This window comes from Pseudomonas boreofloridensis (genome assembly GCF_030580795.1).
GTDB classification, from domain to species: domain Bacteria; phylum Pseudomonadota; class Gammaproteobacteria; order Pseudomonadales; family Pseudomonadaceae; genus Aquipseudomonas; species Aquipseudomonas boreofloridensis.
This window is the reverse complement of sequence record NZ_JAUQOQ010000005.1, coordinates 171399-227269: the sequence shown is the minus strand read 5'-3', so window position 1 is coordinate 227269 and position 55871 is coordinate 171399. Positions and strand designations below refer to the sequence as shown.

Sequence of the window (55871 nt, the reverse complement as noted above, 5' to 3'; positions counted from 1 at the left end):
GCGCCAGCCGTCCGGTGATCCGCGGTCTTGACGGCGACCGCATTCGCATCCTGCGCAATGGCGTCGGCGCGCTGGACGCTTCGTCGCTGTCCTACGACCATGCCGTGCCGCTGGACCCGGTGAACGTCGAGCGCATCGAGATCGTCCGCGGCCCCGCGGCGCTGCTGTATGGCGGCAACGCCATCGGCGGGGTAATCAATACATTCGACAACCGTATCCCCGACTCGCCCATCGACGGCATCCACGGCGCAGGCGAACTGCGCTATGGCGGCGCCGACACCACACGCAGCAGCGCCGGCAAACTGGAAGCGGGCGATGGCACCTTCGCCTTGCACCTGGATGCCAACAGCCGCCAGTTCAACGACCTGCGCATTCCCGGCTACGCGCGCAGCAGCAAGGTGCGCGATGCCGACGACCCCGGTTCGAAACACCGTCTGGAGAACAGTGACGGTCGTCAGGACGGCGGCGCCATCGGCGGTTCCTACCAGTGGGATCACGGCTATGCCGGCCTGTCCTACAGCCGCTATGACGGCAATTACGGCTCGGTGGCCGAGCCCGGCGTGCGTCTGGACATGGAGCAGGACCACTATGCCTTCGCCTCCGAACTGCGCGACCTGCAAGGGCCGTTCAGCTCGATCAAGGTCGACGCGGGATACACCGAGTACCAGCACCGCGAGATCGAGGACGGCGAAGTCGGCACCACCTTCAAGAACAAAGGCTACGAGGCCCGCATCGAAGCGCGTCATCAGCCGCTGGGGCCGGTCGAAGGCGTGATCGGTGCCCAAGTCAGCCGTAACGAATTCTCGGCCCTGGGTGAAGAGGCGTTCGTACCGCAGACCGATACCGACAGTTTGGCCGTGTTCATGCTCGAACAGTGGCAGGCCACCGAACGCCTGAACCTGAGCCTGGGCGCACGCCTGGAACACACCCGCGTGGATCCGGACGGCAAGGGCAACGAGCGTTTCGTCGATGCCGACAGCAGCAACAGTTTCAATGCGGCGAGCTTGTCCTCCGGCGCGGTCTACCAGCTCGATCCGGTCTGGGCGCTGGCCGCCAGCCTGGGCTACACCGAACGCGCCCCGACTTTCTACGAGCTGTACGCCAACGGTGCCCATGTGGCGACCGGCACCTATGAAGTCGGCGACCCCAACCTGAACAAGGAAAAAGCCATTTCCGGCGATCTGGCCCTGCGCTTCGACAATGGCACCCATAAAGGCAGCGTCGGAGTGTTCTACAGTCACTTCCGCAACTACATCGGCCTGATCGGCAGCGGTATCCAGCGCGAAGGCGAGGACGACGAGACCATTCCCGAATACCTCTATTCGGGCGTGCGCGCACGCTTCTACGGCGTCGAAGCCCAGGACCACTGGAAGCTGCTGGAGAACCGCTACGGCAGCTTCGCCCTGGAACTGTCCGGCGACTATACCCGCGCCAAGAACCTCGACACCGGCGAGCCGCTGCCACGCATCGCGCCGCTGCGGGTCAACAGCGGGCTGCTGTGGGCGTTGGACCGCTGGCAAGCGCGCGTGGATGTGCAGCATGCCGCCGCGCAGCACCGTAAACCGGCCAATGAAACCAGCACCGATGGCTACACCACCCTCGGCGCCAGCGTGGGTTACCACTTCGATATCGGCCAGAGCCAATGGCTGGCCTTCGTGCGCGGTGAAAACCTGACCAACCAGACCGTGCGCTACGCCAGCTCGATCCTGCGTGACATCGCCCCAGCACCTGGGCGCAGCGTCGAAGTGGGCCTGACCACACGTTTCTGAGACCCGGGCACTCGGCACGCCAATCCCTGTTCCTGCCCCGTGGCGGGAACAGGTCCCCTTTCAGTCGACTGTTACCCGGATCACAACAATCCCCTGCGACATTTTGTCTTTTTTTCCGCTCGCTTCCTCTATATCCTCCCCGCCGCACGCTGAAACGCTTCATCCATCATTCCTTGCAGCCATCAACATCGAAGAGAGCAACTCTTTGATGCGCTTGCGTTTTTTCGATAATCAATAAGACAGCGCTATCTCATGCTCCAACTGCCGAAATACCGACTCCCCGGCACCGCCCTGGCGGTCCTGCTGACCAGCTTCGCCACGCCTGCCAGCGCCCAGGCGCCGTTCTCCGCCGACTCGCCGTGGATGCTCGGCGACTGGGGCGGCGCGCGCCAGCGACTGCAGCAACAAGGCTACGACTTCACCCTCGGCTACACCGGCGAGATGGGCAGCAACCTGCACGGCGGCTTCGACCATGACCGCACCGCGCGCTACAGCGACCAATTCACCCTGGGCACCCACTTCGATCTGCAGAAACTGCTCGGTTGGCAAGCCAGCGAGTTCCAGCTCACCGTCACCGAGCGCAGTGGCCGCAACATCAGCAACGACCGTATCAACGACCCGCGCGTCGGCGGCTTCACCTCCGCCCAGGAAGTCTGGGGTCGTGGCCAGACCTGGCGGCTGACGCAGATGTGGTTCAAGCAGAAGTACTTCGACGGTGCACTGGACATCAAGGTCGGCCGCTTCGGCGAAGGCGAGGACTTCAACAGCTTCCCCTGCGACTTCCAGAACCTGGCCTTCTGCGGCTCGCAGGTGGGCAACTGGGTCGGTGGCATCTGGTACAACTGGCCGGTCAGTCAATGGGCCCTGCGTGTCAGATACAACCTACACGAGGACCTCTACGCCCAAGTCGGCGTGTTCGAGCAGAACCCCTCCAACCTGGACACCGGCAACGGCTTCAAGCTCAGCGGCAGCGGTACGCAAGGCGCGCTGATGCCGATAGAACTGGTGTGGAGCCCGCAGGTCAATGGCTTGAAAGGGGAATATCGCGCCGGCTACTACTACAGTAATGCCAAGGCACAGGATGTTTACCGAGACCGCAACGGCCAGCCCGCTGCCCTCAGTGGCCAGGCCTACCGCAGCAGCGCCAGCAAGCATGGCCTGTGGCTCGGTGCCCAACAGCAGGTGACCTCGCTCGCCTCCGACGCCTCGCGCGGCCTGAGCCTGTTCGCCAACGCCACGATGCACGACAAGAAGACCAATGTCATCGACAACTATGTTCAGGCGGGAGTGGTGTACAAGGGGCCGTTCGACGTCCGTGCCAAGGACGACATCGGCTTCGCCCTGGCGCGCGTGCACGTCAACCCCGCCTATCGCAAGAACGCCCGCCTGGCCAACCAGGTCAACGCCGTGGACGACTATGACAATCCCGGCTTCCTGCCTGTCCAGGACACCGAATACAGCGCCGAACTCTACTACGGCATCCATCTGGCCGACTGGCTCACCGTGCGCCCGAACCTGCAGTACATCCGCCATCCGGGCGGGGTGTCGCGGGTCGACGATGCACTGGTCGGCGGCGTGAAGATCCAAAGCAGTTTCTGAACCTCACCTTGAATGAACGGAGAAGCTACGATGAGCACTGACGGTGCTACCTCTGGAACCCGCTGGCTACCGCGCCTGATCGGCGTATTGCTGCTGTTGATGGGCCTCGCCCTGATCGCCGGCGGCGTCAAGCTCAGCCAGTTGGGCGGATCGCTGTATTACCTGATCGGCGGTATCGGCTTCGCCCTCTCAGGCGTGTTGCTGATCGCCCTGCGTCGCATCGGCCTGGGCCTGTACGGCGCCGTGCTGCTGGCCAGTACGGCCTGGGCACTGTGGGAAGTGGGCCTGGACTGGTGGCAACTGGTGCCGCGTCTGGCGCTGTGGTTCGCCTTGGGCGTTATTCTGCTGCTGCCATGGGCACGTCGTCCCCTGCGCGGCCCGGCGTCGACAGTCAACGGCGCCTTGCTCAGCGTGGCGGTGGTCGCCGCCGGCGCCAGCGCCCTGGCCAGCCAATTCACCCATCCCGGGGAAATTGCCGGGGAACTGGGGCGTGACAGCAGCGAAATGGCCAGTGCCGCGCCGTCGATGCCCGATGGCGACTGGCAGGCCTACGGTCGCACCGAGTTCGGCGACCGCTACTCGCCGCTGCGTCAGATCACTGCGCAGAACGTCAATCGCCTGGAGGAAGCCTGGCGCATCCGCACCGGCGATCTGCCCAGCGACAACGACCCGGTCGAGCTGACCAACGAAAACACCCCGCTCAAGGTCAACGGCATGCTCTATGCCTGCACTGCGCACAGCAAGGTGTTGGCCCTGGACCCGGACACCGGTGCCGAAATCTGGCGCTTCGATCCGCAGATCAAGAGCTCGGTGGGCACCTTCAAGGGCTTCGCCCATATGACCTGCCGCGGCGTGTCGTATTACGACGAAAACCGCTACGTCAGCCGTGACGGCAGCCCCGTGCCGGCCATTTCCGCCGCCGGCCAGGCCGTGGCGCAAGCCTGCCCGCGCCGCCTGTACCTGCCCACCGCCGACGCCCGTCTGATCGCCATCAACGCTGACAACGGCAAAGTCTGCGAAGGCTTCGCCAACCAGGGCGCCATCGACCTGACCCAAGGCATCGGTCCGTTCACCGCCGGCGGCTACTATTCCACCTCGCCGGTGGCCGTGACCCGCGACCTGGTGATCATCGGCGGTCATGTCACCGACAACGAGTCGACCAACGAGCCGTCCGGGGTGATTCGCGCCTACGACGTGCACGACGGTCACCTGGTGTGGAACTGGGACAGCAACAACCCCGACGACACCCAACCGCTGGCGCCTGGAAAGACCTACAGCCGCAATTCGGCCAACATGTGGTCGCTGGCCAGCGTCGACGAAGAGCTGGGCATGGTCTACCTGCCGCTGGGCAACCAGATGCCTGACCAGTACGGTGCCGACCGCACGCCAGGCGCCGAGAAGTACAGCGCCGGTATCGTCGCCCTCGACCTGGCCACCGGCAAGGCCCGCTGGAACTACCAGTTCACTCACCACGACCTGTGGGACATGGATGTCGGCAGCCAGCCGACCCTGGTCCACCTGAAGACCGACGACGGCGTCAAGCCGGCCGTGATCGTGCCGACAAAACAGGGCAGCCTGTACGTGCTCGACCGCCGCAACGGTACGCCGATCGTGCCGATCCGCGAGATTCCGGTGCCACAGGGTGCCGTCAAAGGCGACTTCACTGCGCCGACCCAGGCCCGTTCCGACCTCAACCTGCTCGGCCCTGAACTGACCGAGCAGGCCATGTGGGGCGCCACGCCGTTCGACCAGATGCTGTGCCGCATCCAGTTCCGCGAGCTGCGCTACGAGGGTCAGTACACCCCGCCGTCCGAGCAGGGCACGCTGGTGTATCCGGGCAACGTGGGAGTGTTCAACTGGGGCGGCGTGTCGGTCGATCCGGTGCGCCAACTGCTGTTCACCTCGCCGAACTACATGGCGTTCGTGTCGAAGATGATCCCGCGCGACCAGGTCGCCGCCGACAGCAAGCGTGAAAGCGAAACCAGCGGTATCCAGCCGAACACGGGGGCGCCTTACGCGGTGACCATGCATCCGTTCATGTCGCCGCTGGGCGTACCGTGCCAGGCTCCGGCCTGGGGCTATGTGGCCGCCATCGACCTGTTCACCCACAAGGTGGTGTGGAAGCACAAGAACGGCACCACTCGTGACAGCACCCCGGTGCCGATCGGCCTGCCGGTGGGCGTGCCGAGCATGGGCGGTTCGATCGTCACTGCTGGGGGCGTGGGCTTCCTCAGCGGCACGCTGGACCAGTACCTGCGCGCCTATGACGTGAACGACGGCAAGCAGCTGTGGAGCGCCCGCCTGCCGGCCGGCGGCCAGGCGACACCGATGACCTACACCGGCAAGGATGGCGAGCAGTATGTGCTGATCGTCGCCGGCGGCCACGGCTCGCTGGGCACGCGGATGGGCGACTACATCATCGCTTACAAGCTCGCGCGCTAGCGCGGGCTTGTAAGCGAGCGGCAAGCTGCAAGCTGCAAGCTGGATAGCAAAAGCGGGGCCTGCGCGGTCCCGCTTTTTCTTGCCGCTTGAAGCTTGCAGCTTGAAGCTCGCAGCGAGCTGCGAGCGGCTCGGTGCGCGCCAAGCGCGCACCGCTTGAAACCCAGAGCCATTCGCCCCATCTAAGCACCATAGCCATTCACGCAGGTGCCCCATGAGCGACCAGCAGGATTTTCCTGATCACCCCGACGAGCACGACGAAGTCGAGCATATCGACGCCAAGTCCAGTACCAGCCATGCCCTCGCCCTGCCCGGCCAGCAACTGCCGGACAAAGTCTATGTGATCCCCATTCACAATCGCCCGTTCTTCCCCGCGCAGGTGCTGCCGGTGATCGTCAACGAAGAGCCCTGGGCGGAAACCCTCGACCTCGTCGCCAAGACCGATCATCACACCCTCGCGCTGTTCTTCATGGACACCCCAGCCGAAGACCACCGGCACTTCGACACCAAGGCGCTGCCCGAGTACGGCACCCTGGTGAAGGTCCACCATGCCAGTCGCGAGGGCGGCAAACTGCAGTTCGTCGCTCAAGGACTGACCCGTGTGCGCATTCGCACCTGGCTCAAGCATCACCGCCCGCCCTATCTCGTGGAAGTCGAGTACCCGCGTCAGCCCACCGAGCCCAACGACGAAGTCAAGGCCTACGGCATGGCGCTGATCAACGCCATCAAGGAACTGCTGCCGCTCAATCCGCTGTACAGCGAAGAGCTGAAGAACTACCTCAACCGCTTCAGCCCCAACGACCCTTCGCCGTTGACCGACTTCGCCGCGGCCCTCACCTCGGCCACCGGCAATCAGTTGCAGGAAGTGCTCGATTGCGTGCCCATGCTCAAACGCATGGAAAAAGTCCTGCCGATGCTGCGCAAGGAAGTGGAGGTCGCGCGCCTGCAGAACGAAATCTCCGCCGAGGTGAACCGGCAGATCGGCGAGCACCAGCGCGAGTTCTTCCTCAAGGAGCAGCTCAAGGTCATCCAGCAGGAACTGGGGCTGACCAAGGACGACCGCAGTGCCGACCTCGAACAGTTCGAGCAGCGCCTGGAAGGCAAGACCCTGCCCGATCAGGCGAAAAAACGCATCGACGAGGAAATGGGCAAGCTGGCCATTCTCGAGACGGGCTCGCCTGAGTATGCCGTCACCCGCAATTACCTGGACTGGGCCACCGCGTTGCCGTGGGGCCTCTATGGCCAGGACAAGCTCGACCTCAAGCACGCGCGCAAAGTGCTCGACCAACACCACGCCGGTCTCGACGACATCAAGGAGCGCATCCTCGAGTTCCTCGCTGTCGGCGCCTGGAAAGGTGAAATCAGCGGTTCCATCGTGCTGCTGGTCGGCCCACCCGGCGTGGGCAAGACCAGCATTGGCAAGTCCATTGCCGAATCCCTGGGCCGGCCGTTCTACCGCTTCAGCGTCGGCGGCATGCGCGACGAGGCCGAGATCAAGGGCCACCGCCGCACCTACATCGGCGCCCAGCCCGGCAAACTGGTGCAAGCGCTGAAGGACGTCGAAGTGATGAACCCGGTCATCATGCTCGACGAGATCGACAAGATGGGCCAGAGCTACCAGGGCGACCCCGCCTCGGCGCTGCTGGAAACCCTCGATCCAGAGCAGAACGTCGACTTCCTCGACCATTACCTGGACCTGCGCCTGGACCTGTCCAAGGTGCTGTTCGTCTGCACCGCCAACACCCTCGACTCGATCCCCGGCCCGCTGCTCGACCGCATGGAAGTGATCCGCCTCTCCGGTTACATCACCGAAGAGAAGGTGGCCATCGCCAAGCGCCACCTGTGGCCCAAGCAACTGAACAAAGCGGGCGTGGCCAAGACCAGCCTGAGCATCTCCGACAGCGCACTGCGCCTGGTGATCGAGGGCTATGCCCGCGAGGCCGGCGTGCGTCAGTTGGAAAAACAGCTAGGCAAACTGGTGCGCAAGTCCGTGGTCAGGTTGCTGGACAATCCCGACGCCAAACTCAAGATCGGTCCCAAGGAACTGGAACCGGCACTGGGCATGCCGGTGTTCCGCAGCGAACAGGTGCTGTCGGGCAAAGGCGTGATCACAGGCCTGGCCTGGACCAGCATGGGCGGGGCCACGCTGCCGATCGAGGCGACGCGTGTGCACACCCTCAATCGCGGCTTCAAGCTCACCGGCAAGCTGGGAGATGTGATGAAAGAGTCCGCCGAAATCGCCTATAGCTATGTCAGCTCTAACCTCAAGCAATACGGTGGCGATTCGGGCTTCTTCAACGAGGCCTTCATTCACCTGCACGTACCCGAGGGGGCTACGCCGAAAGATGGGCCGAGCGCAGGCGTGACCATGGCCAGTGCACTGCTGTCGCTGGCCCGCGATCAGGCACCGAAAAAGGGCGTGGCCATGACCGGCGAGCTGACCCTCACCGGCCAGGTGCTGCCCATCGGCGGCGTGCGCGAGAAGGTGATTGCTGCACGGCGGCAGAAAATCCATGAGTTGATCCTGCCCGAGGCCAACCGGGGCGACTTCGAGGAACTGCCGGCGTACCTGCGCGAGGGTCTGACGGTGCATTTCGCCAAACGCTTCGCCGACGTGGCGAAAGTGCTGTTCTGATCGGCCGGGGGCCGCGCGCCGGCCCCACAGGCTCACCCGCTTCGGTTATCCTCAGGCCATCGTCGCCTGAGGAGACACCATGACCCTCCCCCGCCTATTGCTTCCCATGAGCCTTGCATTGCTGACCGCCTGCGCCCAGCAGTCCCGGCAGACCGTCGAACTGGACGCCGAGAGCGAATGCCCCAAGCGCTTGGCGCCAGGCCAGAACCTGACCCTCACCCTGACCAGCAATCCCACTACCGGATACCGCTGGCAGGTCAAGGATCCCGCTTCGAGCGTGCTGCGCAGCCTCGGTCCAGAGGTGTACAGCAGCCCTGAAGAAAGCGGTCTGGTCGGTGTTGCCGGGACATCCACCTGGCGTTTCCAGGCCAGCGCGCCGGGAGATGGCAACCTGGTATTGGTCTATCAACAACCGTGGGCGCCTGAAGTGCAGCCGGTGCAGACGTTCGAGTGCGCGATCAGGGTCAGATGACCCGCATCAAACCGCCTCAATGCGTCTGCGCACGGTCAGCAGGTAGTCGCGCGCGGCTTGCAAGGCAACTAACAGAGGCCCCGCTTCTACCTTGCTGTTCAGGACGGAATCCACGGCACTCCACCCATCCACGAACAGTGATCCCTGCACCAACCACTGCTGGCGGAGCTCGAGCAGTTCGCCGGCCCTGCCGTATTGGGTGATCACTTCGTTATTCTGCGCCAGCTGCGCTTTGAGACCAGCCAGGTTCTGCTGCTCCTGCTTGAGCTTGTCCGCCATCTGTGCTCTGACCGCAAGTACTTTGGCGTATTCACGGCCCTGCTCCAGTAGGTCCAGATGCGTGTTCAGCTTGCCGACGGCAGCCTTGATCAGATCCGGCGATATACCAGGCGTCTGCATTTGACCCAGAATGACATCGATGTCCTTGTCGTCGGGAATCAGGTTCCTCAGCGCTTGACGGACCGTCGGCGTATTGAGCGTGGCAAGGCTATCGTCTATCTCCGCCAACTTGGCTTCGCGCGTATTGACCGTGCTCTGGACCTGCTTGAACGTCTTGTCGTTCTCCTGCAGGTCTTGTATCGCCGTTCGTTGCAGTTCAGTGAGCTCAGGTACCGAGTACGTGCGCACAGCCTCTACGCTGGCCAGCACCTGCCGGATAGTCGTCTGCACGTCGGCGCGCAGGGTCACGAGTTCGTTCTCATCGAGCTCGGCGGTAGCGACACTGCCAAGCGGGTCCAAGTCGAGATTGAGATCGATCAGGCCCTGCGTGACATTCCCACAAAAACGCGCATTGGCCTTTTTGATGGTTTCGGCGATGTCCTGCAAGCGTTCGCGTACAGCGGGAAGGAGCAATTCGATCCCATGGTGGGAAATCTGAAACGCCTGCCGCTCGATGTTGAGCATCGCTTTGGCATCGGGCAACGGTGTTTCGACGTTCGCACTCTTCATATTATTCATCCTTAAAGGGCGTCGCCCAGTACTTCGTTGAAGATCGCCGAAAGCTGCTTGGAGATATTCAAAATATTGGTCCAAGGCGAGAGGACGCGTTCAAACTGCACAATGAACTTTTTCAGTTCCACGTTACTGGAAACGGCGGTGGCTTTTTTAATCGAAGCGGACATGTAGGACTCCAACAGCACCCAGACGTCTTCCAAGTTCTTGGTGGCTGCACGAACTTCCACCAACCTGAAGTTAATGTCCGTGACCATCCTCTTCAAGGCCACGAAATTTTCGATTTCGGCCAACAGTTCACGTTGCTGCGTGGCCAACATATCGCGCTCTTCGATCAATGCATTCTTATCCTTGCGCACCACTTCCGCTTGCGCCCCGTAAATACCTCCGGTCACGATCAAACCGATCGGACCGAACGCAATCCCGAAAAACGCCGTGCCGACCAATTTGTCATATTGAGCCACCTTTTTTTCAATCTCAGTGTCGAGCGCGATCAACTGCTCGCCGATCGTAGCAATCTTCTTGTCGACACTTTCTTTCTTCAAACATGCCAAGAGACCAGAGCCCTTGGGATGCAAGACCTTGTCGATCTGCTCACCGAAATGATCGACCAGCGCCTTGACGTGGCGAATGGTGGCGAGCATTTCCGTAATTTCACTCTGGATGGTCGGCAGGTAGAGATCGATCGCCGACTTCAGTGATGTGATATCCGCTGTCGAGAGCGCGGCCCTTGGAATCTTGTCGGACGGAATCGCTGGCAATAGCGTGTCCATTGCCTGCGTGTTCTTCAGCTCGGTAATAAACTTCACACCTTCAGTGATAAAGTTTTCGGAAAAAACCTGTAAGTCGCCACCCATTTTTTTACAGGCATCTTCTACGCCGTCCCAGGCGTCCACGTGCTGATGCAGATTCTCATGAAAAGACCAGAAGTCATCTGCACTGATTGCCAAGGCTGTAAAGTTTACGTTCGCCTCCATCTCTCGCCGCTCACTGGGCAGCTGTCGTACCGCCCTCTGGTAGCGTTTGATGGTGCGCAGGTTGTCTTGACTGAATAGAAAAGCCGGTTCTTTCTTTTTGAAATCGAAAATTTGCTGAGGGATGAACTCGACCCGTTCATCCATTGTGAGCTTATCGAAAGGCAGACTTGCTTTTGAAGCAAAACTCTCCGCCCGCTGCTCAGGTACATCAGACGCCATGATTATTCCCCTCTACTCACACGCTTCTGCAGTTGAGAGCGCGTTACTGAGGAACCAATTTAACGGTCTACGTCCGCTCACAAAGTCAGGACGGTGCTCAGCCTGGGGGAGGAAAACACACTGCTCTCTGCCAGATCATTGATCATTGGAAAAACTGACAAATGTCCCGAGACTGCTCTGCCACGCAGACGGCGTTCCCTGATTTTCGCTAGAATGTGCCTCCTTCAACCCACTGCACGAGCCCGCTGTGAGCCACCCCTCAGACCGCCTATTCGCCCAGCCTCTGGAACAGGTACCCGACTTCGTCTTCAACGAAGACGTCGTGCGCGTGTTCCCGGACATGATCAAGCGCTCGGTGCCCGGCTATCCGACCATCGTCGAGAACATCGGTGTGCTGGGTGCGCGCTTTGCCCAACCGCATAGCGTCTTGTATGACCTGGGCGCTTCGCTGGGCGCCGTGACTCAGTCGCTGCGTCGTCATGTGCGCGCTGACGGCTGCCGGGTAATGGCGGTGGACAACTCGGCAGCGATGGTCGAGCGCTGCCGCCAGTACCTCACCGCCCAGGACTCCATGTTCCAGGAACTGCTGCCGGTGCAGGTGCTGGAGGCCGACATCCTGGCGCTGTCGCTGGAGCCGGCGTCGTTCGTCGCAATGAACTTCACCCTGCAATTCATCGCCCCAGACGAACGCCTCGACTTGCTGGCCCGCATCCGCCAGGCGCTGCTACCCGGTGGCGCACTGGTGCTCTCGGAAAAGCTGCGCTTCGACGACGCGCAGAGCCACGCGCTGCTCAACGACCTGCACCTGGACTTCAAACGTGCCAATGGCTACAGCGAACTGGAAATTGCCCAGAAACGCAGCGCTATCGAGCACGTCATGAAGCCTGACACTCTGGAGACACACGAGCAGCGCCTGCGCGCCGCCGGTTTCTCCAAAGTGGTGCCCTGGTTCCAATGCCTAAACTTCGCCTCGCTGATAGCCCTGCCATGATCGATCTGTCTCCCCTCGTCCGCCGTCTGGCGGGCACCCCACTGGCTCGCTGGTCCCAAGGCCTGCAAGCGCAATTGGATGCCAAGCTGGAAAAAGGCCACGGCGATCTGGAACGCTGGCGTGGCGCACTGGACGCGCTGCCCGCCTTGACGCCGAGCACCCTCGACCTGGTCGACGGCCTGCGCCTGGACAGCGACTGCGATGCCGCCAGCCGTGCGCAGATGCATCAGGCGCTGATGGGGCTGTCGCCTTGGCGCAAGGGGCCGTTCGAGCTGTTCGGCGTGCACGTGGACACCGAATGGCGCTCGGACTGGAAGTGGTCGCGGGTCAGCCCGCACCTGAACCTCACCGGCAAACGCGTGCTGGATGTCGGCTGTGGCAACGGCTACTACCAGTGGCGCATGCTCGGCGCTGGCGCCGACCTGGTGGTCGGGGTAGACCCGAACTGGCTGTTCTTCTGCCAGTTCCAGGCTGTCAGTAAATACCTCCCGCACCTCCCGGCCTGGCACCTGCCTTTCGCCCTGGAAGAACTGCCGGCCAATCTGGAAGGGTTCGACACCGTGTTCTCGATGGGCGTGTTCTACCACCGTCGCTCGCCAATCGAGCACCTGCTGGCGCTGAAGGACTGTCTGGTCAAAGGCGGCGAACTGGTGCTGGAAACGCTGGTGATCGAAGGTGACGCGCAACAAATGCTGGTGCCCGAAGACCGTTACGCGCAGATGCGCAACGTCTGGTTCCTGCCGTCGGTGCCGGCCCTGGAACGCCTGCTGCGCCGGGCAGGTTTCAGCGACGTGCGCTGCGTGGATGTCAGCGTCACCAGCGTCGAGGAACAGCGCAGCACCGATTGGATGCGCTACCAGTCGCTCAGCGACTTCCTCGACCCTGCCGACCACAGCAAGACCATCGAAGGCCTGCCAGCGCCGCGCCGGGCCACATTGCTGGCGCGTAAATAGAGAGCCGCAAGTGCCCCAAGGGGCATTGCATTCAGTTGCGGCGCGGCGCGGCAGCGAGCATCAGCGCTTTCATCTCGGCAACGGCGGCCGGGAAACCGACGAACAGTGCGTGCGCCACCAGCGCATGGCCGATGTTCAGCTCATTGATGCCCTCAATGGCCGCCACGGCTTCGACGTTGTGGTAATGCAAGCCATGGCCGGCATTGACGATCAGACCCTGAGCCAAACCGAAAGCGACGCCCTGAACGATACGTTCGAGCTCTTCGGCCACCTCTTTTGGGGTCTGGGCATCGGCGTAGCGCCCGGTGTGCAGTTCGATGGCCGGCGCACCCACCCGGCGCGACGCCTCGATCTGACGCTCATCAGCATCGATGAACAAGGACACTTCGGCGCCGGTGCGCGACAAGCGCTCCACAGCGGCCTTGATCCGCTGCTCTTGGCCGGCCACGTCCAGCCCGCCCTCGGTGGTCAGTTCCTGGCGCGTTTCAGGCACCAGGCAGATGTGCGCCGGGCGAATCTTCTCGGCAAAGGCCATCATCTCTTCAGTGACGCCCATTTCGAAGTTCATGCGTGTCTGCAAGACATCCTTGAGCAGCAGCACGTCGCGCTCCTGGATATGCCGACGGTCTTCGCGCAGGTGCACGGTGATACCGTCGGCCCCCGCCTGCTCGGCGTCCAGCGCTGCCTTGACCGGGTCCGGATAGCGAGTGCCGCGGGCCTGGCGCAAGGTCGCCACATGGTCGATATTGACGCCGAGAAGGATGCGGTTGCTCTGAGTCACGAAAGGCTCTCCTGAAGATTGAGCCCCACAGCATACGTCGTGCTCAGCGCTTGCGAAACAGTTCGCGGCTGACCAGTGGCTTGGCCCCCAGGTGGACCGCCAATGCCTGGCGCATCAGGCGCTTGGCGGCCAGCAAGGCGCCCGGCGCTTCCCACTCGGCCTCGGACAGCGCCAGCAGCTCTGCGCCATTGAACAGTCCGGGCTGGAACAGCTCGACACGCTCAAGCCCGGCATCCACCTGCAGGCGATACAGTCCTTCGGCAACCACTGGGGCCTGGTCGACATCTTCGGTCAGGGAAAACGCGTAGCCCAGCTCATCGAGCAGGCGCCACTCGAACGCACGCAGCAGCGGCTCGAGGGGGCGACCCGCCGCCAGCGCTTGCAGGGTAAGACCGTAGTGTTCGAACAAAGCGGGATAAGGGGCTTCGGCAGGAAGCAGGCGCATCAGCAACTCATTGAGGTACAAGCCGCTGAACAACGCGTCGCCGTTGAGCCAACCGGCGAGGCCGACGGTGTCCATGCGCCCCACATTCTTCAGCTCGCCGCGCCCGCGCAGTTCCAGCTCCAGCGGCACGAACGGCCGCATGGAACTGCCGCCCTTGCCCCGCGCCCGGCGCAAGACGGCACGCACACGGCCCTGGGGCGTGAAAAAATCCACCAGCGCACTGGTTTCCTTGTAGGCGCGGCTGTGCAGGACGTAGGCGAGTTGTGGTGTGGGTTGGTCCATGGCGATCTCACGCAGCGAAGATACCGGGAGGCGCGGGTGACCCCATGGAAACGGCGACACCGCCACTTGGCCAGGTCAATCGCGGCGCCTGCCTACGCGCTCATAGAAAGCTGCGCCGTCGCGAGCCGTTCAGAGGTCGCCGTAACCCAGCGAGCGCAGCGCCCGCTCGTCATCGGACCAGCCGCCCTTGACCTTGACCCACAGGTTGAGCATGACCTTGGCGTCGAACAGCACTTCCATGTCCTTGCGCGCATCGGAGCCGATGCGTTTGATGCGCTCGCCCTTGTCGCCAATGATGATCTTCTTCTGGCCGTCACGCTCGACCAGGATCAGGGCGTGAATGTGCAGCACATGCCCCTGCTGCTTGAACTCTTCAATTTCCACGGTGATCTGGTACGGCAGCTCGGCACCGAGCTGACGCATGATCTTTTCACGGACCAGTTCGGCGGCGAGGAAACGGCTGCTGCGGTCGGTGATCTGGTCTTCCGGGAAGAAATGCTCGTTCTCGGGCAGGTGCTTGGCGATCAGTGCCTCGAGAGACTCCAGGTTATGCCCCTGCTGCGCCGAGATCGGCACGATTTCGGCCTTCGGCAGTTGCGCCTGAAGCCATTGCAGGTGCGGGATCAACTCGGCTTTCTCGTCCATGCGGTCGGTCTTGTTGACCGCCAGAATAAGCGGGCCTTCCACGTACTGGACACGCTCGAGCACCAGTTGGTCCTCATCGGTCCAACGGGTACGGTCGACCACGAAGATCACCACATCGACGTCTTTCAAGGCCGCCGATGCGTTACGGTTCATATAGCGGTTCAGGGCCTTGTCGTTGGCCTTGTGCATGCCAGGGGTGTCGACGTAGATCGCCTGCACATCGCCCTCGGTCTTGATGCCGAGCATGTTGTGGCGCGTGGTCTGCGGCTTGCGCGACGTAATCGCCAGCTTCTGCCCGAGAATATGGTTGAGCAGCGTGGACTTGCCCACGTTGGGACGGCCGACGATGGCCACATAGCCGCAGCGGGTCGGGGTGTTCTCAGTCATTACCATTCTCCACGCCCAGGGCGATCAGTGCGGCGGCGGCAGCGACTTGCTCGGCGATACGCCGGCTAACGCCCTGTCCACGGCTCTTGTTGTTCAGCAGCACCACTTCGCATTCGACGAAGAACGTACGGCAGTGCGGTTCGCCCTGGATGTCCACCACTTCGTAGCGCGGCAACTCGCAGGCACGCGATTGCAGGAACTCCTGCAGGCGGGTCTTGGGATCTTTGTTGGTATCGACCAGGGTCAGGCCGTCGAACTCGCCCGCCAGCCAGGCGAGGATGCGCTCGCGGGCGGTCTGCATGTCGGCGTCCAGGTAGATGGCGCCGATCAGGGCTTCGAGGGCGTCGGCCAGGATCGACTCACGCCGGAAGCCGCCGCTCTTGAGCTCGCCCGAACCCAGGCGCAGGTACTCGCCCAGGTCGAAGCCGCGTGCCAGACGGGCCAGTGTTTCACCCTTGACCAGGCGAGCGCGCAGGCGCGAAAGCTGGCCTTCTCGCGCTTGGGGGAAACGCTCGAACAGCGCTTCGCCAGCCACGAAGTTGAGAATGGCATCGCCAAGAAACTCCAGGCGCTCGTTGTTGCGCCCGGCATAGCTGCGATGCGTCAGCGCCAAGAGCATCTGCTCCCGGTCCCTGAAGGTGTAGCCGAGCTTGCGCTCGAGGCGCTCGAGGGAAGCGCTCATGCGGCCACCCCATCGTTGTTAAACGCGTTCAAATCAACATCCTGAAAGACTGTTTGGCCGTGTCGCACCACAACGTGGCGCTGGATTGATTCATCCCTGAGAACACAGCCTATGTCAGAAATGCATTCGGCGCCGTCCGTGGACAGCGCCGAGGGGTATCAATGGATCAGACCCACCCGCGACAGGTTCGGCAAGTGGCTGAGCTTGGGCTCTGGCCAGCTCATCCACACCGCAAAGGCCTTGCCGACGATGTTGCGGTCCGGGACCATGCCATGCAGCTCGCGAGGGATGTTCGGGTCGTCCCAGAAGCGGCTGTCATTGGAGTTGTCGCGGTTATCGCCCATCATGAAGTAGTGCCCGGCCGGTACGGTCCATTGCTGGTCCGGCGGCATGCGGTAGCGGCTCATTTCCTTGCGGATCAGATGCTCGGTTTCGCCGAGTTTTTCCTTGTACAGCTCGGCGCTACCCAGCGAGCCAGCTTCGCTGCCGACCAGTTGCTCGGCGACCAACTGGTCGTTGACGTACAGGCGCTTGTCGTTGGTGTAGCGGATCCGGTCGCCCGGAAGGCCGACCACACGCTTGATGTAGTTGACGTTCGGATCGCTCGGATAGCGGAACACCATGACGTCCCCGCGCTGCGGATCACCCACCTCGATGACCTTCTTGTCGATCACGGGTAGACGGATACCGTAGGAGAACTTGTTCACCAGGATGAAGTCGCCCACTTCCAGGGTCGGTTTCATCGACCCCGAAGGAATCTGGAAGGGCTCGACCAGAAACGAGCGCAACACCAGCACGATGAACAGCACCGGGAAGAAGGACTTGCCGTATTCGACCAGCAACGGCTCCTTGTTCAGGCGCTCGACGACGGCCACTTCGGGCTGGCTGACGCTGCCCTGGTAGTTGGCGATCGCCGCTCGCCGGCGCGGCGCCAGGAACAGCAGATCGATCAGACCCAACAGACCGCAGACGGCTACGGCGATGACGAGCAACAGCGGGAAATTTAGCGACATAGGACCTAGCTATCCAACCTGAGCACAGCAAGGAAGGCTTCCTGTGGAATCTCCACGTTGCCCACCTGCTTCATGCGTTTCTTACCGGCCTTCTGCTTCTCCAGCAGTTTTTTCTTACGGCTCACATCGCCGCCGTAACACTTGGCCAGTACGTTCTTTCTGAGCGCCTTGACAGTGGTCCGCGCAATGATCTGACCGCCGATGGCTGCCTGGATCGCCACATCGAACATCTGCCGAGGAATCAGTTCCTTCATCTTCTCGGTCAACGCACGGCCTTTATAGGCCGCGTTGTCGCGGTGCACGATCAATGCCAGGGCATCGACCTTGTCGCCGTTGATCAGCACGTCCAGCTTGACCAGGTTGGCCGACTGGTAGCGATCGAAATGATAGTCCAGCGAGGCGTAACCACGGCTGGTGGATTTGAGGCGGTCGAAGAAGTCCAGCACCACCTCGTTCATCGGCATGTCGTAGCGCACCTGCACCTGGCTGCCGAGGAACTGCATGTCGCGCTGCACGCCACGCTTCTCGATGCACAGGGTGATCACGTTGCCCAGGTGTTCCTGGGGAACGAGGATGGTTGCGGTGACGATCGGTTCGCGGAAGTCGGTGACCGCCGAGACGTCCGGAAGCTTGGAGGGGTTGTCGACGACAATGGTTTCACCCGTCTTCAACTCCAGCTCGTAGATCACGCTTGGCGCGGTGGTGATCAGGTCCAGGTCGTACTCGCGCTCGAGGCGCTCCTGGATGATCTCCATGTGCAGCATGCCGAGGAAGCCGCAACGGAAGCCGAAGCCCAGGGCGTCGGAGCTTTCCGGCATGTACTGCAGCGACGAGTCGTTGAGCGTCAGCTTCTGCAGGGCATCGCGGAAGTCCTCGAAGTCGTCGGAACTGACCGGGAACAGACCCGCGTAGACCTGCGGCTGAATCTTCTTGAAGCCTGGCAGCACCTGGACTTCAGGCGTCGAGGAGAGGGTCAGGGTGTCACCCACCGGGGCACCGTGAATGTCCTTGATGCTGGCAATGATGAAGCCCACCTCGCCAGCCTTCAGGTCAGCGGTGGCCGTGTGTTTCGGGGTGAAGACACCGACGCTGTCGACCAGGTGCACCTTGCCGGTGGACTTGACCAGGATCTTGTCGCCCTTCTTGACGCGACCCTGGCGCACACGCACCAGCGAGACGACACCCAGGTAGTTGTCGAACCAGGAATCGATGATCAGCGCCTGCAACGGCGCCTCGATGTCGCCCACCGGCGCCGGGATGGTCTGCACCAGGCGCTCGAGCACCTCGTCCACGCCCATGCCGCTCTTGGCGCTGCACGCCACGGCATCGGTGGCGTCGATGCCGATGATCTTCTCGATCTCGTCCTTGACGCGGTCCGGATCCGCCTGGGGCAGGTCCATCTTGTTGAGTACCGGCATCACTTCCAGGCCCTGCTCGATGGCGGTGTAGCAGTTGGCGACCGACTGTGCCTCGACGCCCTGACCCGCATCGACCACCAGCAGCGCGCCTTCGCACGCCGCCAGCGAACGCGACACTTCATAGGTGAAGTCGACGTGACCGGGGGTGTCGATGAAGTTCAACTGGTAGGTTTTGCCGTCCTGCGCCTTGTAGTGCAGGGTAACGCTGTGGGCTTTGATGGTGATACCGCGTTCACGCTCAAGGTCCATGGAGTCGAGGACCTGTGCTTCCATTTCGCGCGAGGTCAGGCCGCCGCACATCTGGATGAAACGGTCGGCCAGCGTCGACTTGCCATGGTCGATGTGGGCGATGATGGAGAAATTGCGGATATGACTCAAATCACTCACAGATCAACACTCGATAAGGCTGCGAGCCGGACGCCCGCCGAAAAATAGCCGGGCATTGTAACGCAAGCCGACGGGATATGGGAGGTTCCTGTATCGCCGCTGACCCGCTCGGTGCATTGGGGTTTTCAGGTCAAACCAGGTCCACTCGTGAAAAAGGGCAGCCGCAGCTGCCCTTCTCTCAGACTGAATCGATCACTCGGCCAGTTTGAAGGTGATGAAGCTGGCACGCCCTTGACGCAGTACGCGCATGGACACCGAGCGATTCTTCGGCAGTTCCTTGGCAATTTCAGTGAACTGCTTGGCCGAACCGATCGCCTGGTTGTTCAGGTGGCTGATGACATCGCCTGGGCGCAGGCCGATCAGCGCCGCCGGACCGTCCTGCACTTCCTTGATGACCACCCCGCCCTTGAGTTCGAGCGACTTCTTCTGCTCATCGCTCAGGTCGGCCACCGATACACCGAGACGGTTGCTGTTGCGCTCGGCGCCCGCCTGGCCACCCGTGCCGATGTCGGCGTCGTCCTCGGGCAACGCACCGATGGTCACGTCCAGGGTCTGGCGCTTGCCTTCGCGAATGATCTCCAGCTTGGCTTTCTGACCGTCCTTCAGACCTCCGACCAGATGCGGCAAGTCGGCGGACATGACGATCGGCTGGCCGTTCATGCTCAGGATGACGTCACCCACTTGCAGACCGCCCTTGGCCGCCGGACCGTTTTCCAGCACCTGCGCCACCAGCGCACCGGCCGGTTTGTCCAGGCCGAACGACTCAGCCAGGTCCTTGTTGACCTCCTGAATGACCACACCCAGCCAGCCACGGCTGACCTTGCCGTCTTTCTTCAACTGGTTGGAGACATCCAGCGCCACATCGATCGGGATCGCGAACGACAGGCCCATGAAACCACCGGAGCGGGTAAAGATCTGCGAGTTGATACCCACCACCTCGCCCTTCATGTTGAACAGGGGACCGCCGGAGTTGCCTGGGTTGATGGCCACATCGGTCTGGATGAACGGCACGTAGGTGTCGTTGGGCAGGGTACGCCCCTTGGCGCTGACGATACCTTTGGTCACCGAATGATCGAAGCCGAACGGCGAGCCGATGGCCAGCACCCACTCACCGACCTTGAGCTTTTCCGAGTCGCCCAGCTTCACGGTCGGCAGATTCTTGCCATCGACCTTGAGCAGCGCCACGTCGGTACGCGGATCGGTGCCCACCAGCTTGGCCTGCAGCTCACTGCGATCGGAGAGACGCACGATGATCTCGTCGGCATCGGCGACCACATGGTTGTTGGTCAGCACATAGCCATCCGGGGAAATGATGAAGCCCGAGCCCAGCGACTGCGCTTCGCGCTGACGATCACCGCGCGGCGAGCGCGGCTGCTGCGGCATGTTGCGCTCGAAGAACTCGCGGAACATCGGCGGCAGACCTTCCAGATCCGGCATCTGACCGGCAGCCACGCGACGATCGGGCAGCTTTTGCTTGGTACTGATGTTGACCACCGCCGGCGAGGCTTGCTCGACCAATGTGGTGAAGTCCGGCAGGGCCTCCTCCGCCTGGGCGGTGAGCACCTGGCCGAGCATCAGCACGGCGGCGAACATCGATAGGTAGGATTTCATGCGTGGTATTGACATACGGCTCCCGTCACAACGAGCGTAATTAGCAGAACGGCCTCTGCAGATACAGGAAAGGCCAGACCCCGGAGAGTCTGACCTATAGAAAATTTACCGGTCGATTGCAAATGACAATGCCTTAATTTGATGTCAGACGCACGCTGGACTAGCCGTACGAAACGTCCTCGCCAATCATTGCCGTGCCTGGATGTCCTGTGGCCGCATCGACAATGCCACACGCTCGGCAGTACCGAGGGGAATTTCACCCACCACCGTTACCATGACCTTGCCCGAAGGCGTGTTGAGGTGTCGCGAAACGGCTGCCGTTGGGCCGAGCTGCACACGCGTGTCGGTGCCCTTGTCGTCGATAGGTTCGAGAAACACCGAGAAGCGGGTGAGCCCGTCATCGTACATGAGGCTGCTGATCGAGCGCTTATCCGCAGAGTCGGTGCGCACTGCGCTGTTGATCAGCTCGAAGCCCGGGGGCAGCCAGTCGGAGCGCCAGCCAGCGACCGACTCGGACTTGGCTCCCGGCTCCGGCGCCACCGGTTTGCAGTCGGCACTGGGTTGCAGGTCGCGGTCACTGGGCAGGTTCGCGGTATCCAGTCGAGTCATTTGGAATCGTTCCAGCAATTGACCCTTGTCGTTGAGCATCAACGAGCGCAGGGGCAAGCCGGTTTCACGGTCCAGATGCAATTCGAAGGCATAACGATGTTGATCGCGAGGCGTCAAGGTAACGATCACGGCATCTCGACCGGCCACGCGGGACGTGCCCGCCATGCTCAGGTCGTACCAGCTCATCAGTTTGAGCGGATCGATGACACGCGCAGCCGCGTCGGGTGGTGCACCGACACCGTCGGCGAGTGCACCGCTGACGCACTGCACCTTGCCATCGACGCGCACAATCTCCTGGGAAGCGCCATCGAGCTGCAGTAGCCGCTCGCTGACCTTGCCCGACTGGACGCGATGCCAGATATCGTGGGAAGAAAAACTGCCGTTACGCTCGTAGACGAAGGCGCCCTGGTAGCTCTGCTTCTGCTCGGCCTGTGCCAGCTTGGACAGCCATTCACCCGCCTCTGGCGAGGAATTGGCCGCCAACACCGGCACCGACATGCATCCGCCGAACAGCAGCGCCAGGAGAGGTAGCGCGCGCATGATCCTCCTTACTTGGCAGGTTCCAGGCTAGCGGCGCGAGCGTAAGGAAGAGCGTTTTCAGCGCCCTTCAGCGCAGACTCCTGAGCGTGCTGGCGCAGGTAACCTGGCAGACGCTGATCCCAACCGGCTTGATTCTGCAACACGCCGTTGGCCATCGGGCCGGTCGGCTGGTCGCTGCTCTCGGTGTAGCCCGCCAGTACGGCCGGACCTTGCACCTGTGGCACGCTGACACCCTGCTGTACAGGCTGCTGCGAGGCAAGCTGGGCACCGGTGATCTCGTCCTGGTTGTACAGGCGTACACCGGCCAGGACGGCAACGGTCACCGAGGCAGCCACGGCCAGACGACCGACACTGCGCCATGCTCCACGCTTGGCCTGCACCGGCGCAGCTTCATCAGCCAGCGCGGCCGACACGGCCGAAGCGATGTCGAGGTTGGGCAGCAGCAGCTCCTTGTGCATGGCTGCGCGAGCCACTTGGTAACGCGACCAGGTGGCACGGGTTTCGGCATCGTCGGCGGCGTTCAGCACGCGACGTAATTCCAGTTGGTCCGCTTCGTTATCCATTACCGCGGACAGCGATTCCTGCAAAGCTTCACGACTCATGGCGGTTCCTCTCTTGGCTGTCGCCGCTGTCTCAGGTTTCCTGCAACAGGGGCTGCAGGGCTTTGTCAATGGCCTCCCGAGCGCGGAAAATTCGAGAGCGCACGGTACCCACCGGACATTGCATGACACTGGCAATGTCTTCATAACTCAGGCCATCGAACTCACGCAGGGTCAATGCCGTACGCAAGTCTTCCGGTAGTTGCTGGATGGTGCGATGGACAGTGCCCTCAATTTCATCCCGCAACAACGAGCGCTCTGGTGACTCGAGATCCTTGAGGCCATGATCGCCGTCGTAGAACTCCGCATCCTCGGAGCTGACATCACTGTCTGGCGGCCGTCTTCCACGGGACACCAGGTAGTTCTTCGCCGTGTTGATGGCGATGCGGTACAGCCACGTGTAGAACGCACTGTCACCGCGGAAGTTGCCTAGCGCCCTGTAGGCCTTGATGAAGGCTTCCTGCGCCACGTCTTGCGCTTCATGGGTGTCGTGAACAAAACGCACGATCAACCCGAGAATCTTGTGCTGATACTTCAGCACCAACAGATCGAACGCTCGCCTGTCACCACGCTGCACGCGCTCGACAAGCTGCTGATCCTCTTCCTGGGTTAGCATGAACACTCCTCAGTGAACTCAAAGGAGCGTTGCGAAAGCCATCGTTCAGGCTTGCAACCATAGACTCGGCCTTTGCGCAAAAGTTCTCCCCTCCAAGCAAGTTTCCTGCGGCCTCTGGTCGGCTCGCACGAAAAAGGCACAGCGCGGTCGCAGCCGGCTGCGTCGATAATCGGTGTTTCAGATACACAGGTGCCAGCCTGGATAGCGCCGCCGTCCTGCATCGCTTTGGCATTGGTGAAAGACGGGCAGCCTGCTTAAGATTTCCCGTGGTGCCGGAAAGTTCCCACAGCCAGGCTGCACATGCAGTCCCGCCATTGGAAATCTGGCGCTGGAGACTGCTATAAAGACAGCCCGACCGGATTCACGATAGTTTCACAATGCCATACGCGCATGACTATTGTGCCGCCCCCCATCCCCAGTTACTAGTGTCCCGACATGAGCCAACAATTCCAACATGATGTCCTGGTGATCGGCAGCGGCGCCGCCGGTCTCAGCCTGGCACTGAACCTCCCGGCTCATCTGCGCATCGCCGTGCTGAGCAAGGGCGAGCTGGCAAACGGCTCGACCTACTGGGCACAAGGCGGGGTCGCCGCCGTGCTCGATGACAGCGATACCGTGCAGTCTCACGTTGAAGACACCCTCGACGCCGGCGGCGGCCTGTGCCACGAAGCCGCGGTGCGCTTCACTGTGGAGCACAGCCGCGAGGCCATCGAGTGGCTCATCGAGCAGGGCGTGCCCTTCACCCGTGACGAGCAGCACGGCGTGGATGATGGCGGTTTCGAGTTCCATCTCACGCGCGAAGGCGGTCACAGCCACCGCCGCATCATCCATGCCGCCGACGCCACCGGGGCGGCGATCTTCACGACGCTGCTGGCGCAGGCGCGGCAACGTCCGAACATCGAGTTGCTCGAGCAACGCGTGGCCGTCGACCTGATCACCGAGCGGCGCCTGGGCCTGAGCGGCGACCGTTGCCTAGGTGCCTATGTGCTGAACCGCCACAGTGGCGAAGTGGACACCTTCGGCGCACGCTTCACCGTGCTGGCCACCGGCGGCGCCGCCAAGGTCTACCTCTACACCAGCAACCCCGATGGCGCCTGCGGCGATGGCATCGCCATGGCCTGGCGCGCCGGTTGCCGGGTGGCCAACCTGGAGTTCAACCAGTTTCATCCCACCTGCCTCTATCACCCCCAAGCCAAGAGTTTCCTCATTACCGAGGCTCTGCGCGGTGAGGGCGCGCTGTTGCGCCTGCCCAACGGGGAGCGCTTCATGCCGCGCTTCGATCGCCGCGAAGAACTGGCGCCACGGGACATCGTCGCGCGCGCCATCGACCATGAGATGAAACGCCTGGGCGTGGATTGCGTGTATCTGGACATCACCCACAAACCTGCCGACTTCATCAAGAGTCACTTCCCCACCGTCTACGAGCGCTGCCTGACCTTCGGCATCGACATCACCCGCCAGCCCATACCCGTGGTACCCGCGGCGCACTACACCTGTGGCGGCGTGGTGGTCGACGAGCGCGGTCGCACCGACGTCCCGGGCCTGTATGCCATCGGCGAAACCAGCTTCACCGGGCTGCACGGCGCCAACCGCATGGCCAGCAACTCGCTGCTCGAATGTTTCGTCTATGGCCGCGCAGCGGCTGCGCACATCCAGGCTCACCTGGAGCAGGTGCCGTCCCCCACCGCCCTGCCCTGCTGGGATGCCAGCCAGGTCACCGACTCGGACGAGGACGTGATCATCGCGCACAACTGGGACGAGCTGCGACGCTTCATGTGGGACTACGTGGGCATCGTGCGTACCAGCAAGCGCCTGCAACGCGCCGAACATCGCGTGCGGCTGCTGCTCGATGAGATCGATGAGTTCTACAGCAATTACAAGGTCAGCCGTGACCTGATCGAGTTGCGCAACCTGGCGCAGGTGGCCGAACTGATGATCCGCTGCGCCATGCAGCGCAAGGAAAGTCGCGGCCTGCATTACACACTCGACTACCCCGCACTGCTGGAAACCGCCAAGGACACCGTGCTCAGCCCATGCTGAGCCGAGCCCAGCGCCGCCGACTGAATTTCAGGCGCACCCGCAGCCGGCGATGCTCGTCGCCGGGCAGCGCATCGAAAGGAATGCATTGGCTTTCGCTCAGGCGGCGGCCCTGACGAACGAAGCGCAGGACGATCACCGCAGGCAGCGCCAGGCTGTCGCGGCGCAACTCGACCCGCTGCCAGCCATGGGCACGGCTGAACAACTGCCAGCCGCTCGCGTCGCGACGCAGGCCGCTCATGGCATCGGGATGGGTCAACAGGATACGCCGAGGGATCGTCCAGTAGGCGTGAGCCATGCAGAGGGAGTGCAGGCTGATGGACAACCACCAGGGCAGCGCACTCCACCACAAGGTGAGGAACACGAGCCCCTGGGCTGAAAGATAGGCCGTCAGCAGCAGGCGCGAGCCTTGCCAACGGCACTCGAACCGCTCACTTGGGCTGGACACGGTCCAGAATGATGCGAACCATGCGCTGCAGCTCCGCGTCTTCCGACTCGGTGCGCTCCATGAACCAACCGAACATGTCCTGGTCTTCGCAGGTCAACAGGCGGCGATACAGTTCGCGATCCGCTTCGCTCAGGCTCGGGTAGACCTCTTGAGTGAAGGGAACGAGCAGTACATCCAGCTCCAGCATGCCACGCCGGCTATGCCAGAAAAGCCGATTGAGTTCAGTTTGTTCGACCATGGGGCCCTCCTCGAATGGTCGCGCAGTATAGCGCGCCGCAACCGCAGCAGCACGGGGCATTGGTCTGCTCACCTACCTATTTTGTTACTGCCGTTCTATGATGGCCGCCAGTCTTTCTAGCGACCGCGATGACCCATGGCCGACTCCGCTTTTTTCTGCCCCCTGTCCCACGAGGGCATTCTCGCCGTACGCGGCTCCGACGCCGGTAAGTTCCTGCAAGGCCAACTGACCTGCAACCTCGACTATCTCAGCTTTGAGCATGCCAGCCTGGGGGCTCGGTGCATGGTCAAAGGCCGCATGCAATCGAGTTTCCGCATCCTGCCCGAAGGCGACGGTTTCCTGCTGGCCATGACCCGCGAACTGCTCGAACCGCAATTGGCAGACCTGAAGAAATACGCAGTGTTTTCCAAGGCCAAGCTGACCGACGAAAGCGACGCCTGGGCCCGCTTCGGGCTGCAGCACGCGGGCGCTGCGCTGCAGGCTCTGGGGCTGGAGGAGCCTCAGGGCGCCGGCACCACCCTGCGCAACGAGGGATTGATGGTCATTGCCGTCTCGCCAGGACGCGCAGAACTCTGGGTGCCCGCCGAGCGCGCCGCCCAGGTGAGCGCGACGCTCGCCGAGGCCGTGCCCGAAGCGCCGCTGGCGGCCTGGTTGCTCGGCCAGATCCGTGCGGGCATCGGCCAGGTGATGGAGCAAACCCGTGAGCTGTTCATCCCGCAGATGATCAACCTGCAGGCCGTCGATGGCGTGAGCTTCAAAAAAGGCTGCTACACCGGCCAGGAAATCGTCGCGCGCATGCAGTACCTGGGCAAGCTCAAACGTCGCCAGTATCGGCTAGCCCTGGACGAGGAACAGGCCCCTGTTCCCGGCAGCGAAATCTTCTCCCCTACCCATGGTTCATCGGTCGGCGAAGTGGTGATCGCCGCACCTGCCGAACATGGCGTGGAACTGCTGGCGGTGCTTACTGCCGAAGCAGTGGCGGACGACAACCTGCACCTGGGCAGTCTCGAAGGCCCGCGCCTGAGGGTGCTGGGCCTGCCTTACGAACTGGACCGCGACCGGGAAATTCAGCGCTGACCAGCCGGCCCCGCCGCCGTGCGGGGCAGCCCCACCACTGCGGTAGAGATGTTCATGAACAAGCTGGCCAAGATGGTTCAAGCGCAATTACTGGCGGCCATCGAGAACGACGACCTGGTGCTGCCCACACTGCCTGAAGTGGCCCTGAGCATCCGTGAAGCGGCTGAAGACAGCGAGATCAGCGTGGCCGCCCTGAGCCGCGTGATCGGACGCGACGCTGCGCTGTCGGCGCGCCTGATCAAGGTAGTCAACAGCCCGCTGCTGCGGGCGCTGGTCGAGGTCACCGACCTGCATACCGCAATCACCCGCCTGGGCGTCAACTACAGCTGCAACCTGGCCATCGGCCTGGTGATCGAGCAGATCTTCCACGCGCGCGCGCCTGCCGTGGAGCAAACCCTGCGCACTATCTGGGAGACCAGCCTGGAAGTGGCCGGGGTGAGTTACGAGATCTGCCGCCGTCACACCCATCTCAAGCCGGATCAGGCCGCACTCGGCGGCCTGGTGCACCAGATCGGCGCCCTGCCCGTGCTGATCTATGCCCAAGAGCACAACGAACTGCTGTCCGACCCGGTGTGCCTGCGGTTCGTCATCGAGCAGATCCAGCCCGTGCTGGGCGACAAGATTCTCAGCGCCTGGGACTTTCCCGAGCAACTGGTGCGCCTGCCCAGCCAGGTCCAGGACCTGACGCGTCAGAGCGACAAGATCGACTACATCGGTATCGTGCAGATCGCCCGCGCCCTGTGCCTGCGCGAGCAGGACCAGGCACCGCAAGCGCTGGCCGCCTACCGTCATCTGCGCTTGCCTGAAGGCAAGGACCTGGACCTGAGTGAGCTGCTCGACGCCCGTGACATGCTGCGCTAAGCGCCCAGCCGCCCTTTTCAGTCGGCGATGAAGCTCACCCGCACTTTAAGACCGCCGTTGTCGCCATCATGCAGACTGATCTGCGCCAGGTGCGCCCGGCAAATCTCGCCGACAATGGCCAGCCCCAACCCACTGCCCTGCGCGCTGCGCCGATAGAAGCGCTCGAACACCCGCTCGCGGTCATCCTCAGGGATACCCGGACCATCGTCCTCCACCTCCAGCACCGCAGGCGCCAGTACCCGCAAGATCACATTGCCGCCGGAGGGTGTGTGGGCCAGGGCATTGTCCACCAGATTGCTCAGCAGTTCGTTGAGCAAGGTCGGTTCACCCTTGAGCCACACCGGCGCTTCGGCTTCCAACGCCAGAGCGACCCCGTGTGCATGGGCCAGCGGCGCCATGGCCATGCCCAGTTCGCGCGCCAACTGACTGAGATCCAGGCGCTGAGCGCCCCCCTCGGCAATGGCCCGAGCACCGTTTTCCACCCGCGCCAGCGACAGCAACTGATTGGCCAGGTGGGTCAGGCGATCGGTGCCCTGCGCCGCCGCCTCCAGCGTCTGGTGCCACTGCTGCGGCTCTCGCGAGCGCAACCCCAATTCGACACGCGCCTTGAGCGCCGCCAAGGGCGTGCGTAACTCGTGAGCAGCGTCGGCGATGAATTGCGCCTGGCGCTGGAACTGACCGCGCAAGCGCTCGGTGAAATGATTCAAGGCGCCCACCAGCGGCATCAGCTCATGCTGCACCTGCACCACCGGCAGGGCACGCAAATCGTCGGGCTGACGCTCCTCCACCGCCGTGCGCAACCGCTCCAGCGGGCGCAAGGCGGCACTGACCGCGAACCACACCAGCACCAGCGCACCCAGCGCCAGCATGCCCAGACGCAGCAGGGTATCGGCCATCAGGCTACGCGCCATGCTGACCCGCGCCTCCTCGGTCTCGGCCACGCGAATCTCGGCCATACCGTTCATGTTCGGCTCGCTGACGGCCTTGAGCAGGCTGACCACGCGCACGTCCTGGCCCAGATAAGTCGCGTTGTAGAAGCGGGCCAGCGCCGGGTAATCGTCGGTGCGCGGCGTACCCGGCGGCGGCGGCGGCAGCTTTTCATAGCCGGAGATCAGCTTCTGGTCGATGTCCAGGACCTGGTAGTAAATGCGCCCGGCACTGTCGTAGGCGAAGGTGTCCAGTGCCACGTAGGGTACGTCGGCGCTGAGCGTGCCGTCGCGCTGCGAAAGCCCGGCAGCGATGGTCCGCGCCGACGCCAGCAAGGTACGGTCATAGGCCGTGTCGGCCGCTTCGCGGCCATTCCAGTAGGCGCTCAGACCACTGGCCAGCATCAACACCACCAGCAGCAGCGCAAGGTTGCCCAGCAAGCGCCCACGCAAGCTGCCGGCGTCACGCATCGCGGTGCTCGAGCAGGTAGCCCAGCCCACGGAACGTCACGATGGCTACCGAATGGCCGTCGAGTTTCTTGCGCAATCGGTGGATATAGATCTCGATGGCGTCGGGACTGGCCTCCTCGTCCAGACCGAAAACCTGGGCGGCCAGTTGCTCCTTGCTCATCACCCGTCCGGGACGAGCGATCAACGCTTCGAGTACGCTCTGCTCGCGAGAGGTCAGGGTCAGCGCGTCGTCACCCAGGGTAAAGCGTCGAGTGTCGAGATCGTAGACCAGCGGCCCACAACGCTGCTGACGCTCGCCGCCGAGCACGCTGCGCCGCAGCAAGGCTTTGACCCGCGCTTCGAGCTCGGTCAGTTCGAACGGTTTGGCCAGGTAATCGTCGGCCCCCAGGTTCAAGCCATGGACCCGATCCTTGACATCGCTGCGTGCGGTCAGCATCAACACCGGCAGGGTCTTGCCACGGGCGCGCAGGCGCGCCAGCACCTCGAAGCCGTCCAGGCGCGGCAGGCCGACATCGAGTACGGCCACGGCGTAATCCTCGCTGGCCAAGGCCAGGTCAGCCGCCACGCCGTCATGCAGCACGTCCACGGTCAGGCCGTGACTCTTGAGCGCCTGGGCCACGCTGTCGGCCAGCGGCAGGTGATCTTCGACCAGCAGCACACGCATCGGTTTATTCCTGCTCGGATTGGACAGTGGCCCGGAGTGTACCGCTGTCGCCGGGCCTGTGAAGCCCCTGGGTCACAAACCTTTCACGCTGAAAGGTTGGCGAAAGGTTCGTTACCTAGCATCGCCCCAAGGTCGCTCCACGCGCCCAATAAAGCACCATCAAGGTGCAACGAATAAGAACAATAAACGGAGTCAGACAACGATGCCGTCTCTGCATCCCAACCGGTTCCTGTCCGGTCGCACCCCGAGGCTCGCCCCGCGCGCCCGCTCGAACACAGCCCTCAGCATTCCTCTGCAAGCACCGCGACCTGACCGTTGGCGATGAAGTGCGCCTGCCGATCAGCACACGCCTGACCCTGTGACACCCCATAACAACAACGTTCACGGAGACCTATCATGACCCCTTCACTGCGCCGACTCGTCCTGGCCACCGGTTGCCTGCTGCTGGCGGGCAACGCCCTGGCCGCCGAACCCAAACGCCCGGAATGCATCGCCCCGGCCTCGCCCGGTGGCGGCTTCGACCTGACCTGCAAACTGGCGCAAAGCGCTCTGGTGCAGGAGAAGATCCTCAGCAAGCCCATGCGCGTGACCTACATGCCCGGCGGCGTCGGCGCAGTGGCTTACAACGCCGTGGTCGCCCAGCGCCCGGCGGATGCCGGTACCCTGGTGGCCTGGTCCAGTGGCTCGTTGTTGAACCTGGCCCAGGGCAAGTTCGGCCGCTTCGACGAGAACGCCGTGAAATGGCTGGCCGCCGTCGGCACCAGCTACGGCGCCATCGCGGTCAAGAGCGATTCGCCCTACAAGACCTTGGATGACCTGGTCAAAGCACTGAAGAAGGACCCAGGCAGCGTGGTGATCGGCTCCGGTGGCACGGTCGGTAGCCAGGACTGGATGCAGACCGCGCTGATCGCCAAGGCTGCCGGCATCAACCCGCGCGACCTGCGTTACGTGGCCCTGGAAGGCGGCGGCGAGATCGCCACCGCCCTGCTCGGCGGCCATATCCAGGTCGGTTCCACCGACATTTCCGACTCCATGCCGCACATCCAGAGCGGCAACATGCGCATCCTCGCGGTGTTCTCGGAAAACCGCCTGGACGAGCCGGAGATGAAAGACATTCCGACTGCCCGTGAACAGGGCTACGACATCGTCTGGCCGGTGGTGCGCGGCTTCTACCTCGGGCCGAAGGTGACCGATGAAGAATACGACTGGTGGAAAGCGTCGTTCGACAAGCTGCTGGCCTCGGAAGACTTCGCCAAGCTGCGTGACCAGCGCGAACTGTTCCCCTTCGCCATGACCGGCGAAGAGCTGGACGCCTACGTCAAGAAGCAAGTGGCCGACTACAAGACACTGGCCAAGGAATTCGGCCTGATCCAGTAAGCCACCACGACCTTTCAGCGCTTCCTGTGGCCGCGGCGATCCTTCGCTGCGGCCACAGGCTCCGCGTTCACTGAGGACTCAGCAATGATCCTGCAACGCCTCTTCGCCCTGGCCATGCTCGCGGTCTGCGCGGCCCTGGCCGTGATGGCCTGGCCCTATCAGGCCGCTTTCTCCTACGAACCTGTCGGCCCACGGGCCTACCCGCTGCTGATGCTCGGTCTGATGGGGCTTGGCCTGTTGTACCTGGCCATCCGCCCCACGCCCATCGTGCGCAAGGACGATGAACCGGCCCTGGATCGCGAAACCCTGACCAAGATCGTCGCCTGCATCGGCCTGCTGATCCTGTTCGCCGCAACCTTCGAATCGCTCGGCTTCATCCTCAGCGCCGTGCTCGTCGGCGTGCCCATGGCGCGCCTGTACGGTGGCAGTTGGCTGCACAGCGCCGTGGTGGTGGTCGCCATGAGCCTACTGCTGTACTGGCTGTTCGACCGGATGATGGACGTGCCCCTGCCCCTGGGTCTGCTGAGCGTACTGGAGAACTGACACATGGATACTTTGAGCTACCTGGGCCAGGGCTTCGGCGTCGCGCTGAGCCCGTACAATCTGGTCACGGCCTTGTGCGGCACGCTGATCGGTACAGTGGTCGGCCTGCTGCCGGGCCTGGGCCCGATCAACGGCGTGGCCCTGCTGATCCCCATCGCCTTCGCCCTCGGTCTGCCGCCGGAATCGGCTCTGATCCTGCTGGCGGCGGTATACCTGGGCTGCGAATACGGTGGACGGATCAGCTCGATCCTGCTGAACATCCCCGGCGAAGCCTCTACCGTGATGACCACCCTCGACGGCTATCCCATGGCACGCCAAGGCCTGGCCGGTGTGGCCTTGTCGCTGTCGGCCTGGAGTTCGTTCATCGGCGCCTTCATCGCCACCTGCGGCATGGTGCTGTTCGCACCGCTGCTGGCGAAATGGGCGATCGCCTTCGGACCGGCGGAGTACTTCGTGCTGATGGTGTTCGCCATCGTCTGCCTGGGCGGGATGGCCGGTGACAAGCCGTTGAAGACCTTCATCGCCGCGTTGATCGGCCTGTTCCTCTCAGCGGTCGGTATCGATGCCAACAGTGGTGTGTACCGCTTCACCGGCGACAGCGTGCACCTGGCCGATGGCATCCAGTTCGTGGTGCTGGTGCTGGGCCTGTTCTCCATCAGCGAAATTCTTCTGCTGCTGGAAAAGACCCACCATGGCCACGAAGCGGTCAAGGCCACCGGACGCATGCTGTTCAACATGAAGGAAGCGGCCTCGGTGTTCGTGGTGAACATTCGCTGTGGTCTGCTGGGCTTCATCATGGGCGTGTTGCCCGGCGCCGGCGCGACCCTGGCCAGTGCCGTGGCCTACATGACCGAGAAACGCATCGCTGGCACCAGCGGCAAATTCGGCAAAGGCGACGCCCGTGGCCTGGCCGCACCCGAAACCGCCATCGGCGCCTCGTGCTGCGGCGCGCTGGTGCCCATGCTGACCCTCGGCGTGCCAGGCTCGGGCACTACTGCCGTGATGATCGGTGCGCTGACCCTGTACAACATCACGCCAGGTCCGATGCTGTTCGAGCAGCAGCCGGACATCGTCTGGGGCCTGATTGCCTCGCTGTTCATCGCCAACATCATGCTGGTGATCCTGAACATCCCGATGATCCGCATCTTCACCCGTATCCTCGCCGTGCCGAACTGGGCGCTGGTGCCGGTGATCGCGATCATCACCGCGATTGGCGTGTACGCCGTGCATGCCACCACCTTCGACCTGTTCCTGATGGTCGGCATCGGCATCATGGGCTACATCCTGCGCAAGCTCGATTTCCCACTGTCGCCGATCCTGTTGGGCTTCATCCTCGGCGGCTTGATGGAGCAGAACCTGCGCCGGGCGCTGTCGATCTCCAACGGTGAACTGGGCATTCTCTGGTCGAGCCCGATCAGCCTGGGCGTGTGGGCATTGACCCTGTGCATGATGAGCCTGCCGCTGTTGCGTATCTGGCGCCGCCGCAGCCTGCAACGCCGAGCCATGGCCGATGCCTGAGCGGTCGTTGCCGCTGTTCTGGGCAACCGGGCTGGTCGGCCTGACGGGCGGTTTCATCGCCAGTCAGGTCGGCTGGCCTTTGCCGTGGATGGTCGGCTCGCTACTGGCGATCATCGCCGTGCGCTGCCTGACACCCTGGCAACTGTCGGAAATTCCCAACGGCCGCAAATGCGGACAATGGGTCATTGGTATCGGCATCGGCCTGCACTTCACCCCTGAGGTGATCGAGCAGGTCGCTGGCCATTTCGGCCTGATCTTTTTCGGCGCCCTGCTGACCACCCTGTCCAGCGTGTTCGGCGTCTGGCTGCTGCGCCGCGCCGGCGAAGACCGCGCCACGGCATTCTTCGCCAGCATGCCCGGCGGCTCGGGCGAGATGGTCAACCTCGGTGCGCGCAATGGCGCGCTGCTCAGCCAGGTGGCCGCCGCCCAGAGCCTGCGGGTGCTGGCCGTGGTGCTGTGCGTGCCGGCACTGTTCAAGCTGCTGCTGGGTAACGGTGTGGCGCTCGATCACGCCGGCAGCGTCAGTTGGGGCTGGTTGGCGCTGATCGCGCCGCTGAGCATCGGCGTGGCGTTGCTCTGGCAGCGTCTGCGCCAGCCCAACCCCTGGTTGTTCGGCCCGTTGCTGGTGGCCGCCAGCATCAGCCTGGCGGGCGATCTGCGCATCGGTCTGCCCAATGGGGCCAGTCAGATCGGCCAGTGGCTGATCGGCAGCGGCCTGGCCTGCCATTTCAACCGGGCCTTCTTCCGTCGCGCCCCAGCCTTCCTTGTCCGCACCCTGATGGCCACGGCCTTGTGCATGCTGATCGCCGGTGGCGCGGCCTGGGTGCTGAGCCTGTTCAGCCACTTGGACCTGCGTTCGCTGACCTTGGGCATGATGCCTGGCGGCATCGCCGAGATGAGCCTGACCGCAGAGACCTTGCAGTTGTCGGTGCCGTTGGTGACTGCACTGCAGGTGATGCGTTTGCTGTTCGTCCTGTTCCTGGCGGAGCCGATGTTCCGTTACTGGGTGCGCAGACGCGGGTGAGCCCCGCGCGCCTCACAGCGGCGGCAAGGCCCAGTCGATGGGCGTCAACCCGCGCTGCTCGAGGAAGCTGTTGGCGCGGCTGAAATGCCCGCAGCCGAAGAAGCCGCGGTACGCCGACAGCGGCGAAGGGTGCACCGACTTGAGCACCAGGTGACGGGTGCCGTCGATCAGCTTCTGCTTGCTCTGCGCGTGCGAGCCCCAGAGCAGGAACACCACGCTTTCGCACTGCTCGCTGACCACCTCGATGATGCGGTCGGTAAAGTGCTCCCAGCCCTTCTTGGCGTGCGAGGCAGCGTTGGCGCGCTCGACGGTCATGGTGGTGTTGAGCAGCAGCACGCCCTGTTCGGCCCAGCTTTGCAGGTAGCCATGCGTGGGGATCGGCAGATTCAGGTCGCGTTGCAGTTCCTTGTAGATGTTCACCAGCGACGGCGGCGTCGGCACCCCGGGCTGCACCGAGAAGCACAGGCCATGGGCCTGGCCGGGGCCGTGATAAGGGTCCTGGCCGAGGATCACCACCTTGACCTGCTCCAGCGGCGTGCTGTTGAGGGCATTGAAGATCAGCGGACCGGGCGGATATATCTGCTTGCCGGCAGCGTATTCGCCGCGCAGAAATTCGCGCAACTGACGCATGTAGGGCTTGTCGAACTCGGCGCGCAGCGCAGCCTTCCAGCTGGGTTCGAGCTTGATGCGATCGTCGTCGGTCATGGTGCCATCCTGAATCGGTGAGGCGCGACACTAGGAAAGCGGTGCCGGCTTGTCAATCGCTCCGACCGATGACCAGCAGGATCGGCCAGGCCAGCCATACTTGAGCGACGATTCGCGCGAGGTGGTTCATGTCGATTCACTGCGAGCTACTCACCGGCGCCGACGGCGCCCGTCTCGGCATCGCCACACTGGATGCCGCCAAGACCCTCAACGCCCTCACCCTGCCCATGATCGAGGCGCTCGACACGCGCCTGCGCGAGTGGGCGAACGATCCGGGGGTGGTCTGCGTGCTGCTGCGCGGCAACGGTGCCAAGGCCTTCTGTGCCGGCGGCGACGTCCGCGCCCTGGCCCAGGCCTGCCGCGAATCGCCCGGCGGCGTGCCGCCGCTGGCCGCGACCTTCTTTGAACGCGAGTACCGTCTCGATCATCTGCTGCACACCTACCCCAAGCCGTTGCTGTGCTGGGGGCACGGCCATGTGCTGGGGGGCGGCATGGGCCTGTTGCAGGGCGCCAACCTGCGCATCGTCACGCCCAGTACGCGCCTGGCGATGCCGGAGGTGAGCATTGGCCTGTACCCGGATGTCGGGGCCAGTGGGTTCCTCAGTCGACTGCCGGGCAAGCTGGGACTGTTTCTGGGCCTGACCGGCTCGCCGATCAACGCCCGCGACGCCCTCGACCTGGGCCTGGCCGACCGCTTTCTCGGCGAAGGGCAGCAGGACGCGCTGATCGATGAGTTGCTGCAACTGAACTGGCAGGAACAGACCGAACTGCAGCTGTGCAGCCTGCTGCGGGCCGAGCAGCACCGGGCCCGCGCCGAGCTGCCCGAGCCGCAGTGGTTGCCGCGTCGGGCGCAGATCGACGCCTTGCTCGATGTCTGCGATCCGGTGGCGGCCTGGCGTGCAGTGTGCGGCTTGCAAGGCCACGCCGATCCGCTGCTGGCTGCCGCGGGCGAACGCGTGCAGCAGGGCTGCCCGTTGACCGGCCATCTGCTCTGGGAGCAACTGCGGCGCGCCCGCACCTTGTCGCTGGCCCAGGTGTTCCAGATGGAGTACGCCATGAGCCTGAACTGCTGCCGGCACCCGGAATTCAGCGAAGGCGTGCGCGCGCGCTTGATCGACAAGGACCAGCAGCCGCGCTGGCATTGGCCGGACGTCGGCCAGGTGCCGGGGGCGGTCGTCCAGGCGCACTTCAGCCCCGTGTGGGAGGGCGCACATCCGCTGGCCGACCTGGAGCAACCGTCCGGCCTGCGAGCCAGCCCCTGAAGCATGACGCCACTGCGAGGCACGGCCTGTAGCCGCTATACTGCGCGCCTGCCTGCCCCCAGACATGACTTTGCGGACCCGCTCATGCACGACCCTCAACGCTGCCCCGCCTGTGGCGCCGCCAACCAGTGCGCACTGGCCGACCCCCGCAGCGCCACCCAGGCCTGCTGGTGCTACAGCGTCAGCATCGATCCTGCGCTGCTCCAAGCCCTGCCCGCCGAGCTGCGCAACCGATCCTGCCTGTGCCCGCGCTGCGCCGCGGTGGATGAGCAACTCAAGGCCGCGGCCACGCGGCAACACGACTGAGCGCCCGCCATGCGCGTGGACCGGTTTCTGGCCAACTTTCCCCAGTACAACCGCCAACAGGTGCGTGTCCTGCTGGCGCAACGCAGCGTGCGCGTGGACGGCCTGACGGTCACCGATCCGCGCCATGAAGTGCGCGAATTCAGCCAGGTCGAAGTGGCCGAGCAGGTCTTGCAGGCGGGACGCGCAGCGCGTTACCTGATGCTCAACAAGCCCGCCGGGTGCGTCAGCGCCACACGCGATCCGCAACACCCCACCGTGCTGGAGTTACTGCCCCCGCCACTGCGTGACGACCTGCACATCGCCGGGCGCCTGGACTACAACACCACCGGCCTGATGCTGTTGACCAACGACGGGCAGTGGTCGCGACGCCTGACCCAACCGCAGACCAAGCTGCCCAAGGTCTACCACGTGCAGACCGAAGACGAGATCGGCGCGCACTACATCGAGACTTTCCGCGCCGGCCTGTACTTCGCGTTCGAAGACCTCACCACCCTGCCCGCCCAGCTCGAGATCCTCGGCCCGCGCAACGCACGACTGGCGATCGTCGAAGGGCGCTATCACCAGGTCAAGCGCATGTTCGGCCACTTCGACAACAAGGTGATCGCCCTGCACCGAGAGCGCATGGGCCCGATCACGCTGGACCCGGACCTGGCGCCTGGTGCTTTCAGACTGCTGACCGCCGATGAGATCGCGGCGGTGTGAGCCGACTGCATCGATCCCCTTCAAGCGGCATCACGCTCAGTCGCCTTTCTTGACCCTGAACCACGCGGCATACAACGCCGGCAGGAACAGCAACGTCAGCGCCGTGGCGACGATCAGCCCGCCCATGATCGCCACGGCCATCGGCCCGTAGAACACGCTGCGCGACAGCGGGATCATCGCCAGCACCGCTGCCAGCGCCGTCAGCACGATGGGCCGGAACCGACGTACGGTGGCCTCGATGATCGCCTGCCAGCGGTCCAGGCCGGCAGCGATGTCCTGCTCGATCTGGTCCACCAGGATCACCGAGTTGCGCATGATCATGCCGGCCAGCGCGATGGTGCCGAGCATCGCCACGAAACCGAACGGCTGGCGGAACACCAGCAGGAACAGGGTCACGCCGATCAGCCCCAAGGGCGCGGTGAGGAACACCATCAGCGTACGCGAGAAACTGCGCAGCTGGACCATCAGCAGGGTCAGCACCACCACGATGAACAACGGCATGCCGGCATTCACCGAACGCTGGCCGCGCTCGGCGTCCTCGACCGTACCGCCGACCTCCAGCAGGTAGCCGTCCGGCAGGTGCTCACGTACTGACTGCAAGGTCGGCAGAATCTGCCGGACCAGGCTGTCGGGCTGCTCCTTACCATAGATGTCACCGCGCACGGTGACCGTCGGCAGGCGATTGCGGTGCCAGATCACGCCCTCTTCGAAGCCATATTCCAAGGTGGCGATCTGTGACAGCGCCACGCTGCGGCCGTTGTCGGTGGGCACCGCGAGGCTGGACAGGCTACCCAGATCGCGACGCGTCTCGGCGGTGCCGCGCACCAGGATCTCGATCAGTTCGTTGTCTTCGCGGTACTGGCTCACCGTGCTGCCGCTCAAGGCACTCTGCAGGAAGCTGGACAACTGCGCGGTGCTCACGCCCAGGGCGCGGGCGCGGTCCTGGTCGATCGCCAGGAACACCGCTTTGCTCGGCTCCTCCCAGTCCAGGTGCACGTTGACCAGGTGCGGGTTGTCGCGCACCTTGGCCGCCACTTCGCGGGCCAGGGCGCGCACCTGGTCGATGTGCTCGCCGGTCACCCGGAACTGCACCGGGTAGCCCACCGGCGGGCCGTTCTCCAGCCGCGTGACGCGCCAGCGCAACTGCGGGAACTCGTCGTCGAGCGTGGCGATGGCCCAGCGGCGCAGCACCTCGCGGTCCTCGAGCGACTTGGCCAGCACCACGAACTGGGCAAAGCTGGTGGCCGGCAATTGCTGGTCCAGCGGCAGGTAGTAGCGCGGCGAGCCGGTACCGACGTAGGCCACGTAGTTGTCGATGCCCGGCTGCTGCTTGAGCAGTGCCTCCAGGCGCTCGACCTGTTCGGTGGTGTTGGCCAGCGAAGCGCCTTCGGCCAGCTTCAGGTCGATCATCAGTTCCGGGCGCGCGGAGGCCGGGAAGAACTGCTGCGGCACGAAGCGGAACAACAGCAGGCTGCCGACGAACGCCGCCAGGGTCAGCAGGATCACCGTCTTGCGCCGGCGTACGCACCACTGCACCACCGCCCGTACGCGCCGATAGAACGGTGTGGCGTAGGGGTCGGGACCGTGCTGAGCGCCCCGTGCGGCATGCCGCTTGGCCAGGTCCGGCAGCAGCCGGTCACCCAGGTAGGGCACGAACAGCACGGCGACGATCCATGAAGTCAGCAGTGCGATGGTCACGACCTGGAAGATCGAGCGGGTGTACTCGCCGGTGCTCGAGGCTGCGGTGGCGATGGGCAAGAACCCCGCTGCGGTGATCAGGGTGCCGGTGAGCATCGGGAAGGCTGTGCTGGACCACGCGTAGCTGGCCGCCTTAAGCCGGTCGAAGCCCTGCTCCATCTTGATCGCCATCATCTCCACCGCGATGATCGCGTCATCCACCAGCAGGCCCAAGGCCAGCACCAGCGCGCCCAGGGATATCTTGTGCAAGCCGATGCCGAGGTAGTGCATGGTGGCGAAGGTCATCGCCAGCACCAGCGGAATGGCCAGTGCCACCACCAGGCCGGTGCGCAGGCCCAGGGAGAAGAAGCTGACCAGCAGGACGATGACCAACGCCTCGACCAGCACTTGGACGAATTCGCCGACCCCGGCCTTGACCGCTGCGGGCTGGTCCGAGACCTTGCGCAACTCCATGCCCAGCGGCAGGTTCTGCGCCAGCCGGGTGAACTCGGCCTGCAACGCCTTGCCCAGCACCAAAATGTCGCCGCCGTCCTTCATCGATACCGCCAGGCCGATGGCATTCTCGCCCATGAAGCGCATGCGCGGTGCGGGCGGGTCGTTGAACCCCCGGTGCACGTCGGCCACGTCGCCGATGCGCAGCGTGCGCTCGCCCACCCGCAGGGGGAACTGGCGGATCTGCTCGACACTGTCGAAGCGCCCGCTGACCCGCAGTTGCAGACGCTCGCTGGGCGTTTCGAAGAAGCCTGCGGTGCTCACCGCGTTCTGCTCCTGAAGTGCCTGTTGCACGGCAGCCAGCGACAGGCCCAGAGTGGCCAGCTTGGTGTTGGACAGCTCGATCCAGATCTTTTCGTCCTGCAAGCCGAGCAATTCGACCTTGCCCACGTCCTTGACCCGCTGCAACTGGATCTGGATGCGATCGGCATAGTCCTTGAGCACGGCGTAGTCGAAGCCCTCGCCACTGAGCGCATAGATGTTGCCGAAGGTGGTACCGAACTCGTCGTTGAAGAACGGTCCCTGAACCTCGGGCGGCAAGGTGTGGCGGATGTCCGCGATCTTCTTGCGGACCTGATACCACAGCGCCGGGATGTCGGCCGAATGCAGCGAGTCACGGGCCATGAAGGTGACCTGGGATTCACCGGGGCGCGAGGACGAGATGATTTTGTCGTACTCGCCGGTCTCCATCAGCTTCTTCTCGATGCGCTCGGTGACCTGTCGGGCCACTTCTTCGGCGGTAGCGCCCGGCCAGAGGGTGCGAATGACCATGGCCTTGAAGGTGAAGGGCGGATCCTCGCTCTGTCCCAGCTTGGTGTAGGACACAGCACCGATGGCTGCGAGCAGAATCATCAGGAACAGGACGATCTGGCGATTGCGCAACGCCCAGGCGGAAAGATTGAACCCCATCGCGACTTACTCCTTGGCCGCCAGGTCTACCCCTCGGTTGCTGCGATCCACCGGCCTTACCTCCTGGCCCTCGCGCAACACATGACCGCCGGCGGCAACCACCCAGTCACCCGCGTCGAGCCCGGCCAGCACCGGCACGCTCTCGGCGCCATAAGGCCCGATGCGCACCGGCGCGCGTTGCACCCGATGGTCGCGACCGACCCGCCAGACATAGGCCTGCCCCTGTTCGGCAGTGACGGCCGAGAGCGGCACCGACAGCGGCGAGCGCTCGGCTCCGGCGATGTACACCTTGGCGCTCTGCCCCAACTGCGCGGGGATCGAGGTGGAGGCGAACGCCACCCGCGCGGCGAATGTACGCGAGCGTGGATCGGCCGCTGGCGACAGCTCGCGAATGCGGCCAACGAAGCGTTGGCCGGGCTGCGACCACAGCTCGACGCTGACCGGCTGGCCGACGGCGAAACGGGCGAACTGCTGCTCCGGCAAGCCGATGGCCACTTCCCGCTCGCCATCGGCAGCCAGGGTGAAGACCGTCTGCCCCGGCGCCACCACCTGGCCGACCTCGACCAGACGCTGGGCGATCACCCCGTCCTGCGGCGCACGCAGCACTGCGTAGGCGGCCTGGTTACCGGCCACCTCGACCTCGGCCTTGGCCTGCTTCAGGCGAGCGAGCCCGGCCCGGTAGAGGTTCTCGGCGTTGTCGTACTGGGAGCGGCTGACCATCTGCCGGTCGATCAGGCGCTGATAGCGATCGCGCTCGGCACGGACCAGCGCCAGGTTGGCCTCGGCCGCTGCCAACTGGGCACGGCTCGCATCCAGTTGCAGGCGCACGTCTTGCGGGTCCAGCTCAGCCAGTGGCTGGTCGGCCTTGACCCGTTGCCCCTCCTCCACCAGGCGCTTGCTCACCTTGCCGGCAATGCGAAACGCCAGCGCCGGTTCGAAGCGGGCGCGCACTTCTCCTGGGTAGCTGTCGGCAGCGGCAACGGCAGGCTGGGGCTGAATCACCAGCGCCGGACGCGGGGCGACGGGCGTCGCGACCTCCGCGCCACAGGCAGTGAGCAGCAGGACACAAGCGAGCGACAACAGAGGCGAGGCGTGACGCAACATGATGACGGACCTTCCTGGCAGGGGACGCTTCTAATAATTGAACTGGCGGGTATATTAAGTCAGGGAACCGAACCGGGGAAGCCGTTGCCCTAGAGAAAAATCGTATTGACCGCATGACCCGGTAAGATGAGCGCCACCTCGGACAAACAAGGACTGCAATGCCCATCGACGCACCCACAGGCCCTGGCCGGCCCAAGGATCTCGCCAAGCGCGACGCCATCCTCGAAGCCGCCAAGTCGCTGTTCCTCAGCCTTGGCTACGCCAACACCAGCATGGATGCGGTCGCTGCGGCGGCAGGTGTTTCAAAACTCACGGTCTACAGCCACTTCAACGACAAACAGACGCTGTTCGGCACGGCGGTCATGGCGACTTGCCAGACGCAACTGCCTGACCTGATCTTCGAGCTGCCTGAGGGCGCCTCCCTCGAAGACGTCTTGCTGAGCATAGCCCGTGGTTTCCAGGCGCTGATCAGTAATGACGAATCGGTCAAGCTGACACGGCTGATCATGGCCTTGGGTAACCAAGACCCTCGACTGGGGCAGTTTTTCTACGAGGCAGGGCCCAGGCGGGTACTGGCTGGCATGGAAGGGTTGCTGCGGGAGGTCGATGCACGGTCGATGCTGGCCATCGACCGCCCCGACAGGGCGGCGGAGCACTTCTTCTGCCTGGTCAAGGGGGCGCCGGACTACCGCTTGCTGCTCGGTTGCGCGCCGCCCTTGGCCGGCGAAGAGGCCGAGGTGCATCTGCGCGAGGTGGTGGCGCTGTTCATGCGTGCGTATCGGCGCGAGCCCTGAACGGTTCGCGCCCTGCTTCACGGTCGAATCAAGCCTGAGGCTTGAGCGCCTTCTTGGGGTAGATGTCATAGCGGCTGGACTTGCCTTCCAGGCTGTGACTCGGCTTGGGTCCGTCGATGATCGGCGCCTTGCGCGGACGCTTGACCACTACGCGATGGCTCGCCAGTGCAAGGGCCGCTTCGAGCAGCGCCGGAGCGTCCAGGTCGTCGCCGACCAAGGGACGGAACACGCGCATTTCCTTCTTCACCAAGGCGCTCTTGTCACGATGAGGGAACATCGGGTCGAGGTAGATCACCTGCGGCGCCTCGCCCTGCCATCCGCCCATGTGCGCGATGGCGTTACCCGTCAGCAGGTGCATGCGTTCGATGATCGACGCCACTTCAGCGTCCGAACGCCCTCGTGCCAGACCATCTTCGAGCAATGCTGCGATCAGCGGCTGGCGCTCGATCAGCGTCATCTGGCAGCCCAGGCTGGCCAGCACGAAGGCATCCTTGCCCAAACCGGCCGTGGCATCCAGCACCCGCGGCCGCACACCCTGAGCGATGCCCACCGCCTTGGCGATCATCTGCCCGCTGCCACCGCCGAACAGCCGGCGGTGGGCTGCCTGACCGTCGACGAAGTCCACGCGCACCGCGCCCGGTGCCTGCGGCCCTAATTGCTGCAACTGCAGCCCCTCGGCACCGACCTGCAGGGCGAACGCCGCCGCGTCATCCACCAACGGCAGGCCCAGGCGCTGCGACCACGCCTGCGCCTGACTGTGAAACGGCGCCGACATTGCCTCGACCCTGATACCTGCGCCCTGCGCTTGCTCTGCCATGCCACCTGCACTCGAAACAATTAATGAAAACCCGGCCACGGCCGATAGAAGCTCTATCCGCTATTCTGCCAGAGCACAACGCGCGCGACTCGCCATGTCAGAAACTCTTCCCATCGGTTTGACCTACTTGTCGCCTGTCGGCAACTACGGTCGGCAGAATTCCCAAGCCCTGGGCGGCGTCAGCCACCTGTGGCAGGACTTCTTCGCCCGCGCCGTGGCCGAGCGCTCCGAGGAAGAGCAGGACAGCTTCAGCCAGGCGCTGACCCGCCAGTACGACCACGATAGCGGCGAACCCCTGGGCGGTGCCAAGGCCTTGGCCTTGATCGAAATCCAGCGTGCGCTGCCCGTGCAAGAGCACGAAGTGCGTCCGCCCGAGCCGCTGTTCCTGCCCAAGGCGGAGCTGGAGGCCAACCTGCTGCCGCCTGCGCCGGAGCCGTTCAGCGCCAGCGAACTGATCGAGCAGCAGCGCCAGCTCGACCTCGACGGCAGTTGGCTGCGGCCACGGGTGATGAGCCAGGGCCATCCCCTTCCCGCCCCAGGCCCTGCGCCCTCACCGCGCCCGCTGCACCTGCCGATCGCCGAGCTGGAGCCGCAGTTGCTCGAGCCCGCAGCAGAACCCTTCGACGCGTCCACCCTGGCCCAGCAGCAGAACGCGCTGGAATTCGATACCCACTGGGCGCGACCGGTGGTGCTGAATAACGTGCGCGCCTACGCCTGAATCAGCGACAGACCTGCCAGCGTCCCATGTCCACATGGAAGTGATTGGCGTGGGCGGCGTTGTAGTCCGGCCCTAGTACGCCACTGAACCTGGCGCACGCCGCATCGCGCACCTCGCGCAGAAACTGCGCCTTGGCTCCGCCCGCTTGCCAGTCGCGCGCCAGCACGATGCGCTGGCCATCTCTCAAACGAAAGCCGCTGATGTCCAGGGCGTTTGCCGTGGCGTGCTGACTGAGCCTTCCTTGTGCCCGGTGGTACACATTGCGGCAAGCGAAACTACCCAGGTGGTCCACCTGCGTGACCGGCTGCCCGAACACCCGCTGCGCGGCCGGCTGCAGACCGTGGATCTCGAACAGCGCATAGGCCACTGCCAGCGGGCAACTGGCGATGAAACTGCTGCTCAAGCGTGCCTCACCGCTTTCCACACGCCAGACATTGCGCAAAGGACAATCGGCTGAGGCCGGGCTGTCGGCCTGCGCCCGATAACGCAGCGCAGAGGTTTCCAGCGCTTGACGGCAAAGCGCCGGGTCATCGCGCAGACGCGAGAGTTTCCAGGCGGTCAGCAGGTTCGGCGGCTGCCGCACATCCAGCGGCGCCCAGGGATTCCACGGCGCCGGTGGCCGCCAGCCTAGATACCAAGCCTGCGCGCCGACCAGCAACAGGGCGCCGAGCAGCAGCGCGATCAGACGCACGCGAGTCAGCGGCGCAGCAAGTCGTTGAGCGCGTCGAACGGCATCGCCTGGTCGGCGTAGCTGAACGTGCCCTGATCACGAATCTCCAGCGCCGCCCGCTGGAAGGCGCCCAGCGCCGCACGCGCCAGCGACGAACCGACGCTGATGCGACGCACGCCCAGGTCCTGCAACTGATTGACGCCCAGCGGTACTCCCGCCAGCCCCATGAGTACGTTCACCGGCGTCGGCGCCACTGCCTGCACCACCGCACGAATTTCCTCGACGCTGCGCAGTCCCGGTGCGTACACCACATCGGCCCCGGCCTCGGCGTACGCCTGCAGACGGCCAATGGTGTCATCGAGGTCCATGCGCCCGTGCAGCAGGTTCTCGGCGCGGGCACATAGCGTGAAAGCAAACGGCAAGCTGCGCGCGGCCTGGACCGCCGCGCGCACCCGTTCCAACGACAGAGCGAACTCGTAGATCGGCGCCTCGTCCCGGCCGCTGGCGTCTTCGATCGAAGCGCCCACCAGGCCCACTTCAGCGGCGCGCAGAATGGCGTTGGCGCAGTCCTGCGGCGCGTCGCCGAAGCCGTTCTCCAGGTCGGCGGAGACGGGCAACGCGGTGGCGTCGACAATACCCCTGGCGTTGTCGAGCACTTCGTCCAGGCCTAGGGCACCTTCGGCATCCGGCCGTCCCAGGCTGAAGGCCAGCCCCGCACTGGTGGTGGCCAGGGCCTCGAAGCCGAGCGCCGCCAGCATCCGTGCCGAGCCCGCATCCCAGGGATTGGCGATGACGAAAGCACCATCGCGCGCGTGCAGCGCCTTGAAGGCTTCGGCTCGCAGGATTTGCACATCCATGATCACGTCTCCGGGAGGGTCAAAGGGGGTGTCAGAGCAGTCCCAGTTGTTCGACCTCAGGCGCACGAGGCAATTCCGGTAATGCGGCCAGGCCCGGCAGGCGCGTCATCAAACGCTGGTGAAAACGCTGCGCCAGGGCGGCGGCCAGGCGGTTGTCGGCGGTGTGCAGGAACATGTACGGGCAGCGCCCTTGCTCGATCCATTCGGCGATCTTGTCCACCCAAGGCGTGAGGAATGGATCGTTGGCGTCCAGTTCGGGATGACCAATGAAGCGCACCTGCGGATGCTGACTGAACGCTGCGGGCCGAGGCGGCACCTTGGGTTTCTTCGACTGCGCGTGCAGCACCTCGGGCGAGCGCGACGTGCAACTGAACAATGCCCGCGAATCCAGGCAGATACGCTCCACCCCGCGCGCGTGCAACAGCCGGTTAAGCAGCCGTTCTTCGTCGCCTCGGGCGAAAAACGCATCGTTGCGCACCTCCACCGCCACGGGCACGCCGATGTCGTCGAGGAACTGGCTCAGTTCGGCCAGACGTCCCGGCCCGAAGGATGCCGGCAGTTGCAGCCAGTAAGGCGATACCCGTTCGCCCAGCGGCGCCAACAGGCGAGTGAAGTCGGCGGCCGAGTCCAGTTGCTGACGCAGATCGTCGCAGTGGCTGACCTCGCGGGGAAACTTGGCGGTGAAGCGGAAGCCTGCAGGCATCGACTGCGCCCAGCGCTCGACCGTGGCGGGTGCAGGGCGGGCATAGAAGGTGGTGTTACCCTCGACGGCGTTGAACACCTGGCAGTACAGCCCCAGGAACTGCGGTGATCGCGAATCGACGGGATAGAGGTACTCGCGCCAGGCGTTTTCGCTCCAGGACGGGCATCCGAGGTGGTAAGGCGGTGGCGATGGGCTCATCGCTCAAATGTACAGGTCAAGCCCCAGCACTTCCAACTCCCAGTCGCTGAAGCCAGCGGTGCTCAGGTAGCTGGCCAAGGCGGTCGCGGTGCGACGATCACGCGCCCGAGGGAAGATCATGTCCTGTTGACGGGCCGGCAGGCCGGCGCTGCGGCGCTGGGCGCGGGCGACCTGCACCGCTTCATCGTCGTCCTCGACGAGCTGCGCGTCTTCGATCGACTCGTCGCGCACCGGTCCCTTGCGCGGGGGGCGCTTGACCGGGTACGGCTGTGAGGAGAATCCGTCGATGCGCATGAGGGCATACTCAGAAACAGTAATGGCAATCTAGCAGCATCCGGCATCCATCACCAACGCGGCCGTGATAACTGGACCACAGTTTTTGCCAAATGTTTATCTCGAACCGCAATAGCCGACGAACTGCACTCAGCGCGCCTTTGGTGTGGCCACGTTGTCGCGCAGATACACCGGCTGCGCCTGGTCGGCGGCCACCGCTTCGCCGCGCGCCCAGGCATGCGCGGCGAGGCTGAGGATGTCCTGGGCATGGGGCAAGGCCTGGGCGTCGTGGCTGGCCACCTGAACCGCCAGTCGCTCGCCGTAGCCCCAGCCGGTGCCGGCGCCAAACCACTGACCGCCCTGAGGCAACACCACCTGTTCAGGGGCAATCACGCGCTCCGGTGCCAGCAGACGCATTTCGTCCCCCTGGGCCTGATAGCAGCCCCAGTACACCTCGTCCATACGCGCATCGATGGCCGCCGCCACCTGCTGCACGCCGTGCTGACGCAATGCGCCCTGGGCCAGCGCCGCCAGGTTGGACACCGGCAGCACCGGACGCTGCAGGGCGAATGCCAGGCCTTGGACCACGCCAATGGCGATGCGCACGCCGGTGAAGGCGCCCGGCCCGCGACCGAAGGCGATGGCGTCCACCGCGTTCAGGGCCACCCCGGCGTCAGCCAGTAATTGCTTGATCATCGGCAGCAGCTTCTGCGCATGCTGGCGCGGAATCACCTCGTAGTGGCTGGTCACCTGGCCGTCATGCAGCAGGGCGACGGAACAGGCTTCGGTGGCGGTATCCAGGGCCAGCAGGGTGGTCATCGAACGTGTATCCAAAGGCGAAAGGGAAAAGGCCGGCAGTATAAACGACTACGGCCCGCAAGCGGGCCGTGGTGCACTGCAAGGGACGATCAGCTCAGGGCTTGCAGTACCTTGGCGGTGATCGACTCGACCGAGCCGACACCTGCGATATGGGCGTACTTGGGCTTGCCGTCATTCGCGGCGGACAGCTTCTGATAGAAGTCCACCAGCGGTTTGGTCTGGGTGTGATAGACCGACAGGCGATGACGCACGGTCTCTTCCTTGTCGTCGTCGCGCTGGATCAGCTCCTCGCCAGTGACGTCGTCCTTGCCCTCGACCTTCGGCGGGTTGTACTGGATGTGGTAGGTGCGACCCGAGGCCAGGTGAACGCGGCGACCGGCCATGCGCCCGACGATCTCTTCGTCGTCCACGGCGATTTCCACCACGGCATCGATGTCCACGCCTGCCGCGACCATGGCTTCAGCCTGCGGGATGGTCCGTGGGAAGCCATCGAACAGGCAGCCATTTTTGCAATCTGGCTGAGCAATGCGCTCCTTGACCAGACCGATGATGAGTTCGTCGGAGACCAGTTGACCGGCATCCATGACTTTCTTCAACTCCAGGCCCAGCGGGGTACCGGCCTTGACCGCGGCACGCAGCATGTCGCCCGTGGAGATTTGCGGAATACCGAACTTTTCGGTGATGAACTTTGCCTGAGTACCTTTACCGGCCCCGGGAGCTCCCAGCAGAATTACGCGCATCTTGTGCTCCTCATATTTTTTTATAGCAAAACAGTGGATTCGGCGGTTCAGGGCCAAGTCCGGAAAATCGGATAGACCGGAAAATCGGTCAAAAGGCTGCTCAAGATACACAGCGCCCGTCAGCCAGACAAGCGTGCGAAAGTGGCACGGACCGGCGTGCCACGCCCCTTTTCAGTGCGGGTTGCGCCCCTCGCAACCGCACCCCGCACCGCCTTGCAGGACACCGTCGCTTGCGCGCATTCGACGGTGCCTCGGCACCTCAGCCGGTGTTGCGCAAACCCGCCGCAATGCCGGCCACGGTGACCAGCAGGGCCTGCTCCAATGGGCTATCCAGAGCGGCTTCGCGCACCCGCGAGCGGGCCAGCAGTTCCGCCTGCAGGCGATGCAGCGGGTCGAGGTAGGTATTGCGCAGGCTGATAAATTCCAGGGTCTCGGGACTGTGGGCCAGTAGCACCGGCTGACCGGTAAGGCTCAGCACCACCTGGCACGACTGCGACAATAGGTCGCGCAGATGCGACCCCAACGCCAGCAGTTGCGGTTGCACCAGACGTTCGTCGTAGGCTTTGGCGATTTCCGCGTCGGCCTTGGCCAAGACCATCTCCAGCATGTCGATACGCGTGCGGAAGAACGGCCACTGCGCACGCATCTGCGTCAGCAGGTCACCCTGCCCCCGGGCCAGTGCGTTGCTCAATGCGCTTTCCCAGCCCAGCCAGGCCGGCAGCATCAGCCGTGTCTGGGTCCAGCCGAAGATCCACGGGATCGCCCGCAGACTCTCGATGCCCCCGGCGCGGCGCTTGGCAGGCCGGCTACCCAACGGCAGACGTCCCAGTTCCTGCTCGGGCGTGGACTGCCGGAAATACTCGACGAAATCCGGGTTCTCGCGCACCACCGCGCGGTAGGCCTGCACGCCGTCGGCGGCCATCTGGTCCATCACCTCGCGCCAGGCGGGCTCCGGCGGCGGAGGCGGCAGCAAGGTCGCCTCCAGCACCGCCGCCAGATACAGGTTGAGGTTCTGTTCGGCGATGCCCGGCAGGCCGAACTTGAAGCGGATCATTTCGCCCTGCTCGGTGGTCCGGAAGCGTCCGGCCACCGAGCCCGGGGGCTGCGACAGGATCGCCGCGTGGGCAGGACCACCGCCACGCCCGACGGTGCCGCCGCGGCCATGGAACAGCAGCAATTCGACCTCATGTTCACGACAGATCCGTACCAGGTTTTCCTGTGCGCGGTACTGCGCCCAGGCCGCCGCCGTGGTGCCGGCGTCCTTGGCCGAGTCGGAATAGCCGATCATCACTTCCTGCGGACCGTGCAGCGTGTCGCGATAACCGGGCAAACCGAGCAGGCGCTCCATCACCGGGCCGGCGTTGTCCAGATCGGCCAGGGTCTCGAACAGCGGCACCACGCGCATGGGCCGGGTCAGTCCGGCTTCCTTCAACAGCAATTGCACTGCCAACACATCGGAGGCCGCACCGGCCATGGAAATCACGTAGGAGCCCAGCGAGGCAGCGGGCGCCGCCGCGATCTCGCGACAGGTCGCCAGCACCTCGGCGGTGTCCGCCTCAGGCTGGAAATAGCCAGGCAGCAGGGGTCGACGATTGGCCAGTTCGACTTGCAGGAAGGCGATGCGCTGCTCTTCGTCCCAGTCGGCGTAGCGTCCCAGCCCCAGGTAATCGGTGATTTCCGACAGTGCATCGCGGTGCCGGGCTGCGTCCTGGCGCACGTCAAGGCGCACCAGGAACAGGCCAAAGGTCACCGCCCGGCGCAGACAGTCGAGCAGCGGGCCGTCGGCGATCACGCCCATGCCGCAGTCATGCAGCGACTGATGGCATCGCTCGAGGGGCTCGATCAGTTCGCGGTTGTTGCCCAGCACCTGTGCCGAAGCAGGCTGTGGCCCGGCCAAGGAGGCATGGGCCCAGGCGCGGGTGGCGCGCAGGCGATCGCGCAGTTGCTTGAGCACCGCGCGATAGGGCTCGGCGCTGTCACCGACCACTTCACGCAGCGCGGCGCTGGCCTGCTGCATGGACAAATCCGCCGCCAGCGCATCGATGTCGCGCAGGAACAGGTCAGCCGCCATCCAGCGCGCCAACAGCAGCACCTCACGGGTTACAGGCGCGGTGACGTTGGGGTTGCCGTCACGGTCACCGCCCATCCATGAGGCGAAGCGGATCGGCGCGGCGCTCAGCGGCAGCCGCTGGCCGGTGGCGTCGAACAAGGCCTGGTCGACCTTGCGCAGGTGGTTGGGAATGGCCTGCCACAGCGAGTGCTCGATCACTGCAAAGCCCCACTTGGCTTCATCCACCGGGGTGGGCCGGGTGCGACGGATCTCCTCGGTATGCCAGGCCTCGGCGATGAGGCGGCTCAGCCGCTCGCGAATCTGCTGGCGCTCGGCGGGCGTGAGGTCGCGGTGGTCCTGGGCGGCGAGTTGGGCGGCAATCGCATCGTACTTCTGGATCAAGGTGCGCCGCGCCACTTCGGTGGGGTGCGCCGTCAGCACCAACTGGATGTCCAGTTCGGCCAACTGCCGGGCCAGGCTCTGATCGTCATGCCCGGCCTGGCGCAGCCGTGCCAGCAGTTCCGGCAAGGCACGGTCCTCGAACGGCGCCTGCTGCTCGGCACCGCGCCGATGGATCAACTGGTACTGCTCGGCGATGTTGGCCAGGTTGAGGAACTGGTTGAACGCGCGGGCCACCGGCAACAGGTCGTCATCGGCCAGATCGGCAAGGGTCGAACTCAACTGCTCGCCCGCACCGCGACGATCGGCCTTGGCACTGTGGCGAATGTCCTCGATCTTCTGCAAAAAACCTTCGCCATGCTGCTGGCGAATGGTTTCCCCGAGCAGCTCACCCAGCAGGTGGACATCTTCACGCAAGCGCACATCGATATCGGTCATTGGCTCTCCTTAGATCGCGCGGTCAACCCGCGCCAGCATCCCGGTCGATCCGCCAAGAGTGCCCACGACAGCCCGTCAAGACAAGCGACGCCACGCCAATGCAACTATTGCAACCTGCCGCGGTTCTCAACACAGACCGCGCCGTGGCAGGAGCGATGAGCCTCTAAGAGAGGCTGATATGGGCTGACCGATCAGTCAGAAAAAGTTGCGTTGCCTAGCTAAGTTTTTTCTGAACTATTCTTGAATCGCTCAAGTCGGAGCCAATAGCCATCACGCAAAAACCCTGCGCCCATGGTGTTTGGTGCACCGGCACAAGCCTATGTGATGTCAGGGAGCGATGGACTGTCACGGACATCGTTATCAGGAGTGTTCCAATGGAGTTGACCACCATGAAGACCCGCACCGCAAACTTCCCGTCCAACTCACTGCGCGGGCTGAAACTGGCCGCGCTGGCCCTGGGCAGCAGCCTGGTCCTGGCCGGCTGTGCTGGCAATCCGCCGACCGAACAGTACGCCGTGACCCAGTCCGCCGTGAACTCTGCGGTCAGCGCTGGCGGCACCGAGTACGCCGCAGTCGAGATGAAATCTGCGCAGGACAAGTTCAAGCAGGCTGAAATCGCCATGCATGACAAGAAGTACGACGAAGCCAAGCGCCTGGCCGAACAGGCCGAGTGGGACGCCCGCGTCGCCGAGCGCAAGGCCCAGGCAGCCAAGGCCCAGAAGGCCGTGCAGGATGCCCGCCAAGGCGTCAATGACGTGCGTGAGGAAGGCCTGCGCAGCGCCCAGTAAGGCCTGCCTGACCGCCCACCTGCCTTCGTTATCGATCAAAGGATGAACACTATGCGCAACTATGTAATGATCCCCGCCCTTCTGGCCCTGAGCGTTGGCCTGGCTGCGTGCTCGCACGACCCGAACGCCAACCTGGAATCGGCTCGCACCAACTTCTCGTCGCTGCAGAGCGATCCGCAGGCGAGCAAAGTCGCGGCGCTGGAAACCAAGGACGCCCAGGACTGGCTGAACAAGGCCGACAAGGCCTACATGGACCGCGAAGACGAGAAGAAGGTCGACCAACTGGCCTATCTGACCAACCAGCGTGTCGAAGTGGCCAAGCAGACCATCGCCCTGCGTACCGCCGAAGCTGACCTGAAGAACGCCGCCGCCCAGCGCGCCCAGGCCAAGCTGGACGCCCGCGACGCGCAGATCAAAGCTCTGCAGGACAAGCTCAACGCCAAGCAGACCGACCGCGGCACCCTGGTGACCTTCGGCGACGTGCTGTTCGACTTCAACAAGGCTGAGCTCAAGAGCAGCGCCCTGCCGAACATCACTACCCTGGCCACTTTCCTCCAGGAAAACCCGGAGCGTAAGGTGATCGTCGAAGGCTACACCGACAGCGTCGGTTCGCAGAGCTACAACCAGAGCCTGTCCGAGCGTCGCGCCAACAGCGTGCGCATGGCGCTGGTTCGTGCCGGCATCGACCCAGCGCGCATCGTCGCCCAGGGTTACGGCAAGGAGTATCCGGTTGCGGACAACTCCAGCAATTCTGGCCGTGCCCAGAACCGTCGCGTGGAAGTCACCATCTCCAACGACAACCAACCGGTAGCGCCGCGTTCGACCATCCGTTGATAGCGTCTGCTCGGTAATATGAAAAAACCCGCCTCGATGGCGGGTTTTTTCATGCCTGCAGGTTTTATTGCACCTGTTGCGGCGTGTCCTGACCCATGCAGCGGATCGCCCGCTTGCGGTTGTCCACCAGCACGCCCGTCAGGCCCTTCTGCTGGGTATCGAACAGCACCAGCACGCCGTCGACGCACTGCGCCAATTGCGGCGAGGGCTCCAGCGATACCTTGTAGTCTTCGCCCGGGATGGTCTTGAGCATGGTGTAGTCCTGCAGCAGCAGCGCGTCTTCAGGCTTGGCGAAGTGCAGGTAACCGTAGTACCACAAGGCCCCCACGGTGACGATGATGGTGCCTACACCGGTCAGGATCAGCGGGATGGCGTTGCGTTCTTCACTCATTGCGGGTGGTTCTCGTCAGGGTAGTTCGGCACTTCCGCCAATCGGCGCAGGCCGTTGAAATGGCTGGGATCGTCGAGAAAACGCAGCATCACCTGACGCCAGGTCGGGTCGGCGAAAGTCTGCACATGATCGCCCCGGGTCAGTTGCAGCACGCGCGGCGGCGGTGCGTGCTGGTACAGGCGGATGCCGTTGGCCATCGGCACCAGGTTGTCGTCGATGCTGTGGAAGAACAGCTTCGGTGGGCTGTCCAGTCGCTCGATGGAACGGATCGCGCTGTCGCCGTCGGGTACCAGCCAGGACAGCGGCACCTGCAGCGGCCAGGTCATCCACGAGGTGCTCAAGGCAAAGCGCCCGACATCGCGGTAGCTGGCCGGTACGCCGTCGAACACAAGGGCGCTGAAGCGCTGGCGTTGCTGGGGGTGTTCGGCCAGATAATGGATGGCCATGGCCCCTCCCAGGCTCTGGCCCAGCAACACCAGCGGCTTGCCTTGCACCTCGGGCGCCTGCCCCAGCCAATCCAGGGCGGCTTCGATGTCCTGGTACACCGCCGGCAGCGTTGGCTTGCCGGCGGAGAGGCCATAGCCCCGGTAGTCGAGCATCAGCACCTGGTAGCCCTGCTCGGGCAGCCAGTAGCTACCGCCCAGGTGCCAGGCCAGGTTGCCGCCGTTGCCATGCAGGTGCAGCACCGTGCCCTTGACCGCGACGCCGGCTTTGGCCGGTAACCACCAACCATGCAAGCGCGTGCCATCGCGCGCCGTCAGCGTCACGTCGCGGTACTGCAACTGCGCACGCTCTGGCGTGAACGGCTGACCGGGCTCGGGGTAGAACAGCAGACTGCTGCAACCGGCCAGGCACACCAGCCCGAGCCCCAGCAACAGCGTACGGCAGCGCTCAGAGAATGTTGGCGTAGTCGGCTTCAATGCGATCGAGGCTCAGGTGGTTGAGGAAGTTGGAGAAACACATCCAGGCCGACAGCGCGTTGAGGTCGCGGAACTGCTCGGGAAGGTACTTCGGTGGCGCCACCAGGCCCTCTTCGACCAATTGACGCAACGTGCGCATGTCTTCCAGCGTGGTCTTGCCGCAGAACAGCAGCGGGATCTGCTCCAGCTTGCCCTTCCTCACGGCCAACTGAATGTAGTTGTAGACCATGATGAAGCCCTTGAGATAGGACAAGTCTTTGGTGAATGGCAGGCCATTGGGCACTGAACCACGGAACACGCGACTGGCATTGCCGTAGCTGTCGGCCATTTCGAAGCCCTGGTCGCGGAAAAAGGCGTAGACCTGCATGAAGTCGGCGCCCTGCTCCACCATGTGGATGGCGCGGGTACGGTTGGTCAGTTTGCGCAAGCGGCTGGGGTAGGAGGCGAAGGCGATCACCTCCATGAGAATGGCCAGGCCCTCCTGGGTCACGGTGGACGATGGCGGGCCTTTGGAGAGGAAAGTGCAGATGGGCTGGTTGAGGCCGTTGAGGGTGGTGCCGACATGCACCAGCCCTTCATGCACCTCCAGCGCCCGCACGTCCCGGCTGTTGAACAGGGCGTCGCTGCGCACCTTGATGTAATCGGCACCGGCCGCGGCATCGGCGACGATACCGTCGGACTCGAACACGCGGATGGTTTCTTCCGCCTCGCCGAACACCTTGTTCAGGCGACGCTGGAGAATTTCCACCGCTTCCTTGGCCGTGAGGTTCTTCGGCTCGTCCTTGAGATCGCCCCGCCCGTCGATGTTGTTCAGGTAATCCGAAAGCATCAGCCCCAGGTCGGCCAGGGTCGGGTCACCCGCGTGGAAGGCATCGGACGCGGCGCCGTACAGCTCCTGGGAGATCAGGCCGAAGTCCTCGGTGCCGCGCGCTTCGAGCATGCGCACCACCATGCGGTACTCCTTGCACATGCGTCGCATGATCTGCCCGACCGGGTTGAACTGGCCGAGCTGGCGGGTGATGTCGCGCTCGATGCTCTGGAATTCGGCTTTCACCGCGCTGGAGTCGAACGACAGCGGCCGGCTTTGATAGTAGGCGCGATCCACCGCCGGCGGTTCCTTGCCCTTGGTCTTGTAGAAGCCCTGACGGATGCCGTCGTCCCACTTCACCGCATCCAGCACCCTTATCGGGGTCTGGGCGGCGACGATACGGTCGGACAGCGCGCGGATGGTCTGTTGGTAATCGTCCACCGGGAACTCCTTTCTGAAAAACGCTGGCCGTGCCGGGCTATAGCCTTGAGGCCAATAGCGAACGCTTCAGCCGCATAGCGTCCGGCAGGTTTATTTGCTGGCCCGCTGGAACCGCGCCGCTTCCACGAACAGGTCGGAGTTGGCCGGGTCGTCCAGGTACGCCAGAACGCGCTCGGCCGAACTGTCGATCGACACACCCGCGCCGTTGTCTTGCGGCACCTCGGTGCGGCGACCACTGAGCTCCTGCTTGTCCACGGCCTGCTGCATCTGTTCCACGTCCAGGTTGTAGACCACCAACTGTTTGCCATCGATCAGCTCGAAGCCGCCGATCACATAGTGGCCACCCAAGGACTTGGGCACCGCCGCCGACAGATACCAGCGGTTGCCATGGCGCGACACGGTGAAGTCGTAGGACTGTGGCGCCTTGCCCTGGGTGCGGGCCACCGCCTTGTAGGTGTCGCCAACCGTGCGGCTGATGGTCAACTGCAGCGGCTGGCTCCAGGCATCCTTGCTGCTCCAGTGACCCACCAGGCCCTTGGGCGCCGCCTGGTGCGCCGCCAGCGGTTCGTCGAACGTCACCAGACATCCGCCCAGCAGCAGGAACGACAGGGTCAGCAACAGCACACGCCAGGCTTTCATCGGGTTCTCCTTGAAGAAATCGGCTACGCCCTACACCGCAGCCAGCACCAAGTGCAGATAGCGGGTCAGGATAGCGAGCATCTGCTCGTCGGCCTGGGCATCGGGCGCATCGAGCAGGCCCTGATATTCCATCTGCTCGATGATGGCCGTCAACACCAGGGCGTCCTGTTGCGGCTGACGCGAGCCGACCAC

General features: G+C 63.9%; 53 protein-coding genes (2 of these 53 cut by a window edge). 21 read left to right on the top strand and 32 right to left on the bottom strand.

The window, feature by feature from the left end:
- The 5 genes from Q6A47_RS08555 to Q6A47_RS08535 all read left to right on the top strand — a co-directional run.
- Window positions 1-1769, top strand: partial view of a TonB-dependent receptor gene (locus Q6A47_RS08555; RefSeq protein WP_304483974.1) — the 3' portion only. 238 nt of this gene lie to the left of the window's left edge; only the last 1769 of its 2007 coding nucleotides appear in the window; its start codon lies beyond the left edge, outside the window; its stop codon occupies window positions 1767-1769.
- A 252-nt stretch (window positions 1770-2021) separates the two neighbouring features.
- Window positions 2022-3368, top strand: a complete 1347-nt coding sequence (locus Q6A47_RS08550; RefSeq protein ID WP_304483973.1) for a carbohydrate porin — start codon at window positions 2022-2024, stop codon at window positions 3366-3368.
- A gap of 30 nt (window positions 3369-3398) precedes the next feature.
- Window positions 3399-5810: a glucose/quinate/shikimate family membrane-bound PQQ-dependent dehydrogenase gene (locus Q6A47_RS08545; RefSeq protein ID WP_039575891.1), complete on the top strand. Its 2412-nt coding sequence runs from the start codon at window positions 3399-3401 to the stop codon at window positions 5808-5810.
- 211 nt (window positions 5811-6021) lie between these two features.
- On the top strand, window positions 6022-8442 hold the full coding sequence (gene lon, locus Q6A47_RS08540; protein ID WP_304483971.1) for an endopeptidase La: 2421 nt from the start codon (window positions 6022-6024) through the stop codon (window positions 8440-8442).
- Between the two features lie 79 nt (window positions 8443-8521).
- Complete coding sequence (locus tag Q6A47_RS08535) at window positions 8522-8914, top strand: protease inhibitor I42 family protein (protein ID WP_029614103.1); 393 nt, start codon at window positions 8522-8524, stop codon at window positions 8912-8914.
- Window positions 8915-8920: 6 nt separating this feature from the next.
- Here Q6A47_RS08535 and Q6A47_RS08530 read toward each other — a convergent pair whose 3' ends face one another.
- On the bottom strand, window positions 8921-9862 hold the full coding sequence (locus tag Q6A47_RS08530; protein ID WP_304483969.1) for an alpha-xenorhabdolysin family binary toxin subunit B: 942 nt from the start codon (window positions 9860-9862) through the stop codon (window positions 8921-8923).
- An 11-nt stretch (window positions 9863-9873) separates the two neighbouring features.
- Window positions 9874-11061, bottom strand: a complete 1188-nt coding sequence (locus Q6A47_RS08525) for an alpha-xenorhabdolysin family binary toxin subunit A (protein WP_304483968.1) — start codon at window positions 11059-11061, stop codon at window positions 9874-9876.
- A 247-nt stretch (window positions 11062-11308) separates the two neighbouring features.
- Between Q6A47_RS08525 and cmoA the strand changes: the two genes are divergently transcribed.
- Window positions 11309-12052 (top strand): carboxy-S-adenosyl-L-methionine synthase CmoA, encoded by a 744-nt coding sequence (gene cmoA / locus Q6A47_RS08520; RefSeq protein ID WP_039575878.1) that lies wholly within the window; start codon window positions 11309-11311, stop codon window positions 12050-12052.
- Window positions 12049-13005 (top strand): tRNA 5-methoxyuridine(34)/uridine 5-oxyacetic acid(34) synthase CmoB, encoded by a 957-nt coding sequence (gene cmoB, locus Q6A47_RS08515; RefSeq protein WP_039575876.1) that lies wholly within the window; start codon window positions 12049-12051, stop codon window positions 13003-13005. Before cmoA ends, cmoB begins: the two co-directional genes overlap by 4 nt.
- A gap of 31 nt (window positions 13006-13036) precedes the next feature.
- Here cmoB and pdxJ read toward each other — a convergent pair whose 3' ends face one another.
- The 10 genes from pdxJ to rpoE form a co-directional block, all read right to left on the bottom strand.
- Window positions 13037-13786 carry a pyridoxine 5'-phosphate synthase gene (gene pdxJ / locus Q6A47_RS08510; RefSeq protein WP_029614108.1) on the bottom strand — a complete coding sequence of 250 codons (750 nt, stop codon included), beginning with the start codon at window positions 13784-13786 and terminating at the stop codon, window positions 13037-13039.
- 43 nt (window positions 13787-13829) lie between these two features.
- Complete coding sequence (recO, locus tag Q6A47_RS08505; RefSeq protein ID WP_039575874.1) at window positions 13830-14513, bottom strand: DNA repair protein RecO; 684 nt, start codon at window positions 14511-14513, stop codon at window positions 13830-13832.
- A gap of 129 nt (window positions 14514-14642) precedes the next feature.
- The gene (era, locus tag Q6A47_RS08500) at window positions 14643-15545 is read right to left on the bottom strand and encodes a GTPase Era (RefSeq protein ID WP_039575872.1); all 903 of its coding nucleotides are present in this window, start codon (window positions 15543-15545) and stop codon (window positions 14643-14645) included.
- Window positions 15538-16227 carry a ribonuclease III gene (gene rnc / locus Q6A47_RS08495; RefSeq protein WP_039575871.1) on the bottom strand — a complete coding sequence of 230 codons (690 nt, stop codon included), beginning with the start codon at window positions 16225-16227 and terminating at the stop codon, window positions 15538-15540. The genes era and rnc overlap by 8 nt, the downstream gene beginning before the upstream one ends.
- Before the next feature lie 158 nt (window positions 16228-16385).
- Window positions 16386-17240 (bottom strand): signal peptidase I, encoded by an 855-nt coding sequence (lepB, locus tag Q6A47_RS08490; protein ID WP_029613915.1) that lies wholly within the window; start codon window positions 17238-17240, stop codon window positions 16386-16388.
- Between the two features lie 5 nt (window positions 17241-17245).
- Entirely contained in the window at window positions 17246-19045 is a 1800-nt protein-coding gene (gene lepA / locus Q6A47_RS08485; RefSeq protein ID WP_029613914.1) for a translation elongation factor 4, read from the bottom strand.
- 192 nt (window positions 19046-19237) lie between these two features.
- The gene (locus tag Q6A47_RS08480) at window positions 19238-20656 is read right to left on the bottom strand and encodes a DegQ family serine endoprotease (RefSeq protein WP_369811442.1); all 1419 of its coding nucleotides are present in this window, start codon (window positions 20654-20656) and stop codon (window positions 19238-19240) included.
- A gap of 186 nt (window positions 20657-20842) precedes the next feature.
- On the bottom strand, window positions 20843-21805 hold the full coding sequence (locus tag Q6A47_RS08475) for a MucB/RseB C-terminal domain-containing protein (RefSeq protein WP_304483962.1): 963 nt from the start codon (window positions 21803-21805) through the stop codon (window positions 20843-20845).
- Between the two features lie 8 nt (window positions 21806-21813).
- Window positions 21814-22407, bottom strand: a complete 594-nt coding sequence (locus tag Q6A47_RS08470; RefSeq protein WP_039575867.1) for a sigma-E factor negative regulatory protein — start codon at window positions 22405-22407, stop codon at window positions 21814-21816.
- A 31-nt stretch (window positions 22408-22438) separates the two neighbouring features.
- A complete protein-coding gene (gene rpoE / locus Q6A47_RS08465; protein ID WP_003252049.1) occupies window positions 22439-23020 on the bottom strand; it encodes an RNA polymerase sigma factor RpoE/AlgU in 582 nt (193 codons plus the stop codon).
- A 435-nt stretch (window positions 23021-23455) separates the two neighbouring features.
- Here rpoE and nadB point away from each other — a divergent pair, with 435 nt between their 5' ends.
- The gene (gene nadB / locus Q6A47_RS08460; protein WP_304483955.1) at window positions 23456-25060 is read left to right on the top strand and encodes an L-aspartate oxidase; all 1605 of its coding nucleotides are present in this window, start codon (window positions 23456-23458) and stop codon (window positions 25058-25060) included.
- Here nadB and Q6A47_RS08455 read toward each other — a convergent pair.
- Together Q6A47_RS08455 and Q6A47_RS08450 are read right to left on the bottom strand one after the other, a co-directional pair.
- Entirely contained in the window at window positions 25047-25505 is a 459-nt protein-coding gene (locus Q6A47_RS08455; RefSeq protein ID WP_304483954.1) for a protein YgfX, read from the bottom strand. The two genes, nadB and Q6A47_RS08455, sit on opposite strands and share 14 nt — an antisense overlap.
- A complete protein-coding gene (locus tag Q6A47_RS08450; RefSeq protein ID WP_029613909.1) occupies window positions 25489-25743 on the bottom strand; it encodes an FAD assembly factor SdhE in 255 nt (84 codons plus the stop codon). Before Q6A47_RS08450 ends, Q6A47_RS08455 begins: the two co-directional genes overlap by 17 nt.
- Before the next feature lie 135 nt (window positions 25744-25878).
- On the opposite strand from Q6A47_RS08450, the gene ygfZ reads away from it, so the two are divergent.
- Together ygfZ and Q6A47_RS08440 are read left to right on the top strand one after the other, a co-directional pair.
- The gene (ygfZ, locus tag Q6A47_RS08445; RefSeq protein WP_304483953.1) at window positions 25879-26820 is read left to right on the top strand and encodes a CAF17-like 4Fe-4S cluster assembly/insertion protein YgfZ; all 942 of its coding nucleotides are present in this window, start codon (window positions 25879-25881) and stop codon (window positions 26818-26820) included.
- Window positions 26821-26874: 54 nt separating this feature from the next.
- Complete coding sequence (locus tag Q6A47_RS08440; RefSeq protein WP_304483952.1) at window positions 26875-27681, top strand: HDOD domain-containing protein; 807 nt, start codon at window positions 26875-26877, stop codon at window positions 27679-27681.
- 17 nt (window positions 27682-27698) lie between these two features.
- Here the strand turns inward: Q6A47_RS08440 and tctE are convergent, their stop codons facing one another.
- Together tctE and tctD are read right to left on the bottom strand one after the other, a co-directional pair.
- A complete protein-coding gene (gene tctE, locus Q6A47_RS08435; protein ID WP_116887678.1) occupies window positions 27699-29078 on the bottom strand; it encodes a sensor histidine kinase in 1380 nt (459 codons plus the stop codon).
- Window positions 29071-29742 (bottom strand): response regulator, encoded by a 672-nt coding sequence (gene tctD, locus Q6A47_RS08430; RefSeq protein WP_039575847.1) that lies wholly within the window; start codon window positions 29740-29742, stop codon window positions 29071-29073. Before tctD ends, tctE begins: the two co-directional genes overlap by 8 nt.
- A gap of 396 nt (window positions 29743-30138) precedes the next feature.
- Between tctD and Q6A47_RS08425 the strand changes: the two genes are divergently transcribed.
- The 4 genes from Q6A47_RS08425 to Q6A47_RS08410 all read left to right on the top strand — a co-directional run bounded on the left by Q6A47_RS08425 (window position 30139) and on the right by Q6A47_RS08410 (window position 34204).
- Entirely contained in the window at window positions 30139-31119 is a 981-nt protein-coding gene (locus tag Q6A47_RS08425; protein WP_039575844.1) for a Bug family tripartite tricarboxylate transporter substrate binding protein, read from the top strand.
- Window positions 31120-31203: 84 nt separating this feature from the next.
- Window positions 31204-31662 carry a tripartite tricarboxylate transporter TctB family protein gene (locus Q6A47_RS08420; protein ID WP_029613905.1) on the top strand — a complete coding sequence of 153 codons (459 nt, stop codon included), beginning with the start codon at window positions 31204-31206 and terminating at the stop codon, window positions 31660-31662.
- Between the two features lie 3 nt (window positions 31663-31665).
- Window positions 31666-33180, top strand: coding sequence for a tripartite tricarboxylate transporter permease (locus Q6A47_RS08415; RefSeq protein WP_304483947.1), 1515 nt, complete (start codon window positions 31666-31668; stop codon window positions 33178-33180).
- Window positions 33173-34204, top strand: a complete 1032-nt coding sequence (locus Q6A47_RS08410) for an AbrB family transcriptional regulator (protein WP_304483946.1) — start codon at window positions 33173-33175, stop codon at window positions 34202-34204. Before Q6A47_RS08415 ends, Q6A47_RS08410 begins: the two co-directional genes overlap by 8 nt.
- Before the next feature lie 12 nt (window positions 34205-34216).
- On the opposite strand, the gene ung is transcribed toward Q6A47_RS08410, so the two are convergent.
- Window positions 34217-34909: a uracil-DNA glycosylase gene (gene ung / locus Q6A47_RS08405; protein ID WP_304483945.1), complete on the bottom strand. Its 693-nt coding sequence runs from the start codon at window positions 34907-34909 to the stop codon at window positions 34217-34219.
- 128 nt (window positions 34910-35037) lie between these two features.
- Between ung and dspII the strand changes: the two genes are divergently transcribed.
- From dspII to Q6A47_RS08390, 3 genes are all read left to right on the top strand, one after another.
- Entirely contained in the window at window positions 35038-36171 is a 1134-nt protein-coding gene (gene dspII, locus Q6A47_RS08400) for an enoyl-CoA hydratase/isomerase DspII (protein WP_039575837.1), read from the top strand.
- 84 nt (window positions 36172-36255) lie between these two features.
- Window positions 36256-36477: a cysteine-rich CWC family protein gene (locus tag Q6A47_RS08395; protein ID WP_039575835.1), complete on the top strand. Its 222-nt coding sequence runs from the start codon at window positions 36256-36258 to the stop codon at window positions 36475-36477.
- Window positions 36478-36486: 9 nt separating this feature from the next.
- Complete coding sequence (locus Q6A47_RS08390; protein ID WP_116887674.1) at window positions 36487-37179, top strand: pseudouridine synthase; 693 nt, start codon at window positions 36487-36489, stop codon at window positions 37177-37179.
- Window positions 37180-37215: 36 nt separating this feature from the next.
- On the opposite strand, the gene Q6A47_RS08385 is transcribed toward Q6A47_RS08390, so the two are convergent.
- Window positions 37216-40278 (bottom strand): efflux RND transporter permease subunit, encoded by a 3063-nt coding sequence (locus tag Q6A47_RS08385; RefSeq protein ID WP_304483942.1) that lies wholly within the window; start codon window positions 40276-40278, stop codon window positions 37216-37218.
- 6 nt (window positions 40279-40284) lie between these two features.
- Window positions 40285-41382: an efflux RND transporter periplasmic adaptor subunit gene (locus Q6A47_RS08380; protein WP_304483941.1), complete on the bottom strand. Its 1098-nt coding sequence runs from the start codon at window positions 41380-41382 to the stop codon at window positions 40285-40287.
- Between the two features lie 158 nt (window positions 41383-41540).
- Between Q6A47_RS08380 and Q6A47_RS08375 the strand changes: the two genes are divergently transcribed.
- A complete protein-coding gene (locus tag Q6A47_RS08375) occupies window positions 41541-42176 on the top strand; it encodes a TetR/AcrR family transcriptional regulator (protein WP_029613486.1) in 636 nt (211 codons plus the stop codon).
- 28 nt (window positions 42177-42204) lie between these two features.
- Here Q6A47_RS08375 and Q6A47_RS08370 read toward each other — a convergent pair whose 3' ends face one another.
- The gene (locus Q6A47_RS08370) at window positions 42205-42993 is read right to left on the bottom strand and encodes a class I SAM-dependent methyltransferase (protein ID WP_304483939.1); all 789 of its coding nucleotides are present in this window, start codon (window positions 42991-42993) and stop codon (window positions 42205-42207) included.
- A 94-nt stretch (window positions 42994-43087) separates the two neighbouring features.
- On the opposite strand from Q6A47_RS08370, the gene Q6A47_RS08365 reads away from it, so the two are divergent.
- Complete coding sequence (locus tag Q6A47_RS08365) at window positions 43088-43711, top strand: energy transducer TonB (protein WP_304483938.1); 624 nt, start codon at window positions 43088-43090, stop codon at window positions 43709-43711.
- Window position 43712: 1 nt separating this feature from the next.
- Here the strand turns inward: Q6A47_RS08365 and Q6A47_RS08360 are convergent, their stop codons facing one another.
- The 7 genes from Q6A47_RS08360 to ppc form a co-directional block, all read right to left on the bottom strand.
- A complete protein-coding gene (locus tag Q6A47_RS08360) occupies window positions 43713-44402 on the bottom strand; it encodes an extensin-like domain-containing protein (protein WP_304483937.1) in 690 nt (229 codons plus the stop codon).
- A gap of 5 nt (window positions 44403-44407) precedes the next feature.
- Entirely contained in the window at window positions 44408-45238 is an 831-nt protein-coding gene (locus Q6A47_RS08355; RefSeq protein WP_304483935.1) for an isocitrate lyase/PEP mutase family protein, read from the bottom strand.
- Window positions 45239-45269: 31 nt separating this feature from the next.
- The gene (locus Q6A47_RS08350; RefSeq protein WP_304483934.1) at window positions 45270-46139 is read right to left on the bottom strand and encodes a DUF72 domain-containing protein; all 870 of its coding nucleotides are present in this window, start codon (window positions 46137-46139) and stop codon (window positions 45270-45272) included.
- Window positions 46140-46142: 3 nt separating this feature from the next.
- Window positions 46143-46433, bottom strand: coding sequence for a hypothetical protein (locus Q6A47_RS08345; protein ID WP_304483932.1), 291 nt, complete (start codon window positions 46431-46433; stop codon window positions 46143-46145).
- 129 nt (window positions 46434-46562) lie between these two features.
- Entirely contained in the window at window positions 46563-47231 is a 669-nt protein-coding gene (gene tsaB, locus Q6A47_RS08340) for a tRNA (adenosine(37)-N6)-threonylcarbamoyltransferase complex dimerization subunit type 1 TsaB (RefSeq protein WP_295481292.1), read from the bottom strand.
- Between the two features lie 89 nt (window positions 47232-47320).
- Window positions 47321-47971 carry an adenylate kinase gene (gene adk / locus Q6A47_RS08335; protein ID WP_039575810.1) on the bottom strand — a complete coding sequence of 217 codons (651 nt, stop codon included), beginning with the start codon at window positions 47969-47971 and terminating at the stop codon, window positions 47321-47323.
- A gap of 259 nt (window positions 47972-48230) precedes the next feature.
- On the bottom strand, window positions 48231-50858 hold the full coding sequence (gene ppc / locus Q6A47_RS08330; protein ID WP_304483929.1) for a phosphoenolpyruvate carboxylase: 2628 nt from the start codon (window positions 50856-50858) through the stop codon (window positions 48231-48233).
- A gap of 374 nt (window positions 50859-51232) precedes the next feature.
- Here ppc and Q6A47_RS08325 point away from each other — a divergent pair, with 374 nt between their 5' ends.
- Complete coding sequence (locus Q6A47_RS08325) at window positions 51233-51646, top strand: DUF4398 domain-containing protein (protein ID WP_039575807.1); 414 nt, start codon at window positions 51233-51235, stop codon at window positions 51644-51646.
- Window positions 51647-51697: 51 nt separating this feature from the next.
- The gene (lptF, locus tag Q6A47_RS08320; RefSeq protein ID WP_029613481.1) at window positions 51698-52480 is read left to right on the top strand and encodes a lipotoxin F family OmpA-related lipoprotein LptF; all 783 of its coding nucleotides are present in this window, start codon (window positions 51698-51700) and stop codon (window positions 52478-52480) included.
- 64 nt (window positions 52481-52544) lie between these two features.
- Here the strand turns inward: lptF and Q6A47_RS08315 are convergent, their stop codons facing one another.
- The 5 genes from Q6A47_RS08315 to Q6A47_RS08295 form a co-directional block, all read right to left on the bottom strand.
- Window positions 52545-52871 carry a PA3694 family proteiin gene (locus Q6A47_RS08315; RefSeq protein WP_029613480.1) on the bottom strand — a complete coding sequence of 109 codons (327 nt, stop codon included), beginning with the start codon at window positions 52869-52871 and terminating at the stop codon, window positions 52545-52547.
- Window positions 52868-53791: an alpha/beta hydrolase gene (locus tag Q6A47_RS08310; RefSeq protein ID WP_029613479.1), complete on the bottom strand. Its 924-nt coding sequence runs from the start codon at window positions 53789-53791 to the stop codon at window positions 52868-52870. The genes Q6A47_RS08315 and Q6A47_RS08310 overlap by 4 nt, the downstream gene beginning before the upstream one ends.
- Window positions 53763-55040, bottom strand: a complete 1278-nt coding sequence (locus tag Q6A47_RS08305) for a flavohemoglobin expression-modulating QEGLA motif protein (protein WP_039575801.1) — start codon at window positions 55038-55040, stop codon at window positions 53763-53765. Before Q6A47_RS08305 ends, Q6A47_RS08310 begins: the two co-directional genes overlap by 29 nt.
- Window positions 55041-55130: 90 nt before the next feature.
- Window positions 55131-55679 (bottom strand): hypothetical protein, encoded by a 549-nt coding sequence (locus tag Q6A47_RS08300; protein ID WP_304483927.1) that lies wholly within the window; start codon window positions 55677-55679, stop codon window positions 55131-55133.
- A 30-nt stretch (window positions 55680-55709) separates the two neighbouring features.
- Window positions 55710-55871, bottom strand: partial view of a TetR/AcrR family transcriptional regulator gene (locus tag Q6A47_RS08295; protein ID WP_039575798.1) — the end only. Its footprint extends 555 nt past the window's final position; 162 of the gene's 717 nt are visible here — the last part of the coding sequence; its start codon lies off the right edge, out of view; the stop codon is at window positions 55710-55712.

Bases quoted from the DNA above. Each gene is read 5' to 3' on its own strand.
- Q6A47_RS08535 (WP_029614103.1), top strand. From the start codon at position 8,522: ATGACCCTCCCCCGCCTATTGCTTCCCATGAGCCTTGCATTGCTGACC.
- Q6A47_RS08410 (WP_304483946.1), top strand. From the start codon at position 33,173: ATGCCTGAGCGGTCGTTGCCGCTGTTCTGGGCAACCGGGCTGGTCGGC.
- Q6A47_RS08375 (WP_029613486.1), top strand. From the start codon at position 41,541: ATGCCCATCGACGCACCCACAGGCCCTGGCCGGCCCAAGGATCTCGCC.
- Q6A47_RS08390 (WP_116887674.1), top strand. From the start codon at position 36,487: ATGCGCGTGGACCGGTTTCTGGCCAACTTTCCCCAGTACAACCGCCAA.
- lon (WP_304483971.1), top strand. From the start codon at position 6,022: ATGAGCGACCAGCAGGATTTTCCTGATCACCCCGACGAGCACGACGAA.
- Q6A47_RS08355 (WP_304483935.1), bottom strand. From the start codon at position 45,238: ATGGATGTGCAAATCCTGCGAGCCGAAGCCTTCAAGGCGCTGCACGCG.
- rnc (WP_039575871.1), bottom strand. From the start codon at position 16,227: ATGAGCGCTTCCCTCGAGCGCCTCGAGCGCAAGCTCGGCTACACCTTC.
- ung (WP_304483945.1), bottom strand. From the start codon at position 34,909: ATGACCGACGACGATCGCATCAAGCTCGAACCCAGCTGGAAGGCTGCG.
- Q6A47_RS08415 (WP_304483947.1), top strand. From the start codon at position 31,666: ATGGATACTTTGAGCTACCTGGGCCAGGGCTTCGGCGTCGCGCTGAGC.
- Q6A47_RS08385 (WP_304483942.1), bottom strand. From the start codon at position 40,278: ATGGGGTTCAATCTTTCCGCCTGGGCGTTGCGCAATCGCCAGATCGTC.
- Q6A47_RS08345 (WP_304483932.1), bottom strand. From the start codon at position 46,433: ATGCGCATCGACGGATTCTCCTCACAGCCGTACCCGGTCAAGCGCCCC.
- Q6A47_RS08325 (WP_039575807.1), top strand. From the start codon at position 51,233: ATGGAGTTGACCACCATGAAGACCCGCACCGCAAACTTCCCGTCCAAC.
- Q6A47_RS08475 (WP_304483962.1), bottom strand. From the start codon at position 21,805: ATGCGCGCGCTACCTCTCCTGGCGCTGCTGTTCGGCGGATGCATGTCG.
- lepB (WP_029613915.1), bottom strand. From the start codon at position 17,240: ATGTCGCTAAATTTCCCGCTGTTGCTCGTCATCGCCGTAGCCGTCTGC.
- rpoE (WP_003252049.1), bottom strand. From the start codon at position 23,020: ATGCTAACCCAGGAAGAGGATCAGCAGCTTGTCGAGCGCGTGCAGCGT.
- Q6A47_RS08480 (WP_369811442.1), bottom strand. From the start codon at position 20,656: ATGAAATCCTACCTATCGATGTTCGCCGCCGTGCTGATGCTCGGCCAG.
- era (WP_039575872.1), bottom strand. From the start codon at position 15,545: ATGACTGAGAACACCCCGACCCGCTGCGGCTATGTGGCCATCGTCGGC.
- Q6A47_RS08350 (WP_304483934.1), bottom strand. From the start codon at position 46,139: ATGAGCCCATCGCCACCGCCTTACCACCTCGGATGCCCGTCCTGGAGC.
- nadB (WP_304483955.1), top strand. From the start codon at position 23,456: ATGAGCCAACAATTCCAACATGATGTCCTGGTGATCGGCAGCGGCGCC.
- cmoB (WP_039575876.1), top strand. From the start codon at position 12,049: ATGATCGATCTGTCTCCCCTCGTCCGCCGTCTGGCGGGCACCCCACTG.
- lptF (WP_029613481.1), top strand. From the start codon at position 51,698: ATGCGCAACTATGTAATGATCCCCGCCCTTCTGGCCCTGAGCGTTGGC.
- ygfZ (WP_304483953.1), top strand. From the start codon at position 25,879: ATGGCCGACTCCGCTTTTTTCTGCCCCCTGTCCCACGAGGGCATTCTC.
- Q6A47_RS08395 (WP_039575835.1), top strand. From the start codon at position 36,256: ATGCACGACCCTCAACGCTGCCCCGCCTGTGGCGCCGCCAACCAGTGC.
- Q6A47_RS08380 (WP_304483941.1), bottom strand. From the start codon at position 41,382: ATGTTGCGTCACGCCTCGCCTCTGTTGTCGCTCGCTTGTGTCCTGCTG.
- recO (WP_039575874.1), bottom strand. From the start codon at position 14,513: ATGGACCAACCCACACCACAACTCGCCTACGTCCTGCACAGCCGCGCC.
- Q6A47_RS08470 (WP_039575867.1), bottom strand. From the start codon at position 22,407: ATGAGTCGTGAAGCTTTGCAGGAATCGCTGTCCGCGGTAATGGATAAC.
- Q6A47_RS08450 (WP_029613909.1), bottom strand. From the start codon at position 25,743: ATGGTCGAACAAACTGAACTCAATCGGCTTTTCTGGCATAGCCGGCGT.
- tctD (WP_039575847.1), bottom strand. From the start codon at position 29,742: ATGCGTGTGCTGCTGGTCGAAGATCACCTGCCGCTGGCCGACAGCGTG.
- Q6A47_RS08550 (WP_304483973.1), top strand. From the start codon at position 2,022: ATGCTCCAACTGCCGAAATACCGACTCCCCGGCACCGCCCTGGCGGTC.
- ppc (WP_304483929.1), bottom strand. From the start codon at position 50,858: ATGACCGATATCGATGTGCGCTTGCGTGAAGATGTCCACCTGCTGGGT.
- dspII (WP_039575837.1), top strand. From the start codon at position 35,038: ATGTCGATTCACTGCGAGCTACTCACCGGCGCCGACGGCGCCCGTCTC.
- Q6A47_RS08440 (WP_304483952.1), top strand. From the start codon at position 26,875: ATGAACAAGCTGGCCAAGATGGTTCAAGCGCAATTACTGGCGGCCATC.
- Q6A47_RS08425 (WP_039575844.1), top strand. From the start codon at position 30,139: ATGACCCCTTCACTGCGCCGACTCGTCCTGGCCACCGGTTGCCTGCTG.
- Q6A47_RS08530 (WP_304483969.1), bottom strand. From the start codon at position 9,862: ATGAAGAGTGCGAACGTCGAAACACCGTTGCCCGATGCCAAAGCGATG.
- tctE (WP_116887678.1), bottom strand. From the start codon at position 29,078: ATGCGTGACGCCGGCAGCTTGCGTGGGCGCTTGCTGGGCAACCTTGCG.
- Q6A47_RS08300 (WP_304483927.1), bottom strand. From the start codon at position 55,679: ATGAAAGCCTGGCGTGTGCTGTTGCTGACCCTGTCGTTCCTGCTGCTG.
- Q6A47_RS08315 (WP_029613480.1), bottom strand. From the start codon at position 52,871: ATGAGTGAAGAACGCAACGCCATCCCGCTGATCCTGACCGGTGTAGGC.
- Q6A47_RS08370 (WP_304483939.1), bottom strand. From the start codon at position 42,993: ATGGCAGAGCAAGCGCAGGGCGCAGGTATCAGGGTCGAGGCAATGTCG.
- tsaB (WP_295481292.1), bottom strand. From the start codon at position 47,231: ATGACCACCCTGCTGGCCCTGGATACCGCCACCGAAGCCTGTTCCGTC.
- adk (WP_039575810.1), bottom strand. From the start codon at position 47,971: ATGCGCGTAATTCTGCTGGGAGCTCCCGGGGCCGGTAAAGGTACTCAG.
- Q6A47_RS08365 (WP_304483938.1), top strand. From the start codon at position 43,088: ATGTCAGAAACTCTTCCCATCGGTTTGACCTACTTGTCGCCTGTCGGC.
- Q6A47_RS08420 (WP_029613905.1), top strand. From the start codon at position 31,204: ATGATCCTGCAACGCCTCTTCGCCCTGGCCATGCTCGCGGTCTGCGCG.
- Q6A47_RS08525 (WP_304483968.1), bottom strand. From the start codon at position 11,061: ATGGCGTCTGATGTACCTGAGCAGCGGGCGGAGAGTTTTGCTTCAAAA.
- Q6A47_RS08545 (WP_039575891.1), top strand. From the start codon at position 3,399: ATGAGCACTGACGGTGCTACCTCTGGAACCCGCTGGCTACCGCGCCTG.